The organism is Parvibaculum sp. (assembly GCF_035325945.1).
Taxonomy (GTDB): Bacteria; Pseudomonadota; Alphaproteobacteria; order Parvibaculales; family Parvibaculaceae; genus Parvibaculum.
The window spans coordinates 1-50,318 of the sequence record NZ_DAOKYX010000010.1; the positions used below are offsets into that span (position 1 = coordinate 1).

Annotated in this window: 39 protein-coding genes; 18 read left to right on the forward strand and 21 right to left on the reverse strand. The window is 64.0% G+C overall.

Annotated elements, in window-relative coordinates; translation table 11 throughout:
- Together PKA57_RS07010 and PKA57_RS07015 are read left to right on the forward strand one after the other, a co-directional pair.
- Positions 1-934 (forward strand): hypothetical protein (locus PKA57_RS07010; protein WP_324298914.1); only part of this gene is annotated, 934 nt, incomplete at its 5' end.
- Between the two features lie 111 nt (positions 935-1,045).
- On the forward strand, positions 1,046-1,249 hold the full coding sequence (locus PKA57_RS07015; protein WP_324298916.1) for a DUF1858 domain-containing protein: 204 nt from the start codon (positions 1,046-1,048) through the stop codon (positions 1,247-1,249).
- Here the strand turns inward: PKA57_RS07015 and PKA57_RS07020 are convergent.
- Both PKA57_RS07020 and nirK read right to left on the reverse strand, forming a co-directional pair.
- Positions 1,246-1,950 carry a Crp/Fnr family transcriptional regulator gene (locus tag PKA57_RS07020; protein WP_324299055.1) on the reverse strand — a complete coding sequence of 235 codons (705 nt, stop codon included), beginning with the start codon at positions 1,948-1,950 and terminating at the stop codon, positions 1,246-1,248. The genes PKA57_RS07015 and PKA57_RS07020 overlap by 4 nt on opposite strands.
- Positions 1,951-2,071: 121 nt before the next feature.
- Positions 2,072-3,166 (reverse strand): copper-containing nitrite reductase, encoded by a 1,095-nt coding sequence (gene nirK / locus PKA57_RS07025; protein WP_324298918.1) that lies wholly within the window; start codon positions 3,164-3,166, stop codon positions 2,072-2,074.
- Between the two features lie 235 nt (positions 3,167-3,401).
- On the opposite strand from nirK, the gene PKA57_RS07030 reads away from it, so the two are divergent.
- On the forward strand, positions 3,402-4,595 hold the full coding sequence (locus PKA57_RS07030; RefSeq protein WP_324298921.1) for an NnrS family protein: 1,194 nt from the start codon (positions 3,402-3,404) through the stop codon (positions 4,593-4,595).
- A 6-nt stretch (positions 4,596-4,601) separates the two neighbouring features.
- Here PKA57_RS07030 and PKA57_RS07035 read toward each other — a convergent pair whose 3' ends face one another.
- On the reverse strand, positions 4,602-6,020 hold the full coding sequence (locus PKA57_RS07035; protein ID WP_324298923.1) for a saccharopine dehydrogenase NADP-binding domain-containing protein: 1,419 nt from the start codon (positions 6,018-6,020) through the stop codon (positions 4,602-4,604).
- A gap of 183 nt (positions 6,021-6,203) precedes the next feature.
- Between PKA57_RS07035 and PKA57_RS07040 the strand changes: the two genes are divergently transcribed.
- The 9 genes from PKA57_RS07040 (at position 6,204) to PKA57_RS07080 (ending at position 18,314) form a co-directional block, all read left to right on the forward strand.
- Positions 6,204-6,560, forward strand: coding sequence for an HPF/RaiA family ribosome-associated protein (locus PKA57_RS07040; RefSeq protein ID WP_324298925.1), 357 nt, complete (start codon positions 6,204-6,206; stop codon positions 6,558-6,560).
- A gap of 39 nt (positions 6,561-6,599) precedes the next feature.
- Positions 6,600-7,637, forward strand: coding sequence for a zinc-dependent alcohol dehydrogenase family protein (locus PKA57_RS07045; RefSeq protein ID WP_324298927.1), 1,038 nt, complete (start codon positions 6,600-6,602; stop codon positions 7,635-7,637).
- A gap of 77 nt (positions 7,638-7,714) precedes the next feature.
- On the forward strand, positions 7,715-9,568 hold the full coding sequence (gene ftsH, locus PKA57_RS07050; RefSeq protein WP_324298929.1) for an ATP-dependent zinc metalloprotease FtsH: 1,854 nt from the start codon (positions 7,715-7,717) through the stop codon (positions 9,566-9,568).
- Between the two features lie 12 nt (positions 9,569-9,580).
- The gene (locus PKA57_RS07055; RefSeq protein WP_324298931.1) at positions 9,581-9,982 is read left to right on the forward strand and encodes a DUF3775 domain-containing protein; all 402 of its coding nucleotides are present in this window, start codon (positions 9,581-9,583) and stop codon (positions 9,980-9,982) included.
- 90 nt (positions 9,983-10,072) lie between these two features.
- Positions 10,073-12,508 (forward strand): phosphoenolpyruvate synthase, encoded by a 2,436-nt coding sequence (gene ppsA / locus PKA57_RS07060; RefSeq protein WP_324298933.1) that lies wholly within the window; start codon positions 10,073-10,075, stop codon positions 12,506-12,508.
- Between the two features lie 30 nt (positions 12,509-12,538).
- Positions 12,539-14,368 carry an ABC transporter ATP-binding protein/permease gene (locus tag PKA57_RS07065; RefSeq protein WP_324298935.1) on the forward strand — a complete coding sequence of 610 codons (1,830 nt, stop codon included), beginning with the start codon at positions 12,539-12,541 and terminating at the stop codon, positions 14,366-14,368.
- Between the two features lie 38 nt (positions 14,369-14,406).
- Complete coding sequence (locus tag PKA57_RS07070) at positions 14,407-15,783, forward strand: GH1 family beta-glucosidase (protein WP_324298937.1); 1,377 nt, start codon at positions 14,407-14,409, stop codon at positions 15,781-15,783.
- A gap of 4 nt (positions 15,784-15,787) precedes the next feature.
- Entirely contained in the window at positions 15,788-17,824 is a 2,037-nt protein-coding gene (locus PKA57_RS07075) for a glycoside hydrolase family 2 TIM barrel-domain containing protein (protein ID WP_324298939.1), read from the forward strand.
- Positions 17,825-17,885: 61 nt separating this feature from the next.
- Positions 17,886-18,314 (forward strand): hypothetical protein, encoded by a 429-nt coding sequence (locus PKA57_RS07080; RefSeq protein WP_324298941.1) that lies wholly within the window; start codon positions 17,886-17,888, stop codon positions 18,312-18,314.
- A 2-nt stretch (positions 18,315-18,316) separates the two neighbouring features.
- Here the strand turns inward: PKA57_RS07080 and PKA57_RS07085 are convergent, their stop codons facing one another.
- Together PKA57_RS07085 and PKA57_RS07090 are read right to left on the reverse strand one after the other, a co-directional pair.
- Positions 18,317-19,261, reverse strand: coding sequence for a 1-phosphofructokinase family hexose kinase (locus PKA57_RS07085; protein WP_324298943.1), 945 nt, complete (start codon positions 19,259-19,261; stop codon positions 18,317-18,319).
- Between the two features lie 26 nt (positions 19,262-19,287).
- A complete protein-coding gene (locus PKA57_RS07090) occupies positions 19,288-20,892 on the reverse strand; it encodes an MBL fold metallo-hydrolase (protein ID WP_324298945.1) in 1,605 nt (534 codons plus the stop codon).
- A 168-nt stretch (positions 20,893-21,060) separates the two neighbouring features.
- On the opposite strand from PKA57_RS07090, the gene PKA57_RS07095 reads away from it, so the two are divergent.
- Positions 21,061-22,914 carry an acetyl-CoA hydrolase/transferase C-terminal domain-containing protein gene (locus tag PKA57_RS07095; RefSeq protein ID WP_324298947.1) on the forward strand — a complete coding sequence of 618 codons (1,854 nt, stop codon included), beginning with the start codon at positions 21,061-21,063 and terminating at the stop codon, positions 22,912-22,914.
- Between the two features lie 8 nt (positions 22,915-22,922).
- Here PKA57_RS07095 and PKA57_RS07100 read toward each other — a convergent pair whose 3' ends face one another.
- From PKA57_RS07100 to PKA57_RS07130, 7 genes are all read right to left on the reverse strand, one after another.
- Entirely contained in the window at positions 22,923-25,145 is a 2,223-nt protein-coding gene (locus PKA57_RS07100) for a transglycosylase domain-containing protein (RefSeq protein WP_324298949.1), read from the reverse strand.
- A 3-nt stretch (positions 25,146-25,148) separates the two neighbouring features.
- Entirely contained in the window at positions 25,149-31,172 is a 6,024-nt protein-coding gene (locus tag PKA57_RS07105) for an alpha-2-macroglobulin family protein (protein ID WP_324298951.1), read from the reverse strand.
- A gap of 204 nt (positions 31,173-31,376) precedes the next feature.
- Complete coding sequence (locus PKA57_RS07110; protein ID WP_324298954.1) at positions 31,377-32,426, reverse strand: phosphotransferase family protein; 1,050 nt, start codon at positions 32,424-32,426, stop codon at positions 31,377-31,379.
- A gap of 8 nt (positions 32,427-32,434) precedes the next feature.
- Positions 32,435-33,472, reverse strand: coding sequence for an alcohol dehydrogenase family protein (locus tag PKA57_RS07115; RefSeq protein ID WP_324298956.1), 1,038 nt, complete (start codon positions 33,470-33,472; stop codon positions 32,435-32,437).
- A gap of 18 nt (positions 33,473-33,490) precedes the next feature.
- Entirely contained in the window at positions 33,491-34,261 is a 771-nt protein-coding gene (locus PKA57_RS07120; RefSeq protein WP_324298958.1) for an SDR family NAD(P)-dependent oxidoreductase, read from the reverse strand.
- 7 nt (positions 34,262-34,268) lie between these two features.
- A complete protein-coding gene (locus PKA57_RS07125; RefSeq protein ID WP_324298960.1) occupies positions 34,269-35,489 on the reverse strand; it encodes an acyl-CoA dehydrogenase family protein in 1,221 nt (406 codons plus the stop codon).
- A 28-nt stretch (positions 35,490-35,517) separates the two neighbouring features.
- Positions 35,518-36,252 carry an SDR family oxidoreductase gene (locus tag PKA57_RS07130; RefSeq protein ID WP_324298962.1) on the reverse strand — a complete coding sequence of 245 codons (735 nt, stop codon included), beginning with the start codon at positions 36,250-36,252 and terminating at the stop codon, positions 35,518-35,520.
- Between the two features lie 92 nt (positions 36,253-36,344).
- Here PKA57_RS07130 and PKA57_RS07135 point away from each other — a divergent pair, with 92 nt between their 5' ends.
- The gene (locus tag PKA57_RS07135) at positions 36,345-37,070 is read left to right on the forward strand and encodes a TetR family transcriptional regulator (protein WP_324299057.1); all 726 of its coding nucleotides are present in this window, start codon (positions 36,345-36,347) and stop codon (positions 37,068-37,070) included.
- A 21-nt stretch (positions 37,071-37,091) separates the two neighbouring features.
- On the opposite strand, the gene PKA57_RS07140 is transcribed toward PKA57_RS07135, so the two are convergent.
- From PKA57_RS07140 to PKA57_RS07150, 3 genes are all read right to left on the reverse strand, one after another.
- Complete coding sequence (locus tag PKA57_RS07140; protein ID WP_324298964.1) at positions 37,092-38,003, reverse strand: alpha/beta hydrolase; 912 nt, start codon at positions 38,001-38,003, stop codon at positions 37,092-37,094.
- 138 nt (positions 38,004-38,141) lie between these two features.
- A complete protein-coding gene (locus PKA57_RS07145; protein WP_324298966.1) occupies positions 38,142-38,747 on the reverse strand; it encodes a 2-hydroxychromene-2-carboxylate isomerase in 606 nt (201 codons plus the stop codon).
- Entirely contained in the window at positions 38,747-39,493 is a 747-nt protein-coding gene (locus PKA57_RS07150; protein ID WP_324298968.1) for an SDR family NAD(P)-dependent oxidoreductase, read from the reverse strand. Before PKA57_RS07150 ends, PKA57_RS07145 begins: the two co-directional genes overlap by 1 nt.
- 183 nt (positions 39,494-39,676) lie before the next feature.
- On the opposite strand from PKA57_RS07150, the gene PKA57_RS07155 reads away from it, so the two are divergent.
- Complete coding sequence (locus PKA57_RS07155; RefSeq protein ID WP_324298970.1) at positions 39,677-40,078, forward strand: PaaI family thioesterase; 402 nt, start codon at positions 39,677-39,679, stop codon at positions 40,076-40,078.
- Between the two features lie 28 nt (positions 40,079-40,106).
- On the forward strand, positions 40,107-40,883 hold the full coding sequence (gene modA, locus PKA57_RS07160) for a molybdate ABC transporter substrate-binding protein (protein ID WP_324299059.1): 777 nt from the start codon (positions 40,107-40,109) through the stop codon (positions 40,881-40,883).
- A gap of 24 nt (positions 40,884-40,907) precedes the next feature.
- Here modA and PKA57_RS07165 read toward each other — a convergent pair whose 3' ends face one another.
- The gene (locus PKA57_RS07165; RefSeq protein ID WP_324298972.1) at positions 40,908-41,390 is read right to left on the reverse strand and encodes a YaiI/YqxD family protein; all 483 of its coding nucleotides are present in this window, start codon (positions 41,388-41,390) and stop codon (positions 40,908-40,910) included.
- A 188-nt stretch (positions 41,391-41,578) separates the two neighbouring features.
- On the opposite strand from PKA57_RS07165, the gene PKA57_RS07170 reads away from it, so the two are divergent.
- Complete coding sequence (locus PKA57_RS07170; RefSeq protein WP_324298974.1) at positions 41,579-42,439, forward strand: metal-dependent hydrolase; 861 nt, start codon at positions 41,579-41,581, stop codon at positions 42,437-42,439.
- A gap of 50 nt (positions 42,440-42,489) precedes the next feature.
- Here PKA57_RS07170 and PKA57_RS07175 read toward each other — a convergent pair whose 3' ends face one another.
- From PKA57_RS07175 to PKA57_RS07190, 4 genes are all read right to left on the reverse strand, one after another.
- Positions 42,490-43,896, reverse strand: coding sequence for an amidase (locus PKA57_RS07175; protein ID WP_324298976.1), 1,407 nt, complete (start codon positions 43,894-43,896; stop codon positions 42,490-42,492).
- Positions 43,897-44,021: 125 nt separating this feature from the next.
- Positions 44,022-44,837, reverse strand: coding sequence for an ABC transporter permease subunit (locus PKA57_RS07180; protein WP_324298978.1), 816 nt, complete (start codon positions 44,835-44,837; stop codon positions 44,022-44,024).
- Positions 44,834-45,775 carry an ABC transporter permease subunit gene (locus PKA57_RS07185; protein WP_324298980.1) on the reverse strand — a complete coding sequence of 314 codons (942 nt, stop codon included), beginning with the start codon at positions 45,773-45,775 and terminating at the stop codon, positions 44,834-44,836. Before PKA57_RS07185 ends, PKA57_RS07180 begins: the two co-directional genes overlap by 4 nt.
- A 53-nt stretch (positions 45,776-45,828) precedes the next feature.
- Complete coding sequence (locus PKA57_RS07190) at positions 45,829-46,929, reverse strand: polyamine ABC transporter substrate-binding protein (protein WP_324298982.1); 1,101 nt, start codon at positions 46,927-46,929, stop codon at positions 45,829-45,831.
- Between the two features lie 527 nt (positions 46,930-47,456).
- Here PKA57_RS07190 and ilvD point away from each other — a divergent pair.
- The gene (ilvD, locus tag PKA57_RS07195; protein ID WP_324298984.1) at positions 47,457-49,313 is read left to right on the forward strand and encodes a dihydroxy-acid dehydratase; all 1,857 of its coding nucleotides are present in this window, start codon (positions 47,457-47,459) and stop codon (positions 49,311-49,313) included.
- An 87-nt stretch (positions 49,314-49,400) separates the two neighbouring features.
- Here ilvD and PKA57_RS07200 read toward each other — a convergent pair.
- Positions 49,401-50,318 (reverse strand): hypothetical protein (locus PKA57_RS07200; protein ID WP_324298986.1); only part of this gene is annotated, 918 nt, incomplete at its 5' end.

A 50,318-nucleotide genomic window follows, 5' to 3' on the forward strand; every position in this document is an offset into this window, starting at 1 on the left:
GCGTCTCCTGAAAAAGGCCCTGAGGGTGCCGAACGATCTTCAGCTTTATCAGGCGTTGCAGTCGGGAAAGATCGGCCGCTCCATTCGCATCACCTGCCGCCCCAGATCCGATGGCGGCGGTGCGCTCGTCCATTCGCGCCTGTCGGCCATGTGCTTCGCGCATGCCGCGGGCATCGAATATGTGCACACTCCGTTTTCGGTCGTGACCCATGCGGAGGGCGATCCGGACGAGTGGACGAGGCGCTGGGAAGATTTCTTCAATCTCGGCCTCGGCGAAACGCCGGCCGGAGACGAAGCGGCGACCGACATCAAGACGCTGCTCAATCGTCCGCGCCTTTCCCGGCAGCCGGGCCTCCTCGTTTCCGCGCTGCATTTTCACGGCTACTGCTCTAGGTTTCCCGACGCCTATCGCGCGGTCATCCCTGAGTTCCGGGCGAAGTATTTCGCATCCGACAAGAGCGACATCGCGCTCAACCGGATCGAACAGGGCATCACCGTCGCCTTTCACATCAGGCGCGGCGACGTCTCGCTGAGCGATCCGGTGACCGCGAGCCGCTTCACCGATGACGAGCGGCTGCTCAACCTCGCCATGCGCATCAAATCGCTGTCGCAGGAGCTTGGCGTCCCGGTACGGATCAATATCTATTCGGAAGGAGACGCGCGCGACTTCGCCCGCTACACCGATCTCGGCTGCGAGCTCCATATCGGCGACGATGTCTTCACCACCTTCCACAATCTCGTCGAAAGCGATGTCCTCGTCATGGCCAAGAGCGCCTTCAGCTTTGTCGCGGCGCTGCTTTCGGATGGGGTCAAGCTCTATGAGCCATTCTGGAACGCGCCTATGAGCGACTGGCTCACAGTCGACGCCCAAGGCGCCTTCGACGAGGGACGCTTCCGGACGATCCTCGCCGAACGAGCGGCCGGAGAGGCATAAGCACCCTGCCACGGGCCCCGGCAATCGGCCGGGCGCTTGCGCTGGCGCAAAGACGGCTCCCGCCCCATCGATCCATCATCGCGCCCGGGAACGCTCCGCCGAGGTGCCGATTTGACCATCGACGAGGAAATGACGGTCGCCGACCTCATGGATCGGTGGCCGGGGACGATAGGCGTCTTTATTCGCCACCGCATGAGCTGCGTGGGCTGCCCCGTCTCGCCCTTTCATTCGATCAGGGTCGCCTGCGCGGAGCATGGCGTTCCGCTCGCGCCATTTCTCGCGGCGCTTGCGGAAGAAATCGGCGATGAAGGCTAGCTCCCGTCCCGGCCGCGCTCGGCAAAGATCATGAGCTTGTGGGGCTCCTTGAGGACGATGCGCTTGCGGCCGCTCCCGATCAGCCCCTGCTCTTCCCATGCGCTCAGAATGCGGCTGACCGTATGAAGCGTCGTGCCGGTCATCTCGGCGATGTCCTGCCGGGTGATCGGAAAGTCGATGAGGATGCCCTCCTCCGTCTTTTTCCCGGCCTGATTGACGAGCCTCAGCAGCGCATGGGCGACCCGCCGCTGAACCTCCTCGGTCGAAAGCTCGCGGATGCGCGTATGCGCCTCCTGAAGGCGCTGGCCCACAGTCTGCAACGCGCTCACGGCAAGCGAGGGAATGCGGGCGACGAAATCGTCCCAGTGCCGCGAATCCCAGGCCAGCGTCCGGCTTTCCGTCACCGCAATCGCCGTTCCCGGATAGTCGTCGCGCCGCAGCGCTCTGGCGATGCCGTAGAGGTCGCCCGGATTGACGTGGCGGACGACCACCTGCCGCCCGTCCGGCGTCACCTGCGAAACCTTGAGCCGGCCTTCGAGGAGAAGGAAGAATTCGCCTGCCGGATCGCCCTGCTGAAAAACGGCCTCACCCTCGGCGATTCGCCGCGTATGCGAAAGCGCCAGCACCGCCTCGATATCGGCATCGTCCATCTTCGCAAACATGTCGAAGCTGCGGACGAGCGAGGCATCGGGACGGGACATGGGGCGCTTCTCGAATGTGCGGAAGGGATGGACGCTACTATAGACCATCGCCCCTCCCCGCAAAGAGGATGGCCGCTCCCCACGCGGAAAGCGGCCATCCTTGCCCCTCGCCCGCTTCAGGTCAGAGGCTCGCGGCCTTGACTGGCGCGCCGCCACGGAACACCGCCGAATTGGGCGGGCCCTCGACCTCGATCACGGCCACGAGCCCCTTGTCGACCCTGGAGAGCGCGTGATCAACGATGAGGTATTTGCCGGGCACCTCGAACGTTACTTCCGCGATCATGGCGCCGCCCGGCGGAACGGAGACGGTCTGCACATCGGCCATCGGCCTCGTCGTCACCGTGCCGTAGTCATAGACCTTGTCCATGATCTCGCCGATCACATGAAAGGACGATGTGCAGTTGGGGCCGCCCACGCCGAAGAAGATGCGCGCGGTCTCGCCGCTCTTCACCTTCATCGGATGCTGCTCGCTCAACGCGCCCACGGCACCGTTGAAGACGAAGAATTGAGGGCGCTCGTTCATCAGGTTCTCATAGCTTTCCGTCAGCTCGCCCTGCGTGCCGAAAGGCTCCTCCGTGTAGATCTCACCCTGCATCACATAGAATTCGTGATCCACCTTCTCGAGGCCGCCCGCAGGCTCGACAAGGATGAGCCCATACATGCCGGCTGCGATGTGCTGCGCGGCCGGTCGCGTCGCACAGTGATAGACATAGAGGCCGGGCTTCAGCGCCTTGAAGGTGAAGCTCTTCGTCTCGCCCGGCGCCGCCTCCGATTCATGCATGCCGCCGCCGGGGCCCGTCACGGAGTGAAGGTCCACGCTGTGCATCATGGAGCTGTCGGCGGGGTTGGTGAGCCGCACCTCAACCGTGTCATCCACACGGACGCGGAGGAAGGGCCCCGGCACCTTGCCGTTGAAGGTCCAGTACTGAAAGGTCGCGCCATCGGCGAGCTGCCCCGTCACCTCGGAGGTTTCGAGATCGACTGTCACATGCATCGGGCCGCGCGCGCCCACGGGGCGCGGCAGATCGGTGGGAAGCCGCACGATGCTCGCCGCCTTCGCGCCGCTGGCAGGGGCGGGTTTGGCCGGAGACTCATGGTCCATCCGCATCGCGGCGGACGCGATGCCCGTTCCGCCGATGAGGCTGCCAAGGCCGATACCGAGAAACGCCGCGGACCCCAGAAGCTGCCGGCGATCGGTAAAATTTTCTTTTTTCATCTCAACCCCTTTGGGCTGCGCCCAACCCAGCTCCTCCCCGCCGCTCGACGCCACAAGTCTCGGCACCGCAGGACCGCCGATCTTTGCTGCAACGCAAACAAGGCCGCCTCATCTCGCACCTGCGACGACACGCCGCCCGTGAATGCGTCTCAATCTTGATTTGCTGAATCGCAACGTCCTGTCTCCGCGCTAGGATTAGGCTTGCTGAGCATGCAAACAGGGAGAGGAACCCGCCATGGAGGGAACGAGCAGTCAGAGGCGCGCCTATGTGGGATCGGCATTTCTGAGCGGGGGCTTTCGCCCGTTCTATCTTTGCGGCGCGCTCTACGCCGCGCTTGCCGTGCCGTTCTGGGTTCTCTTTCTCCATGGGATCGTTGCCCCCGGCGGCGCGCCGCTTGAGCCGCTTTACTGGCACGCGCATGAGATGATCTTCGGCTTTCTGGGCGCGATCGTTGGCGGCTTCATCCTCACCGCCATTCCAAACTGGACGGGCCGCCTGCCCGTCATGGGAAATCCCCTCGGCGCGCTCCTCGCGCTCTGGCTTGCCGGGCGCGTCGGCGTCGCGCTTCTCGGCGCCGGAGCGATCACCCCGGCGGCGGCGCTCCTTCTCGACCTCGCCTATCCGGCGGCGCTCGTCGCCACCACCTTGCGGGAAATCGTCGCTGGCAAGAACTGGCGCAATCTGCCCGTCGTCGGCCTCGTCGCGGTCTTCGGCCTCGCCAACCTGCTCTTCTATATCAGCTTCTGGACCGCCCTCGACCCCATGCTCGCCATCCGCCTCGCGCTTGGCGGCGCCGCCGTTCTCATCACATTGATCGGTGGACGGATCACACCGAGCTTCACGCGGAACTGGCTCGCAAAGGGCCATGGCGAACCCTTCCCCGCGCCGTTCGGCATGGTGGATCGCGCGGCGCTCCTCCTCACCGGGCTCTCCATGCTCGGCTGGGCGATCTTCGTGGACGGGCCTGCGGTGGGCGCGCTCCTGCTCCTCGCCGGGGCCGTGCAACTCGTCAGACTGTTGCGCTGGCAGGGCTTGCGAACGGCGAGCGAGCCGCTCGTCCTCATCCTGCATATCGGCTATGGCTGGCTCGTCGTATCGCTTCTTGCGATGGGCGCCGCCGCACTCGCCCCTTACGCTGTGAATGGCAGCGCCGCGCTGCACGCGCTGACCGCCGGGGCCATCGGCACGATGACGCTTGCCGTGATGACGCGCTCGACGCTCGGCCATACCGGACGCGCGCTGACGGCCGATGGCGGCACGGTCGCGATCTTTGTGCTCGTCAATCTCGGCGCTGTTCTGCGCATTGCTGCGCACCTGCTTCCGATGAATTATGTGCAGGCAACAACCATCGCCGGCACGTTTTGGAGCGCGGCATTCCTCGTCTTCGCGCTCAAATACGGGCAATATCTGCTGACGCCGCGCCGTTGAGCGGCATCAGGCGACGCGGAAATTCTTGAACTGCCAGGGGTCGTCCCTGTCGAGATCCTCCGGAAAGAGGACGCCGCGATCGGCAAGCGGCGTCCAGTCGCTATAGGCGCCGACAATCCCGCCGAGATATGGCGCGCAAATCTCGATGACGCGCTCGAAATCGAGTTCATCAGGTTCAAGTATCCCGCAACGCGGATTTTCCATGGCCCATATGACACCGGCGAGCACGGCGGATGTGACCTGAAGGCCGGTGGCGTTGTTGTTCGGCGCAAGACGCCGCGCCTCCTCGATCGAAAGGCGCGAGCCATACCAATAGGACTTGCGCGCATGCCCCATGAGGAGCACGCCAAGCTCGTCTCTCCCGCTGACGATATCGTCGACGGCGATGCGCATGTTGTCCTGAAGATGCCAGTTCTTGCCCGCGAGCTCATGCACCGAGAGCACCGCCGCATCGCAAGGGTGATAGGCGTAATGCACCGTGGGGCGATAGATGACGTTCTCGCCTTCGCGCACCGTCAGATATGAGGCGATCGAAATCGATTCACCATGCGTGATGAGGAAGCCGTGATAGGGCCCCTCCAGCGGCGTCCAGCTTCGCACGCGGGTCGATGCGCCGGGACGGCCGAGATAGATCGCCGCGCCACCGCCGAATTCATGCCGGAACCCGTCTTCGGGAAAATGCCGTTCATGGCTGCCCCAGCCGAGTTCGGCGGGCTGGCATCCTTCGCCGACAAAGCCTTCGACCGACCATGTGTTGACGAACTCGCCGACGCGCTTCGGCACAGATGACACCTGCGTATCGCGTTCGGCGATGTGGATGACACGAATGCCGAGCCTCTGTGCCAGCTGGGCCCATTCCTCCCGCGACCGGGGCTTCGGGATATCGAACCCCAGATCGGCGGCGACATTGAGCAGCGCCTGCTTGACGAGGTGCGAGACGAGGCCGGGGTTGGCGCCATGCGTGATGATCGCGGTCGGCCCGTTCTGGCACTTCGCGCGGAGCGCCAGCGCCTCCTCGCGCAACGCATAGTTCGAGCGCAGCGAAGGCGGGATCGAAGTGTCCGTGTAACGGCCCGGCCATGGCTCGATGCAGGTATCGAGATAAAGCGCGCCGCGACGATGGCAGAACTCGACCAGGGCGAGGCTCGACACATCGACGGAAAGGTTGAGAAGGAAATCGCCTTCGCCGATCAGCGGATCGAGGATCTCCGCGTAATTCTCTCTCGTCAGCGGATGCACGATGAAGCGGATGCCCAGCGCCTCCGCCTCGGCGCGGCCGCTCTCATCCGCCGTGAGTATCGTGATCCGGGATGGCGCGATGTCGACATGACGCAGGATCAGGGGCAGAGTGCCCTGCCCGATGCTGCCGAAGCCGACCATGACGATGCGGCCCTGAAACGCGACGATTTTCGTGTCGTTGGACATCTTCACAATTCCGGCGATGGCGGCGTGGCTCTCGAAGATTTACGACCTCACTCCGCCTTATACCGAACATGATTTCCCATTGAAAGAATGCATCTGAAAGCGCCCCAAGCGTTCTTTGATCGAGGTCAATGCAAAGCCCCCCTGCCCGGTCATGACTAGTTGGCACAGAGGCAGGAGACGTTCATGCAAATTCCCCTTTCCATCACCTTCCGCCACATCGAGCCATCGCCCGCTCTCGAGCAGCGCATCCGCCAATCGGTGGAAAGGCTCGAACATCTTTATGGCCGCATCACCGGCTGCGACGTGGTGGTCGAGGCGCCGCAACATGGGCCGAAGAAGGGTGGCCTCTTCACCGTCAGCATCAATCTTCGCGTGCCCGGCCATGAGATCGCGGTGACGGGTCCGCGCCCCAGGGATCACGCGCATGAGGATGCCCATGTCGCCGTCAGAGATGCGTTCGAAGCGGTCGCGCGTCGGCTCGAGGATCATGCGCGGAGGACGCGCGGCGACGTGAAAACCCACTGGACCCCACCCGGCTAGAGCGCGCTTCGCGCCGCCGCGACAGGAAAGGACCAGGTCATGAAGGCTCTCGTTTATCAAGGCCCGGGCAAGAAGGCCCTGGAAGACCGCCCCATGCCGGAAATTTCGGACCCGACCGACGCCATCGTCAAGGTCAGCCGGACGACGATCTGCGGCACCGATCTCCACATTCTCAAGGGCGATGTTGCGACCTGCAAACCGGGGCGCGTCCTCGGCCATGAGGGCGTCGGTATCGTGGAGAAGACGGGGCCCGGCGTCACCGCCTTCAAGAAGGGCGATCACGTCCTCATTTCCTGCATCTCGTCCTGTGGCAAATGCGACTATTGCCGCCGGGGCATCTATTCGCATTGCACGACGGGCGGCTGGATTCTCGGCAATGAGATCGACGGCACACAGGCCGAATATGTGCGCATTCCTCATGCCGATACGAGCCTCTATCCCGTTCCCGCCGGAGCCGATGAGGAAGCGCTCGTCATGCTGAGCGACATCCTCCCCACCGGCTTCGAGTGCGGCGTTCTCAATGGCAAGGTCAAGCCGGGCGACACCATCGCCATTGTCGGCGCCGGTCCCATCGGCCTCGCGGCGCTGCTGACAGCCCAGTTCTTCTCGCCCGCCGAGATCATCATGATCGACCTCATCGACAACCGGCTCGAAGTGGCAAAGCGTTTCGGTGCCACAACGGCCGTCAACAGCGCCAACGGCAAGGCCGTCGAGACAATCATGAAGATGACGGGCGGACGCGGCGTCGATGCCGCTATTGAGGCGGTCGGCGTCCCCGCCACGTTCATCCTGTGTCAGGACATCGTCGCGCCGGGGGGCACCATCGCGAATATCGGCGTTCACGGCACCAAGGTCGACCTCCATCTGGAGACGCTCTGGTCGCGGAACATTTCGATCACGACGCGCCTTGTCGACACTGTAACGACGCCGATGCTGCTGAAGACGGTACGGTCGAAGAAGATCGACCCGAAGCTCCTCATCACGCATCGCTTCAAGCTCGCCGAAATGCTCAAGGCCTATGACACTTTTTCTGACGCCGCCAAAACCCACTCTCTGAAGGTCATCATCGAGGTGTGAACGGGGCATGAAACCGATCGCCGGGAAAAGCGTCTTCTTTCCCATCCCGCGCCACGGCGCATGAGGCCCTCGCAGCCATGGACAAGAAGTTCCGCTTCAACTTCGGCTATTTCCTCGTGGCGCTGCTTGCCATCACGGCATTCCAGATCTGGCTCGGATCGCGGCAGGTCGCGCATATCGACTACAGCGATTTCCTGAAATACGCCCATGAAAAGAAGATCAGCGAGGTCACCGTTACCGAGACGCAGATCCATGGCACCTTCGTCAAGCCGGTCGATGGCAAGGAGTCCTTCACGACGACGCGCGTGGAGCCCGGCATCGCCGATGAACTCATCAAGGAGGGCGTGAAGGTTTCGGGCGGCACGGACCAGAACTGGATGACCGTGCTCCTCTCCTGGCTCGCGCCCATGCTGCTTTTTCTGGGCCTCTGGTTCTTCGTCTTTCGCGGCTTTGCCGAACGGCAGGGCGTCGGCGGATTGATGAGCGTCGGCAAGTCGAAGGCAAAGGTCTATGTGGAAACCAAGACAGGTGTGACCTTCGCCGATGTCGCGGGCGTCGAGGAAGCGAAGCTCGAGCTTCAGGAAGTCGTCTCCTTTCTCAAGAACAAGGAGAAATATGGCCGCCTCGGCGCCCATGTGCCGAAGGGCATCCTTCTTGTCGGGCCGCCGGGCACGGGCAAGACGCTGCTTGCCCGCGCAGTCGCCGGCGAAGCGGGCGTGCCTTTCTTTTCCATATCGGGCTCCGAATTCGTCGAGCTCTTTGTCGGTGTCGGAGCGGCGCGTGTGCGCGATCTTTTCGAGCAGGCGCAGAAGGCCGCACCCTGCATCATCTTTATCGACGAACTCGATGCGCTCGGCCGCGCGCGCTCGCCCATGGGCGGCCTTGGCGGACAGGACGAGAAGGAGCAGACGCTCAACCAGCTTCTTGCCGAGCTTGACGGGTTCGATCCGCGTGTCGGCATCGTTCTTCTCGCCGCGACCAACAGGCCGGAAATCCTCGATCCCGCGCTGATGCGCGCCGGGCGCTTCGACCGGCAGGTGGTCGTCGATCGCCCCGACCGGAACGGGCGCGCGGCGATCCTCAAGGTGCATCTCAGAAAGGTGATCGTCGCGCCCGACATTGCGCCCGATGAGATCGCGGGCATCACGGCAGGCTTCACCGGCGCCGACATCGCCAATCTCGTCAACGAGGCGGCCATCGTGGCGACGCGGCGCGGCGGCGACAATGTGACGATGGAGGACTTTACCCGCGCCGTCGAACGCATCGTCGCCGGATCGGAAATGAAGAGCCGGCTTCTCAAGCCTGCGGAGCGGGAACGCGTCGCCTATCATGAGATGGGACACGCGCTCGTCGCCTCCACCCTTCCGGGCACGGACCCCGTTCACAAGGTCTCGATCATTCCCCGCTCGATCGGCGCCCTCGGCTACACGCTCCAGCGCCCGACGGAAGATCGCTTCCTCATCACCACGAGCGAACTCAAGAGCCGTATGGTCGTTCTTCTCGCCGGACGCGCAGCGGAGGATGTGACCTTCGGAGAAATCTCGACCGGCGCCGCCGACGACCTCGCCAAGGTCACCGATGTGGCGCGGCAGATCGTGACCCGTTTCGGCATGACGCAGGAGCTTGGCCAGCCCGTGCTCGAGCAGCAGCGATCGAGCTATCTCGGCGACAATGTGCTCAGCATGCGCGAGAAGGACTACTCGGAAGCGACCGCACGAGAAATCGACCTCGCCATTCGCGGTCTCATCGCGGAAGCCTATGAGCGCGCGAAGGACATCCTGCGCACGCGCAAGAACGATCTCGAATCCGGCGTTCGTCTTCTGCTTCAAAAGGAGACCATCACGCCAGAGGATTTTCCTCCGTTGAAACCGCGAGAAGCCGCGGACGCGACCGCGATCCGCGCCGCCGATGCGATGCGCGGAACGTCTTGAGAGGACAGGCACATGCTCGACATCAATACGGACAAGGTCTGCTACGTCATCGCCAAGGCGCGCATGTTTGACGTCAAGGAGGAGATCAGCGACCCGGATTCCGGCTCCAATCCGACCGATGAGGACATGCGGGACATTCTCGAGGATTTCGCCGACGATCCGACCCAACAGGAACTCATGTCTTTCATTCGCGGCCTCGACGAGGAGGAGCAGATCACTCTCGTTGCGCTCGCATGGGTCGGGCGCGGCACTTTCGACAAATCGGAATGGGCCGAGGCGCTTGAAACCGCGCGCGACGAACACAATGCGCGCACGGCCGAATATCTCCTCAGCCTGCCGCTTCTGGCGGATTATCTCCAGGAGGGGCTGGAAGCATTCGGCGAGAATTGTTCGTCATTCGACGAGGGCCACTGACGCCCCTTCCTGCGCCTCCTTGACCTCGATCAATGCCGTTCCCGCCCGGATTTCGCATAAGAATCAAATCACTGGATGCAGGCGTAATCCATGTCGGCAGAAACTGTGGCGGGTGAAGACTATATCCGCTGGTTCAAGGACATTCGCGTCGGGGACGTGGCTCTCGTCGGCGGCAAGACGTCATCGCTCGGCGAGCTTTACAACGCGCTCTCGGCGGCGGGCGTGCGTGTGCCGAACGGTTTCGCGCTGACAGCCGCCGCCTATCGGGATGCGCTGAGCCAATCAGGCGCATGGGAAAAGCTGCGGCCCCTCTTCGCCACGCTCGACATATCCGATACCGCGGCGCTTTCCGCCGCCGCGGCGAGCGCCCGGCAAATCGTCTATGAAGCGACCGGAACAAAGGCGATCCGCGAGGGCATAGCGGCTAGCTATGCCGAACTCGAAAAGCAGTATGGCCGCAATGTCGCCGTCGCCGTCCGCAGTTCCGCAACGGCCGAGGATCTGCCGACGGCAAGCTTCGCCGGGCAGCATGAGAGCTTCCTCAACGTGCGAGGCACGGGCGCGCTTGTCGAGGCGTGCCGCCGCTGCTTCGCTTCCATCTTCACCGACCGGGCCATCGTGTACCGGCGCAATAACGGCTTCGATCACTTCAAGGTCTTCCTCTCCGTCGCCGTTATGAAAATGGTGCGCGCCGACACGGCCGCCAGCGGCGTCGTGTTCACGCTCGACACGGAATCTGGTTTCCGCGATGTCGTCTTCATCACGGGTGTTTACGGGCTTGGCGAAACGATCGTGCAAGGCCAGGTCGATCCGGACGAACTCTATGTGCACAAGCCGACCTTCCAGCAGGGGCACCGGGCCGTGCTGCGCCATTCGCTCGGCGCCAAGCAATCGAAACTCGTTTATGCGCGCGCCAGAGGCTCCGTCACCACGCGACTGAGGACCGTGCCGCGAGCGCAGCGCGAACGCTACTGCATCCTCGACAGCGAAGCCCTCGCCCTGGCGGGTCAGGCCATCGCCATCGAGGAGCACTACTCCCGGGCCGCCGGGCATCCGATGCCCATGGATATCGAATGGGCGAAGGATGGCGATGACGGGTTCATCTACATCATCCAGTCGCGGCCGGAGACGGTCGCCTCGCAGCGCGCGACAAATATCGTCGAAGTCTATTCTCTCAGGGGCACGGGCACGGCCATGGCGACAGGCCGCGCCGTGGGTGAAAAGATCGCCACCGGCAAGGCGCGCGTTATTTCCGACCCGCGCGAACTGGCGAGCTTTCAGCCTGGCGAGGTTCTCGTCGCGCAGACGACGAGCCCCGACTGGCAGCCCGTGATGAAGTCGGCGGCCGCCATCGTCACCGATCGCGGCGGGCGGACCTGTCACGCGGCTATCGTCGCGCGCGAGCTTGGCGTTCCCGCCGTCGTGGGCGCCGAAGGCGCGACTTCGAAGATCAAGACCGGAATGACCGTCACCGTTTCCTGCGGCGAGGGCGAGACGGGCCATATTTACGAAGGGAGCATCCCTTTCGATGTTTCGCGCGTCAGCACCGACAATATCCGGCGGCCGCGAACGGAGATCATGGTCAATCTCGGAAATCCCGACCTCGCCTTCCGCACCGCCATGCTGCCGAATGATGGTGTGGGCCTCGCGCGGATGGAATTCATCATCAACGAATATATCGGCATCCATCCGATGGCGCTGGCCGAGCCCTCGAAAACGTCGCTCGGGGACCGGAAGATGATCGAGCGGCTGACACGCGGCTATGAAAAACCGACCGACTTTTTCGTCGAGAAACTTTCCGAAGGCGTCGGCACCATCGCCGCGGCCTTCTATCCGAAGCCCGTCATCGTGCGCCTGTCGGACTTCAAGACGAATGAATATGCCCGTCTCATTGCGGGCGAGCCCTTCGAACCGAAAGAGGCGAACCCCATGATCGGCTTTCGCGGCGCCTCCCGATACGCGCACCCTGCCTATGAAGCTGGCTTCGCCCTCGAATGCGCGGCGCTCGCCCGCGTCCGCGGCGAAATGGGCCTCACAAATCTCCGCATCATGGTTCCCTTCTGTCGCCGCGAGGAGGAAGCGCGCAAGGTGCTCGCCGCCATGGCGGAGCACGGGCTCAGACGCGGCGAGAACGGGCTTGAGATTTTCGTCATGTGCGAGATTCCGAACAACGTCATTCGCGTCGATGCCTTCGCCGAACTTTTCGACGGATTTTCGATCGGCTCCAACGACCTCACACAACTCACGCTCGGGGTCGATCGCGACTCCGAAATCGTCGCCTTCGATTTCGACGAGAGCGATCCGGGCATGCTGGAGATGATGCGGCTTGCCGTGACGGGCGCGCAGCGAAACCACCGCCATGTCGGAATTTGCGGCGAGGCTCCCGCGAATGATCCGGGCATCGCGCGTTTCCTCACCGATCTCGGCATCAGCTCGATCAGCGTCAACCCCGGCAGCCTCATACGCACCATGAATATCGTCGCGGAGGCAGAGAGCGCCACTCCGGGCGTCGGGGCCGGCGGATGATGCCGCGCCTCCGGCGCGCAGGAACATGAAATGGCCGAGCCAGCCTCTGCAACAAGCCCCGAACTCGCCGGAGGCTCCCTCCGTTCCCGCTACCGATTTCTGCGGCGTTTTGCGCACCTCGCTCTCGCCTATTGGACGGCGGAGGAACGCTGGAAAGCGAGCGCTCTGACCGTGGCGCTCCTGCTCCTCACGCTGATGCAGGTCGGGCTTGCGATCTGGACGAATTACTGGAACGGCGCGCTCTTCGATGCTCTGGGTGAGCGCTCCGTGCCGAAGTTCCTGACCCAGATCGGCATTTTCGCCATCATCTTTATCCTGACGATGTGCGTCACCGCCATACACCTCCAGGTCAAGCGCACGCTTCAGGTGAGCTGGCGCCAATGGCTGACCGCCCGCGTCGTGGACCGCTGGATGGCTGAAAAGCGGCACTACCACCTCATCTTCACGCCCGGCGAGCACGACAACCCGGACGGCCGCATCGCAGAGGATGTGCACATCGTGACCGAGAACGCGATCTCACTTGCGCATACGCTCGTCTATTCGATATTCATCCTTGGCAGCTTCATCGACATTCTGCTTTCCGTCGCTGGCAGCACAACCTTCAGCGTTCGGGGATCATCCTTCTATATTCCCGGCTACATGGTCCTTCTGGCCTTCCTCTATGCAGGCGTCGGCACGGGGATGGGGCTCGTGCTGGGCCAGCCACTTGTCCGCTCCACGAACGGCCTTCAGACGACGGAAGCGAATTTCCGCTTCGCTCTCGCAAGGGCGCGCGAGAACTCGGAATCGATCGGGCTCCTCGGCGGTGAGCGCATGGAAAGGCTGCGCTCGTCCCGTCTCTTTGCGGACATAAGGCGGTGGTGGTCGCGGCAAACGCTCGCCCTCACCTGGATTCTCTTTTTCACATCCGGTTACGGCGCGCTTCTCCCCGTCTTTCCCATTCTCGTCATGGCGCCGCAATATATCGCCGGCACGATGACCCTCGGCGTTCTCATGCAATCCGCGCAGGCGTTCCAGAAGCTCACCTCCGCCCTTTCCTGGCCCATCGACAATCTCGCCGACATGGCGCGCTGGCGTGCCTCGGCGGAGCGCGTTCTCTCCCTCCATGACGATCTCCAAAAGCTCGACGAGGCGCGCGCGAAGCTCGACGAGAACCGCATCGCCGTCGGCAAGGCTGTTGGCGAAACCCTCATCGTCCGTGATCTGCGCATAGCACGCCCGGATGGACAGGTCGTGCTGGACGGGCTCAACCTGCAGGTGCGGACGGGTGAGCGGCTTCTCATCGACGGAGATGCAGGCGCGGCGATCGACCTTTTCAAGGTCGTGGCCGGTCTCTGGCCATGGGGCCGCGGAGAAGTTCTGCTCCCGGCCGCAAGTTCCATATTCTTCATGCCGCGAAATCCGTTCATCCCTCATGGAACGCTCGAAGAGGCGCTCAGCTACCCGGACGCGGCCGGCACTTTCAGCAGGGATGATCTTCACGACGCGCTCGAAAGCGCAGGGCTCGGCTATCTCGTAACCCGCCTCGACGAGGCCGATGCCTGGGACCGCAGCCTCACCGTGCGCGGACAGCAGAGATTGAGCTTCGCGCGGCTGTTCCTCCGTCGGCCAAGCTGGATCTTCATGCAGGAAGCGACCGATGCCTTCGACGCAAAGAGCGAGACGAAGATCATGGAAGCGGTTCTCTCCTGTCTCCCCGGCGTGACGCTCATCACCATCGGCTTTCATGCCGCGCTCGAGCCTTTTCATCAGCGCAAGCTCTGTCTCGAGAGGGCAGCCGACGGGCGCTATCTCTTCGGCGGCCCGCCCGCGCCCAAACTGCCGGAATTGTCCGAGATCGACGAAACCTATTCGGGGTGAACTGATCCGCTTCGGCCGTCGCGCCGCGGGAGAATGACATGAACGACAAGATCGCAGTGCCGCAATCGGAACTTCCCGGCACCGAACTCGATACCTCCCTCCTGCCCCCGGACTTTCTCTGGGGCGTTTCGACATCGAGCTATCAGATCGAAGGCGCGGCCCGTGAAGACGGGCGCGGTCTCAGCATCTGGGATGTCTTCTGCCATCAGAAGGGTCGCATCGCCAATGGCGACACGGGCGACATCGCCTGCGATCACTACCACCGCTACGCTGAGGATATTGTGCTGATGCGCGAGATGGGGGTGCGCGCCTATCGCTTCTCAACCGCATGGCCGCGCCTTCTGCCGCGCGGTCGCGGCGCGGTCAATGAGCAGGGCCTCGCCTTTTATGACCGCCTCATCGACGGCTTGCTCGAAGCCCGCATCGAGCCCTGGCTCTGCCTCTACCATTGGGACCTGCCGCAGTCGCTCGACGATCTCGGCGGCTGGACGAACAGGGATATCGCCGGCTGGTTCGCGGACTATGCGGCGCTCGTCGCCCGGCGCTATGGCGACCGGGTAAAGCATTTTGCCACCTTCAACGAACCCTCGGTCTCCACGCTCTTCGGCTATGCGCTCGGCTGGAACGCGCCAGGCATCGCCGACAAAAGCTCCTATTACAAGGCGGCTCATCACCTCAACCTCGCTCACGGCGCGGCGGTCGATGCGATCCGCGACCTTCTCCCTTCCGCCCTCATCGGCGCCATTCACAACCGCCAGCCCGTCTTGCCCGAAAGCGGAAAGCCCGAAGACGCGCGCGCGGCGGAGCTGCTCGACGCGCACTGGAATCTCCTTTTTCCCGAGCCGCAGAGTTTTGCCGCCTATCCCGCCCTCATCGCGCATGAAATTGAGCCCTATCAGCAGGCGGGCGACATGGCTCGCATCTGCCGCAGACTCGACTGGTTCGGCGTCAATCACTACTCGCCCATCTATGCGCGGGCGGACGCCTCGAGCCAGCTCGGCTTCGCCTGGGGAAAGCCGCCCACTTCCGCGCAGCAAACGGGTGTCGGATGGTCGATCCGTCCGGACGCCTTCCGCGACGTTCTGATAGCCGCGTCGCGACGTTACAGGCTCCCGATCTATGTCACGGAGAATGGTTCGGGCGGTATCGACGCGCCCGACGCCACAGGCGCGATCGTCGACAACGCCCGCATCGACTATCTGCGCGCCTACACAAATGCGATGGGCGAGGCGATCCGAGCCGGAGCCGACATACACGGCTATTTCGTCTGGTCGCTTCTCGACAATTTCGAATGGGGTGCGGGCTTCACAAATCGCTTCGGCCTTGTCCATGTCGATTTCAAAACGCTCAAGCGCACGCCCAAGGCCTCCGCACACTGGTACGCCAGCCTCATCCGCAAGACACGCAAGGACTGATCCGATGCCCTCCGCCCCGCTCGCTGCCGACGCCGGAACCATCATCCAAAATCCATTCGGGCGGGAGCATGTCGACCTTGGCGGCAAATGGCGCGTCATCGTCGATCCTCGCGCGCCCGCGCATTATCCGCCGCTACCGGGCCGCGACATTGCCGGCATTGCGGGTGGCCGCGAGGCTGCAAGCGGTCTCGAGCTTGTGGAATTCGCATTCGACGACAGCGTGACGCTCCAGACCGGCCGGGATTGGAACACGCAGGACGCACGCCTTCTCTTTTACGAATCCGTCATCTGGCATCGCCGGGATTTCACCTTTTCCAGACGCAGCGAGCGCCGCTACATGCTTCACTTCGGCGCTGTCAATTATCGCGCCGAAGTCTGGCTCAACGGTATCCGCCTCGGCACGCATGAAGGCGGCTACACGCCTTTCGCTTTCGAGGCGACCGCAGCGCTGCGAGAGGGCGCGAATTTCCTGATCGTCAGGGTCGATGCGCGTCTCGACGCCAGGACCGTGCCGCCCATCGTCACCGACTGGTGGAACTACGGCGGCATCAAGCGCGAAGTTCTGCTCCTGAGCCTTCCCGATGCGTTCATCCGCGACTACTGGTTTCGCCTCGTCGGCCTTTCGCCGCGGATCGTTCACGCCGCATTCTCCATCGACGGCGCGGTGGGTGGCGAGATCGTTACCGTCTCGCTACCGGCCATGAACGAAAGCGCCCACGCCATTGTCGATGCGACGGGACGCGCGGAAATCCGCTTCGAAACGAAAGCACCGCTCTGGTCGCCGGCTGATCCGCAACTCAACGAGGTTGAAATCGGATTTCACGGCGAAACGATACACGACAGTATCGGCTTGCGGGTGATCGAGGCACACGGCGCCGAGATCATCCTCAACGGAGCGCCGATCTTTCTGAAAGGCATAGCCGCGCATGAGGAAAGTCCCTTGCACGATGGCAGCGCCTTCGGCGCGGAGGACGCGCGCGCCACGCTCACTCTCGCCAAGGATCTCAACTGCAATTTCATCCGCCTCGCTCATTATCCCCATAATGAATTCGTGACGCGGCTAGCCGATGAAATCGGGCTTCTCGTCTGGTCGGAGATTCCCGTTTATTGGGCCGTGTCATGGAGCGATGGCGACACGCTTGATGCCGCCCGTTCGCAACTGCGCGAGATGATCCTGCGCGACAAGAACCGTGCTTCCGTCATCATCTGGTCCGTCGCCAATGAAACGCCTCCGACCCCGGAGCGTACGGATTTTCTGACCTCGCTCATCCGCGATGCCCGCGTGCTCGATCCCTCGCGTCTCGTCTCGGCGGCCATTTATGGCCGCAACAAGGACTTCCGCGAGCCGCTTTTGAGGACGATCCGCGCACGCGCGCTCCTCGATCCGTCGATCTCCGACGAGGCGAAGGCGCCCATCCGCGCGTCTCTCCTGGCGGACGGCATAGACATTGACGACCGGGAGGCTCTTGAAAAGATGGCGAGCCCTCCCCCGCTCATCATTGACGACCCGCTGCTCGACGAGCTCGATGTCGTCGCCTTCAACGAATATCTCGGCTGGTACACGGCCGCACAATGGGCGGGTGCCGTGCCGATCCCGGAGGCGCAAATGGCGCGGCTCATGCTCGATCTCCTTCCCGAATTGCGGATCGCGCCGCGCGCGTCGAAGCCGTTCCTGATCAGCGAGTTCGGCGCTGACGCGAAATCAGGGTTTGCGGGCGACGATATAACCATGATGTCGGAGCGATTTCAGGCGCGTCTTTATGTGCTTCAATTCAGGATGCTCGCGAATTGCCCCGCTCTCTCCGGCGTCACACCATGGGTTCTCAAGGACTTCCGCTCCATGCTCCGCACGCATCCCAGCTATCAGAATTATTTCAACCGCAAGGGGCTGGTCGATGAAACGGGAAAGAAGAAGCCCGCCTTCGATCTCGTCAGACGGCTTTATGGGCGGACCGCCGTCGCGGAGGCCCGGTCGGTCTTCGGCGCCTCCGGCCATGACACGGAATTCAAGGAAATTGCGGCGGCAACGAGGACGGAGTAATTTTTCTCCATGCCGCTCCACACGGGAAACGGATTTCAACTCCGGCCATAAGTGAGAGAAAATGACACATCCCGCTTCGCCCTACGCCCTGCCCGCAACGATCGAAGCCGACCTTGCCGAAGTGCACACCTATTGGCAGAGCCTCATTCGCGGCCAGGCCAGCGACATGCCTTATTGGGATGATGTGAAGCTCTCAGCCCTGCCGCGGCTCGAGGACCGGATGATGCTCATCGGCGTCTTCGAGAAGCCCGAGCGGTTCCGCTTCGAAATCATCGGCCGGCGGATCACGGAGCATTATGGCAAGGACGTCACCGGCAGCTTCGCCGACGAGATCGCCTCCGCCGCGCCCCTCGAATATCTCCGCGCACAGGCGAGCGCCACCGTGGAAAGCCGCGCCCCAACCTATGTCCGGCATGGCGCGCAGGCGCGGCTGCTTCTGCCTCTCTGGGGCAACGGACGCATCAGCATGCTGCTCGGCGCGGTCGCCTGAGGCTAGAGCGGCCTCGGCGACACGTCCCGCGCAAGGCGCGCGACGTCTTCTGGCCGGCAAAGCTCCGTACCCGGAGAGAGAAGTGCCGCCGATCCTGCCGCAACGGCGCGGCGGAATGCCTCCGCCAACATCTCGCCCGATGCTATGCCCCAGACGAGCGCGGCGAGAAAGCTGTCGCCTGCGCCCACCGTGCTCACCACCTCCACCTTCGGCGCTTCGGCGCGCCAAGCCTCGTCCCGCGTGACGATCAGCGCCCCCTCCTCGCCCAGCGTCAGCGCCACCATCTCCGTCTGCCTTGTAGCGATGAGGCGGCGCGCGGCCTCGAGCCAATCCCTCTCGCCATCGAGCGCCATACCCGTCAGTTCGCGCAATTCGCGCAGGTTGGGCTTGATGAGAAAGGGAGATCGGGAAAGCGCCGCCGTCAGAGGTTCGCCCGAAGTATCGAGCACAAATCTCGCACCGAGCGAATGCGCGATCCGCGCGACCTCGCCATAGAAATCGACCGGCACGCCGGGCGGCAGGCTTCCGCTCGCGACGATGTAGCCAGGCTTCTCCTCGAGCCTCGCCACGGCGTCGAGCGCCGCGAGCCAGCTTTCCCTCGCAAGCTCCGGGCCGGGCATGACGAAGCGGAACTGATTGCCGCTCGATTGTTCATAGACCGTGAAATCTTCGCGCGTCTCCGTCATCTCCCTGATGACGAGATCGCGTATGCCCTCCCGGTGCACGAGTTTCTGCAGAAGATCGCCGGTCGAGCCCCCGGCCACATAGATCGCCAGAACATCCGCCTCGAAGCGGCGCAGCACGCGGGCGACATTTATGCCGCCGCCGCCGGGGTCGCGATGCGCGGGCGCGCAGCGCAGCTTGTGGGTCGGCTCCACATGCTCGACCGAGGTCGAAACGTCGATCGCCGGGTGCATGGTCAGGGTAACGACTTTTTCGGCCTTCATAGACGCCTCACTCTTACCGGTTGCCGCTAGCGCCGTTCCCTCTCCTCGAGGGCGTGGCGCAGGCGGCGGATGAGAGCATTCTTCGCGCGGTCGTCGGCCGCGCGATCAAGCTCTTCGCTGATGTCGAGCCAGAGTTTGGAGAAGTCGTTGTGCCAGTCGAAGCGGCCCACCTCTTCGGCGCGCAGGCGGCGGGGCCCCGGCCGCAGGCGCGGTCCCGGCAACTCGGTCATGAGATCGAATATGTCATCGAGCGTCGGTTCGATGATCCGCTCGCCATCGAGGCCCAGATCGGAGAGCGCCTTGTGCATCGCTTCAAGCCCCGCATCCTCGCCATGGGTGAGCAGGATCGCCCGCTTGACCGGGCTCCGCTGCCGCACCCATTCGACGAGCGCCGGACCGTCCGCGTGGCCGGAATAGATGTCCGTCTGGCGAATGCGCGCGCGCACCCTGATTTCCTCGCCCTGAATGCGAACGGCCTTGGCCCCGTCGGCGAGAATCTGGCCGAGCGTGCCTTGCGCCTGATAGCCGACGAGAAGCACCGTCGAGTTCTGCCGCCACAGATGATTTTTCAGATGATGGCGGATGCGGCCCGCATCGCACATTCCGCTCGCCGCGATGACGATGTGATTTCCCTCCATGCGCTCGATCTGCATGCTTTCGGCCGGCGTTTCGGTCGTACGCAGAAAAGGTGTGGCCATCGCCTTGCGGAAGGCATCGCCATTTTCAAGCTCGTCGGCATGGTCGATGAAGGCTTGCGTAGCGCGAATGGCAAGCGGCGAGTCGAGGAAGATCGGAATGCGGGGCGCGGCGCCCGAATTCACAAGCTCGACGAGATCGGCCAGCAGCTCCTGCGTCCGCTCCACCGCGAAGGCGGGAATGATGAGCGCGCCGCGATCCTTGAAGGCATCCGTCACTTCCTTCGCCAGAATCCTGAGCCGGTCGTCATGCGTCAGCCGCTCGCGCGTCCTGCCGCCATAGGTCGTCTCGCAGATCAGATAGTCGAGATTTTCCGGCGACTCCGGCGCGGCATGGAATGTCTGCGCGTCGGGCCCTATGTCGCCCGAAAAAAGCAGCCTGAGGCGGCGCGGCGCGGCGGCGCCTGCGTCGATTTCGATCTCGATCGAGGCCGAGCCCAGAATATGGCCTGCGTTCCAGTAGCGCGCGCGGACATCCTCGGCTGGCTCGAACCAGCCGTCATAGGCGACCGGCTTCATGAGGTGGAGGCACTCTTCGGCGTCGGCGGCCGTGTAGATCGGCGTGACGGCGGGCCTGCCGCGCCGCGCATTGCGGCGGTTGAGTTCCTCCACTTCGACTTCCTGAATGTGCCCGGCATCCGGCAGCATGGAGCCGAGAAGGTCGATCGTGCCGCGCGTCGCATAGACCAGCCCGCTGAACCCGTGCTTGGCGAGCTTAGGGATGAGCCCGGAATGATCGATATGGGCGTGGGTCAGAAGAACGAAATCGATCTCGCCCGGCGCGAAGGGAAAGGACTCATAATTGAGTTCCTTCAGGGTCTTCGCGCCCTGAAACATGCCGCAATCCACCAGGAATTTGCACCGGTCCGTCTCGATGAGATAACACGAGCCGGTAACCGTTCGGGCGGCGCCGTGCACCGTCATGGTGATCGCCATTTTCGTCCTCTGTTGCCTCGGTGCCCGGCGGGACTTCGGGAGCTTGGGTCACGCCGTCGCAGTATACACAACTGGAATTAAACGGGCGCAAAGGGCATCATCCGCCACGTGAACCCGCCTGAAACCGCAAACTCACCCTCACCTTCTTTCCCCGGCACGATGACTGACATGCTTTACGACGACCCCGCCGCCCTTGCCGACGACATCATCGCGAAGGTCGGAAAGAAGATCGTTCTCGCCCTGCCGCTCGGCCTCGGCAAGGCGAACCATGTGGCGAATGCGCTCCATGCCCGCGCGGCTGCGGACAGCTCGATCAGCCTCACCATCGTCACGGCGCTGACGCTGGAGAAGCCCCGCCCCTCCGGCGAGATGGAGCGGCGCTTCATGGGTCCGATCATCGACCGGCTGCTCGGCGGATATCCCGACCTCGCCTATGCAAAGGCGCTGCGGCAGGGCACGCTTCCCTCCAATATCGAAGTGCATGAGTTCTTCTTTCTGGCCGGGCGCTGGCTCGGCGTGCCGCGGGCGCAGCAGAACTACATCGCCGCCAATTACACCCATGCGCTCGCCTGCATTCTCGACCGCAAGCCGAACGTCGTCGCCCAGCTCGTCGCCAGGCGCGATGGCGAGGGTGGCGCCCGCTACAGCATGAGCTGCAACACCGATCTCACCATCGATATTCTGGCCGCGCGCAAGGCGGGCAAGGCCGATTTTCTCTTCATCGGCGAAGTGAACAGCGAGCTTCCCTTCATGGAGCATGAGGCCGAAATCGCGCCCGGCCAGCTCGATTGCATCCTCGACAGCGCGGCGACCGACTTTCCGCTCTTCGCGCCGCCCAAGGAGCCCGTGAACCTGACGGACTACGCCATCGGCCTGCAAGCCGCCCATCTCGTCGTCGATGACGGCACGCTCCAGATCGGTATCGGTTCCATGGGCGATGCCGTGGCCCATGGCCTCGTTCTCCGGCAGCGGGAGAACGAGGTGTTCCGCGAAGCCGCCGAACGGCTCTCCGCATCCCGCACATCGACGGTGCCGGTGCATGAAGCGCCGTTCGAGATCGGGCTTTTCGGCTCGAGCGAGATGCTCGTCGATTCCTTCCTTGATCTGATGAAGACTGGCATCGTGAAGCGGGAGGTCGATGGCGCCGTTCTTCACGGCGGCTTCTTTCTCGGCCCGCGGAACTTCTACCGTGCCTTGCGCGAAATGCCCGACGACATGCGCGCGAAAATCCGCATGAAGGCCATTTCCTATGTCAATCAGCTCTATGGCGATGACGAGCCGGCAAGGCGCGCGGCGCGGAAGAATGCGCGCTTCATCAACAGCGCGATGATGGTGACCCTGCTCGGCGCGGTCATCTCCGACGGGCTCGAGGATGGCCGCGTCGTCAGCGGTGTCGGCGGCCAGTATGATTTCGTGGCGCAGGGTTTCGCGCTCGAAGACGCGCGCTCCGTCATTACGCTGCGCGCGACGCGCGAGAGCGGTGGAAAGACCGTGTCCAATATTCGCTGGTCCTATGGGCACGTCACCATTCCGCGCCACCTGCGCGACATCGTCGTCACGGAGTATGGCGTCGCCGATCTGCGCGGCAAGACGGACCGCGATGTCGTCGCGGCGCTTCTCGCCATCGCCGATTCCCGTTTTCAGCCCGAGCTTCTCGAAGCGGCAAAGAAGGCCGGAAAGATCGAAGCCGGATACGAAATCCCCGCCGCCTGCCGCGACAACACGCCCGCGCGGATCGAGCGCGCGCTCGCGCCGCTTGCGAAACGAGGGCTTCTCCCGCCCTTCCCGTTCGGCACTGATCTCACGCCCATCGAGCAGCTTCTCATGCCCGCGCTGGAACGGCTCAAGGCCGCGTCCGCCTCGCCCATGGCGCTCATTCGCCTCGCGCTTCGCGGATTGGCCGGGCCGGAACTTTCACCCGATGCGCGGATCGCGCTCGGCCGCATGGGGCTCGACCAGCCCTCGGGCCTGAAGGAGCGCTTCTATGGGGCGCTGCTGCGGGGCGTGCTCGCGGATAGCTGAAATGCGCCTCACCGCACGGTGAAGGCGACGGGGCCAACCGTTTGCGGTCCACCCGGGGTTTCGACACGCGCTTCGACGGCATAGCTCCCGCGCCTGACGGGCCACATGAATTCGCCGCCCCTGCCCTTGCCGGCAACCTCGCCATTGACGAGCCATGTCACCTCGTCCTGCCCGTCCACGCCGGCAAGCGCGAAGCGGTAGAGCTGGCGGTCGCTGGGCAACCGCGGATCATAGGCGAGGCGCAGATTGGGCGTCGGGCTCAGCATGGAGGGACCGGCCACTTGCCCCCGCGTCGCCGCGAGGCGGGCGCCGCCCTTTGCATGGAAGTCGAAAATCTGTTCGCAACCGCTCTGGCCATAGGCGCAACTGTCCGACAGCACGAGATCGTCGGCGAGCGGCAGCGCCTTCGTGTTCCCATCACGATTGAGATAGGCGAGGAGGCCGCGCAGCACGAGCGCAGGGCCCGTCGAGCCCGTGATGCCGTCCGTCGGCGTCTGGTCGAGATTGCCCATCCAGATGCCGACGACATAGCGGCTGTCGAACCCCACCGACCAGGCGTCCCGATAATCCGTCGAGGTTCCGGTCTTCACCGCCGTCTGCACCGGCAGGTTCAGGGTCGAGTAGCGGCCGAACTCCATGACGCGTGCCCATGGGTCGGAGAGCACATTGCCGATCATCGTCGCCGCCTCGGCGCTCATCACGCGGGCACCGTTCGGCATCGGCCGCGCGTCGGCAATCGCCCTGAGCCGCACAGGCACCCCGCCATTGGCAAGCGCCGCATAGCCGCGCACGAGTTCCAGAAGCGACACCTCGCCATTGCCGAGCGCGAGCCCATCGCCATAGAAGCCCGCCGTTCGCGTCAGGCTTGCAAAGCCGAGCCCGCGCAGGAAATCGAGATAGCGGTCCGGCCCGACGAAATTCACCGCATGGATGGCCGGAATGTTGAGCGAATTTCCGAGCGCCTGACGCACGCTCACCTCGCCATAGAATTGATGGCTGTAATTGTTGAAGCGATGAAGCCCCGTGCCGACGGCCTCCGAATATGGCGCGTCTTCCATACGCACGGCAGGCGACCAGCCAGCATCGAAGGCTGCGGCATAGAGAAAGGGCTTGAGCGCCGAGCCCGGCTGGCGGGGAATGAGCACGGCGTCGAGAAAGCGGCCGGGAGTCGCGCCCGCCGCGTCAGCGCCCGCCACGACCCAGGCGAGAATTTCGCCGCTCCTGTGATCGACGACAAGGACCGCGCCATTATGGACGCGGCGCGGCGCAAGGCTCGCCAGCCGCTGGTCGAGAAGGTCCTGCGCGAAGTCGACAAGTCCCGCGTCGAGCGTTGTCGCCACGCGGCGTGGTCCCGCCGCCGCCGACGCCTCGGCTTTCAGCTGCCGCTCGACATAGTTGCGAAAATGTCCGATGGCGGAGCGTCGTGGCGGTGGCTGCAGATCGAGATTTGCGTCGATCGCCCGCTCCCACTCACCGGCGGACAGAACGCCTGCGCGCCGCATGGCGGTGGCCAGGCGAATGCTGCGGCGGTCGAGGATTTTCGCGCCGCCGCGATAGGGATCGAGGCCCGAAGGGGCGCGTGGAAGGATCGCAAGCGCGATCATCTCGCGCGTGTCGAGCGTGTCGAGGTCGCGGTCGAAATAGTAACGCGCCGCATTGGCGACACCGCGCCGGTTCGAGGCGTAGGGCACCTGGTTCAGATAGAATTCCAGAATATCCGCTTTCCGGTAGCGCGCCTCGAGCCGCCGCGCGTCGAATCCTTCGAGCCATTTCGACCAGAGCGTGCGCGGCCTCGGCACGATCATCCGCACCACCTGCTCGGTGATGGTGCTTGCGCCGCGCACATTGCGGCCGGAACGCAGGCCCTGCCAGAGCCCATGCGCGCGCGCCAGCCAGTCCACGCCGCGATGCGCATAGAAGCGGCGATCCTCGGCGATGAGCACCGCTTCCTGCATCCGCCGCGGCACGCGGTAGAGCGGAACCTGGTTCTGGATGTTCCAGTCGCCCGCCTCCTCCGTCAGTATTTTCCCGTGCCGGTCGAGCAGGATGTTGGGCGCGGCGCGGGGGCCGAGCGACAGGGCGCGCTCATCGGCAAGCCCCGCCCATGTCGCCACCGCGAGCCCCGCCACGAGCGCTCCGAGGCAGAAGCCCGACCAGCGCCGCCAAGACCATTCATTCGGTCTTGGAGGCATCCATTCGAGATTTATCCAGCTCCAGACGAGCCAGCGCATGGCTTATGGCTTCTCCTTCACGACAAGGCTTCCCGGCACGCCGAGGCCGTAGACGTCCGGGTCATAAAGCTCCTCGGCCTTGACGCCCGGACGCTGGAACTCGCCCGTCGCGATCGCCTGCGCCACATAGCTCAGATGATAGTTACCAGCGTCGAGATAATCCGAATAGAAGCGCACGCTGTCGTGGCGCAGTTCCTGATGATAGAAGGACCAGTAGCTCGCGGCATATTCGATCCAGTCCTTGTAGCGGTTCCACCAGCTTCCTTCGGGCCGCTGGATCTCGGCCTTCGCCGCATCGACGCGCGAGGCCGTGGCCAGATCCCGGTTGACGGGTTCGAGCCCGCCCGGCACCGGATCGTTGACGACGACAAAGGCGCGCGCCGCCGGCAGCGAGAGATAGAGATCGACGCGCACAAGTTCGCCGCGCGCGATTTCCGCCTTGTCGCCGAGCAATTCCCATTTGCCGTTGCGCTCGACGCTATATTCGCGCCGCACCTCGATGCCGCTATTGACGGCGGAAGACGAGATGTCCGTCGGCGCGTAAGCAAGCCGCGTCGCATAGTAGAGGCGTCCATCACCCTCGCGAGTGATCCCGACCTTCGCCTCGCGGCCCGGATCGCCCGCGCCGATTTCGTGCGTCAGCGTCGCGGGCGCCGACTTGACGCCCTTCAGCTCGGCGCTCCCCATCGGCTCGCCATCGAGCGTCACCGTCGCCTTGATATCGGGCGCGACGCGCTCATAAGCCGAGGCATAATCGATGAGCGCATTGGTGCAGAACATGTTCTCCTGCGTATTCGCCCAGTAGCCTTGCGACTTCTGCCCCTGCGAAATGGCGCGCACGAGCTTGAACGCCATGTTCTCGATGCGCCCCTTCTGGTCCTCCCGCTTTCCATAGGCAACGAGGCTCGAAAGGATCGCGCAATTGTCGCGCATCGGCGTCGAGAGAATCCGGTTGAAGCCTTCGCCCGTCTCCTCGCTGAAAAGGAACTTGCCGGATGTCTGGTTCGAATGGGCCAGAATGATTTCGGCAAGCTCGTCCGAGAGTTTGCCGCCGCTTGCATCGCCAAGCGAAAGCGCCGCCTGCAGCGCCATGGCATTGCCGAAGAGGCCCATCGTCTTGAATTGCGGCCGCAGCCGCTCGATGTCCCTCTCTGTCACCTTCCCGCGCTGGGCGAGCGCGGCGAGTGCAACCGCGCGCACCGAGGCCGTCATGTTCTGCGAGTAATATTTGGGCGCTACATCCCTCCGCAGGAACTCCCCCAGATAGTCCTGGAGCTTCGCATCCACCGCCTCGGGTATCTCGACGCCGCGTTGCCGGAGCCAGCCGAAGGCAAGCGACGTATAGGCGGAGAGATAGGGATCGACGCGCTCGCTGGAGGGCACCCAATAGGCCATGCCGCCATTCGGCGCCTGATAGTCGGCGGCGCTCGCCACCATCTCTTTCAGCACATTCGCCGCGTCCTGCCATTTCATGTCGGCCGGCAGATAGCTTTCGAGCGCCGCATAGTTCGCCGCCATCACCGCCTTCGTCACCCGCTGCTCCCAGCAGAAGAAGGGATAATCGGCGATGAAGCGGAAGGCGCCCGCCACATCGGTCACGACTGTCGGGCTCAATATGACGGAAAGGTCGCCCGCGTCGGACCTCATCGCCTTGGGAAAGGCAACCGGCACGGTCACATCGTCCTTGTCCGTCGTGCCGTAGAGCGCGGCGTTGACGAGGCCGTTCCGTTTCCCGACGGGCAGCGCATAGGCGTAGGCGTCGCGGTCGGTTTCATCTCCGGCCGTGACCCTGAAGGCGATCTCGCCCTTGCCCACATCGCGTTTCAGCGCGACGCGGCCCGCCGCCAGCGGCATGAAAATGGTCGTCCGCTGATAGGGATCGAGCTCGACCTCGCGTTTCAGGCTCTGCGGCGCTTCGCCTTCAAGCGTGCCGTTCGCCGCGATCTCGATGGCGATCTTCCGCTTCTTGTCCGTCCGGTTCATGACGCTGAACCCGGCGGAGAATTTGTCCCCTTCCATGACCTGGTTCGGCATCACGGGCCGGATCTCCGTCGGCCGGTTCACCTTGAAGTCGCCTTCGCCAAGACCGACGCGATCGGTCGGCGTCGCGCCGATGACGAGAACGCGCCAGCCCGTCAGATTGTCGGGTGCGTCGAATTCGATGCTCGCATTGCCGTTCGCATCCGGCCGGACCGAAGGGTTCCAATAGGCCACATATTTCGAGTCTTCGCGGAACTTGAAGTCCGCGCCGCCATCGCCGCCGGGATTGGCGCCCTTCTTTTCGAATTTCTGACGGCCGACGAGTTTCAGCAGCAGGTTGTAGTTGCGCACGTCGAGCCCATCGAGGCGGTAAAGGCCCTTATAGGGATCGAAATAGGCCTTGCCGCCGGTCACGAGATCGAAGACCGCCTGATCGAGCACGGCAACGGCGAGTTCGATCGGCTCCTGTTTCGTTTCATGCAGGGGCGCGGCATGGAGCGCGACCTTGACCTTTTCGCCAGGCCTGTAGTCCGCCCGCTCGGCCGCGGCCTTCACCGACAGCAGATTGTAGGGATCGATGACCGGCACGGCGACATAGCCCATGCGGAAGGCGGGCTTGCCGAGATCGACCATGTTCTCGTCGAGCGGCTTGTCGACGCGCGGGCTCATGAGAACGACCGAGACATAAAAGCCCGGCGCATATTCCGGCTTCACCGGAATTTCGACGATGGGCGTCGAGGTGGTGAAGGTTTCGACGAAGCGGTCGATGACGCCGTAGCGCTCGACGGTGATGAGCGCCTTCGCATTCGGATAGGGGTTCTTGATGAGATAGCGCGCCGTCTCGCCGACCTTGTAGGACGACTTCTCGGGGAACATCTGCAAGGCCGTGTCCGGCCCGCCGTCCCAGAGCACCACCTCGGCGCCCACCACCCAGAAATCGCTGGTAGCGATATGCGTCTTCCCCTTCGTGCCCTTGACCGTCGCGGTGATCCGATATTCGCCCGCCTCTTTCGGCGTGATGCTGCATTCGGCGGGCACGGCCTCGGGCGTCCCCTGGCAATCGCCCACCTTCTCCCAGCTCGTATTGTAGACGGTCTGATAGGCATTGCCCGCGGACTTCACCCGCGCCGCCGTCACCTTCTTCATTTCGATCTTGAGATCGACGGATGCGCCTTTCACCGGCGTCCCGTTCTCATCGACGACGATATAGCTGTAGGTCGCGGGCTTGCCTGCCTGATAGAGCCACTCCTTCGGCTTGAGGCCGACGAAGCGGTCGGTCGCGGCGAAAGTCGCCTCCACCGCATTGGCGACATTCTTGCCGCGATCGTCCATGACGGCCGCCTCGAAGGTGAGATCGCCGTAAACGTCGTTGCCCTGATCGGGGATCGCGATCGTGGTTTTCGCAATACCCCCGGCGTCGAGCGGCTGTTCGATCTGGGCGATCATCCTTTCGTAGCTCGAGGTTTCGAGATCGCTGCGCGAGAAGTCGAAGCCCGCCGCAACGGGATGCGCCGACGACATGGGGCGCGGCGCGAACATCGCCGTGATGCGCGCGGTCGCATTGGTGTAGGGCCCGCCCGAGTGAAGCTCGGCCTTGCCCTCGACCTCGACCGGCGCGGAAGGCCCGAACACCTTGCCATTGACGCTCGTGGTCACACGGAAGGATGCGGGCGTGAAATCGCTGACGAGCACCTGCATCGCCCTCCAGGCGAACCAGCCGGAAGGAAGCGCGCCCTCGGCCGTTGCGTCCGTGCCGCTGCCATCCTCCGATCCGTCCGTCTCGTCCTTCGCATTCGCGTTCAGCTTCTGCAGCAGGCGGAACTTGTACCAGCCGACCGCGCCCGTCTTCGGCACAGTCACGCTGCCGTCCGTGGCGCCGAATTCGCTGAGCGCGATCTTCTTGATGTCCGCTACGACCTTGCCGGTCGGATCGACGAGCTGGAGGCGATAGATCGAAGGCGGCGGCGCCACGAGCCCCTCATTGCTCTGTCCACGAACGAATATCTTGTACTGAATGGTGTCGCCCGCGCGATAGACGCCCTGCGCTGTCGTGCCCCAGACGCGCATATGCTCCTGCGCGGACATTTCCATGGGCCACACCTGCTCGCCGGAAGCGCGATAGGTATCGGCCTCGAACTGATAGTTGATCGGCAGCAGCGCGAGGTCGTCGCCCTTCTCGACGCGGACCGTCAGCGCCTTGTCGCAAACGGACTGATAGACCCCCGGCTCCGGCGCAACGCCGGGTAGAACGGCAAGGCCGTTCTCATCGGTCGTCGCCGTGGCCTCCACGCGCTCCGGCTCGTTCCATTTCGCCGGCACCGTGCCTTCGCAGACGGCGGCGCTCAGCGCCGGGTCGCGGTAGCGCATCACCCGCGCGCCGGCCACGGGCGCGGCGGTCGCGAGATCTGCGACCCAGACCAGCGTGTTGAAGTGGCCGACCTTCACATGCACGCTGAAGGGCGTGACCTGCGCGAAGAGAAGTCCGGACTTTTCATATGGGAGCTTCGGCGTCGTCGAGAGCTTGCCGAGAATGGCGCCGGAGCGCCCTTCCAGCATCTCACGCACGCCGAAGGGAACCGCATATTGCACGTTGCGGATCGGATCGAGCTTCTCGCTTGCGGCAAGACCGTTCTCGATACCGCTCACCCGCAGGCGGGAATAGGTGAAGTCGCGGCTCGTCAGATTGTTGACATAGAGCGGCACCTCGCTGTCGATGCCCTTTTCCAGAACGGCAATACCGTTTGGCAATTCGAAATTCGGCGGCCGGTTGTCCATACGCCAGCGGACCGACAGCGGCCCCTGGAGCTTGCGGCCGAAAATATCGACGATCGAGCCCTTGTCGCCGGGCTTCAGCGACGCCTCGTAATCGCGGTCCGAGCGCAGATAGACCGGGAAGCGCGCCGAATATTCGTCGCCCTTCTGGCGACCCTTCCAGTTGTAATAGCCATCCGTCTGCTCGGGATCGACATTGGCCCAGGGATCGCTCTCGGCATCGGCTTTCGGCAGATCGGGCGAGAGCTGGACATGATCGCGGATCTCCTTCGCGCGCACGGGCGATGTGAAAAGCAGCCGGACGAGATTCCACGGGCCGCAGGCTCCCGCCGGCGGGTTCGCCTCGTCCGGCCTGATGACGAGTTCGGTGCCATCGTTCCGCGTGCATTTCAACCCGGCAAAACGGAAATCGCCGAACGTCGCGAAGGCCTGCACCGACTGGTCGATGACGCTGCGCTCCGGCCCAAGGCCCGAAACGAGCCCCGGATGCATGACGAGTTCGGCCTCGGTGTCGAGCGGCAGCGGCGCTTTCGGCATCACCAGCCATGCGCGGCGCGCCCATTCCTCCGTCCCAGGAACGGATTCCGGTCGGAACCACGGGAAGTAGGCGAGAATCCGCCGGAAGAAGCCGACAATTCCCGGCTCGCGCTCCACCTTGACCAGCGCGTCGTCCGGCGCCTTCGACCAGTCCGGTCCCTCCGAGGCATGAACGGCGCGCGTGCCCGCCTTGTCGCCCTTCCATGAGAATTCGAGGCGGTTCACCACCGTGTCGCGGCGCACCGGCTGATTGAAGGTGACGAGGACCGCCGGTTCGCCGGGCCCCGCCCATTCGGAGAACTCGGCCCGGTCGAGCGCCACACGCATGGTCACGAATTCGTGGCGGAACGGCCCGGCCAGCGTCGTTCCATCCTCGGCCTTGATCCCCGGATTGACCGTCATGCGGTAGCGGGTCGACGCCTTCAGCGCATCCGCTTCCCTGAGCTCGCAGGCAAGCGCGCTTTCATTGAGCCAGCGCCACTCGCAGTTGAGCTTCGGCTCGATCTCGACGGGAATTTCCGCCGCCGTCCGCTCCATGCGCCCGAGCGGCACGACGGGCCGGTCGAATTCGATGACGATCTGCCGCTCGGCGGGCACATCCTCGCCCGAAGGCGTGATGCGGGCGACGGCAAGATTGCCCTCGGCCGCCTGCGCCGCTGCACCGGTCAAGTCGGGCGAGAGGATGAGCGAAATGGAAAGAATAAAGGCGAGCAGGGAGAGCCGGGGAAGCAGATTCATGGATGAGCCTTCGCTGAACTCCTCGAATGCGGCGAGCATAGCACGCGGCCACCACCTCATGACAGGCGGGGACCTTGCTCACCACACGGGATCGCGAAGACTAATTGGGATAAAAGCGGCGGGGATATGACGCCGGGGACGGACGAAACGGGTTATCCCCAGATTTCTGTCCGCCACTCCGGCACAGACCCGCGAGCCGCGCCCCTATCCCCCGATCCAGCCCAGCGCGCGGCGGAAAAGCCCGATGGTCGAGGCATGGAGCATGTCGCCCGTTTCTTTCGGCGCCTTGCCGGCCGAGGCGCGGGCATGTGTGCCCTCGAGAATGATGCCGAGCTTGTAGCAGGCAAGGACCGCATACCACTCGATGGCGGAGAGATCGCGCGTCGAGCCCTCGGCGTAGCGGGCGACGAGATCGGACGCGGCCGGAAAGCCGTCCCATGGTTGCACGCCGACCGAGCCCGTGCTGCCCCGCCCTTCGGGGTCCGGCCAAGTCGCCATCAGCCAGCCAAGATCGATGAGCGGATCGCCCACCGTCGTCAGCTCCCAATCGACGATGGCGGCAAGCTCCGGCCCGTCGAAACGATACATCACATTGGCAAGGTGATAGTCGCCATGGATGATGCCGGGGCTAAATGACGAGGGCCGGTTGGCGTCGAGCCAGTCTGCCACCCTGTCGATGCCGGGAATATCGCCGGGTCCGGGCCAGCCCGGATATTCGCGATAGCTCTCGAGCTGCGAGCGCCAGCGCGCAACCTGCCGCTCGAGATAGTTCCCGACCTTGCCGAGATCGCCGAGGCCCGCGGCGACATGATCGACGCGGCCAAGCGCGGCCGCGCCATCGGCGATCGCAAGCCCCATCCGGCGGCGAATATCCGCATCGCCCGCATGGAGCGGCGGCAGGCCGACCGTCGCGTTGAACCCTTCGACCGGCTCCATCAGATAGAAGGCCGCGCCGAGCACGTCCTCGCGCGGACAGGCCGCGATGAGGCCCGGATGCGGCACATCGCTGCCCTTGAGCGCAGCAAGCACGCGCGCCTCGCGGCGCATCGTCTCGCTGCCGTTCATATGCGGGCGATGCGGCGGGCGGCGGAGAACGAAGCTGCGGCCGCCACGGCGGAACTTGAGCAGGATGTTCTGCGTGCCGCCGGCAAGCGGCTCCACATCGGTGAGGTCGCCCTTTTCGAGCCCCTCCTCATCCATCCATGCGCGGAGCTTTTCGAGATCGACGAGATCGGTCCAGTTTTCGAGCGCCATGACTTGCCTCAGGGAACCATGACGGTCTTCAGCACGCCCTGCTGGCGGGCGTCGAAGAGGCGATAGGCTTCCGCGCCTTCGGAGAGCGGAAGCTCATGCGTGATGAACCTTTCCGGGCGCAGGCGGCCATTGCGGATCAGCGGCACGAGGTCCGGCCAGTGCGATTGAACCGAGCAGGTGCCGATATGGAAGGTCAGCCCCTTCGCGAAGGCAAGGCCCATGGGGAATGCGAAGTCCCGCGTCTGGTTGACACCGATGGCGGACACATGGCCGCGCTTGCCCGCGAGCATCAGCGCCATCTTGATCGTCGCATCGGCGCCGACGGCCTCCACCACGCTTTCGAGGCCGCGTCCGCCGGTCGCCTCGGCGACGGCTTCGAGCGCATTCGCGCCGTCGACCGGCGTCGCTCCGAGTTTCGCGGCGATGGCCCGGCGCTCGGGTACGAGGTCGATTGCGAAGACTTCCGAAGCGCCGAGCACGAAGGCGCTCTCCACCGCCATGAGCCCGATGGGGCCGAGCCCCACGACGCCGACCTTCGCGCCGGGGCGGATATTCGCGTTGACGCAGCCGAACCAGGCGGTCGGCAGATTGTCCGTGAGCATCAGCGCCTGATCGGCGGTGATGCCTTCGGGGATGATGTGGGCGTTGAAATCGGCCATGGGCACGCGAATGCCTTCGGCCTGACAGCCTTCGAGGCGATGGCTGAGGCCATAGCAGGCCGCGCCGCCCGTTTCGCACTGGTTGATGTTGCCCGCGAGGCACGAGGCGCAGGAGCCGCAACCGACCGCCGCCGAGAGCATCACCTTGTCGCCCGCCTTGAGCCGGCGGACGCCGCGGCCCACCTCGACCACTTCGCCGACCGCTTCATGGCCGACGCAGAAACCGAGGTCCGGGCTGAAGCCCTCGCCGTGATAGATATGGAGATCGCTGCCGCAGATGCCGCATTTGTCCATCTTCACGATGGCGTCCGTATCGGCGGCAAGCTTCGGATCGTCGAAGCTCTCATAGCGGATGTCGCGCGGGCCCTGATAGAGAAGCGCCTTCATGTTGTCTGTCTCCCCGTTTCAGGCGTTGCGCGCCATGAGCCCGCCATCGACCGGGATGGTGACGCCGGTGATGTAGGAAGCGGCGGGCAGGCAAAGGCTCAAGGTGACATGCGCCACTTCTTCGGGGCGCCCATAGCGGCGGAGCGCCGTGCGCCGCTTGGCGTAAACTTCCTTCTGATCGTCCGGGATCGCCGCCGTCATGCCGGTCAGGATCGGTCCGGGGCAGATGCAGTTGACCGTGATGCCTTCCTTGCCGAGCTCAACCGCCAGCGCGCGGGTGAGGCCGGTGACGCCCGCCTTCGCCGCCGCATAGGCGCTGTCCATCGCGGTCGCGCCCAGCGCCTCGGTCGAGGCGATGTTGACGATGCGTGGGCTCTTCGACTTCCGCAGATAAGGCAGCGCGGCGCGGATGACGCGCTGCTGCGCGGTGAGAAGCACGGCGTGCAGCCTCTCCCACACATCGTCATAGTTCGGATCGTCGATGGGTGCGAAGCCGGAAATGCCCGCATTGTTGACGACGATGTCGAGGCCGCCGAATTCGGCCGCGATGGCGGCGACGACGTTGCCGACCTCCTCCTTGTCGGCGACGTTGAACCGCCACGCCTTCGCCCTGCCGCCGGATGCGGCGATGGCGCGGGCCACCGCCTCGGCGCCATCGGCCGAATAATCCGTCACCGCCACATTGGCGCCCTCGGCGGCGAAGACCTCGGCGGTGGCGCGACCCATGCCGCTCGCCGCGCCCGTCACCAGCACAGTCAGACCTCTGACCGACCTCACAGGTTCTGTCATGGCGACCTCACTTCTGCGCGTTGTATTCGGCGATCTTGAGCTTGCCGAGCTGCGACATATGCACCTCGTCGGGACCGTCGGCGATACGCAGGAAACGGTTCAGCGTGAAGAAGGCCGCCACCGGCGTGTCGGCGCTCACGCCCATGCCGCCATGCGCCTGGATCGCCCGGTCGCAAACCGTCTGCGCCATTTGCGGCGCGACGATCTTGATCGCCGCGATGAGGTCGCGCGCGACCTTGTTGCCGTAGCGGTCCATCGCATCCGCCGCCTTGAACGTCAGAAGCCGCGCCTGCTCGATCTCGCAATAGGAGCGCGCGATGTCCTGGCGGATGCTGCTCTGGTCCGACAGCTTCTTGCCGAAGGCGACGCGGTTTTCGACGCGGCGCGCCATGATCTCCAATGCGCGCTGCGCCTGCCCGATCGAGCGCATGCAATGGTGGATGCGGCCTGGCCCGAGGCGGCCCTGCGCGATCTCGAAGCCCCGGCCTTCGCCGAGAATGAGGTTGGACTTCGGCACGCGCACATTCTCGAGCCGCAGTTCAGCCTCGCCGCCGGGCGAATTGAAGCTGCTGAAGACCGACTGGTTGCGGACGATATGCACGCCCGGCGTCTCGCGCGGAATGATGATGGTCGATTGCTGCTGGTGGCGCGGCGCCTGCGGGTTGGACTTGCCCATCAGGAGCAGGAGCTTGCAGCGCGGGTCCATGATGCCCGAGATCCACCATTTTCGGCCGTTGATGACATAGTCATCGCCATCGGCGCGGATTTCAGTTTCGATGTTCGTCGCATCCGACGAGGCGACCTGCGGCTCGGTCATCAGATAGGCCGAGCGGATTTCGCCGTCGAGCAGCGGCCTCAGCCACTGCTTCTGCTGCGCGGGCGAGCCGTATTTCGCCAGCACTTCCATGTTGCCCGTATCGGGCGCGGAGCAGTTGAAGACTTCCGACGACCACGGCACGCGGCCCATGATCTCGGCCAGCGGCGCATATTCGAGATTGGTGAGGCCGGGGCTCCACTCTCCATATTCATGCGGCAGAAAGAGATTCCAGAGCCCCTCCTCCCTCGCCTTCTCCTTCAGCTCATCGAGGCCCGGCCAGTGCTTCCAGAGGTTGGCGGGATTGGACACCCAGTCGAAATGCGCCTGCTCATTCGGATAGATGTGCCGATCCATGAAGTCTTCGAGCTTCGCGATCAGCGTCTTCACCTTGTCGGTATGTTCGAAATTCATTGAATGCCTCCCCGGCTGATTTCGATATTCAGAGAATGAGACCGCCATCGACCGGAATGGTCTGGCCCAGCACATAGGACGCGAGCGGCGACGCCAGAAAGAGCGCGACGCCCGCCATGTCCTTCGGCGTGCCGAGGCGGCGCATGGGAATGCCCTGAAGGCTCGCCGAAAGGCGGTCGGGATTTTCCGTCGTCACCTTTGTGAGCTTCGTATCGACGAGGCCCGGCGCGATGCCGTTCACGCGGATGCCATCCTTCGCCCAGGCTTCCGCTAGCGTGCGCGTGAGGCCGACGGCGCCGGTCTTCGATGCGTTATAGGCCGGATTGCCGCGCGTCGAATGGAAAGCCGCGGTGGAGCTGATGGTGATGAGCGAGCCCTTCGCTGCGGCGAGCATGTCGTGGAACTTGAGGGCGCAGGCCATGAGGCTGTTGACGTTGACGTCCATCACCTTCTGGAAGCCATCCATCCTGAATTCGCCGCGCTGATAGATGACGGTGCCCTGGCTCAGCACCAGCACGTCGAGCTTCTGGAATGGCGGCTGATATTTCTCGATCGCGTCGAAATCGGAAACGTCCATGCGGTCATACTGAAGACCCGTCATGTCCGACCCCTCGGCGGCGGTGTAATCGGACGCCTTCGCGCGCGTGCCCCAGACATGGACGGCGGCGCCTTTTTCCCGGAAGGCTTGCGCGATCCCGTTGCCGATGCCGCTCGACCCGCCAACGACGAGTACGGTCTTTCCGGTGAAATCGAGTTCGGACATTTGGCGCTCCCCTGCTGTTTTTCGGCGTTCTTGAATTAGGTCGTTTGGATAATATAATTGACGTGCGCCCTCCGGCAAATCATTCTTTGAGCATGGCGAAGACGTTACGTAAGGCACAGACGGGTGCGCGCGAGCAGATCAAGCTCGCGGCGCGGCGGCTTTTCGCGCTGCGCGGCATCGACGGGGTGAGCGTGCGCGAGATCGTCGAGGCGTCGGGGCAGAAGAACCACGGATCGCTGAGCTATTATTTCGGCACCAAGGAGGCGCTGGTGCGCGAGCTGGTGGCCGATGGCGCGAAGCTGATCGACAAGCGGCGCAACGATTTTCTCGACCGGCTGGAAGCGTCGGGCGGCCCCTCAAGCGTCCGCGAGGCCGTGGAAGCGCTCGTCTTTCCCTCCATCGGGCTTTCAGGCGAAACGCGCAAGGAGGAAGACACCTATATCCGCTTCATCGCCATGCTCGCCATGAATCATCGTGAGCTTTTCATGGATGCGCTGGAGAAGCGGTGGAACTCCGGTTATCTGCGCTGCCTCGATCATCTGCGCAGGCTCATGCCCGACATGCCGGCCGCCGCGAAGAACCAGCGCTTCGTTTTCATGGGCGCCTATATGAGCAGCGTACTCTCGCTCCGCGAGGCGGCGCTGACGGATCGCTCCCGCCCGCATCCGAGCTGGAGTTCGGACGACACACTCGAACACTTCATGCAGACGCTGACCGCCATGCTCGAAGCGCCGCTCGAAAAGGGATTGTTCGCCGAAGCCGCAGGCCCGCGCCGTCCGCGCAGCATTGTCGGCTCGATCGGCATGATCCTGGATTGAAGGGAGAAAGGTGGGGGAGCCTCAGGCCACCCTGCCCGCGCTCGCGCTTCTGTCCATCGCCTTCGCGATGATGGCGCCCGCGCCTGCTATCGCCTGCCGCGCGGCGCCGAGCATCGGATGGAAGAAGTGCCAGACATGAATCATCTCCGGCCAGATTTGCAGGTTCACCTCGACATCGGCCGCGCCCGCCCTTGCCGCGAGGCGAACGGAATCGTCGAGCAGCGTTTCCGCCGCGCCCACCTGAATGAGAAGCGGTGCGATGCCCTTGAAGTCGCCATGGAGAGGTGACGCAAGCGGCGCGCGCGCATCGGCGCCGTTGAGATAGGCCGACGCCATGCCGAGAAGGCCTTCCTTCTGAACCATCGGATCACGGGCGGCCTGCGTCTTCATCGTCTCCCCGTTCATCTCGAGATCGACCCAGGGCGAAATGCAGAAGCCGCAGGCCGGCTGGGCGAGCCCCGCATCGCGGATCGCGAGAAGCGTGGCGATGGTGAGGCCGCCGCCCGCGCTGTCACCGGCGATGGCGATGTTGCCCGGCGCGAAGCCTTGCGCCAGCAGAAAGCGATAGGCGGCAAGCGCATCGTCCACCGCGGCGGGAAAGGGATGCTCCGGCGCCAGACGATAATCGAGTGAGAGCGTGCGGGCGCCCGCCGCGCGGCCAAGCTCGGAGACGACGTGGCGATGGCTTCTGATCGAGCCGATGACATAGCCGCCGCCATGCACATACATGATGACGCGATCGGGCGCGCTGCCGGGCGTCACCGCCCATTCGGCCGGCACGCCATTGGCGTTTACCGCATCGAGCGCGACGTCCGCCGCGGTCGGAAACAGGCCGCCCAACTCGTCATAGGCCTTGCGCAGTTCGTGAATGTCCGTGGGAAATGCCGACTGGGCCAGCATGCTCCGGATAGCGACGATTTCCTGATTGGTCATTGTCTCCCCCTCCCGCTTTCAAGGAGGATGATAGACGCACAATCGGCCCGGCGCCATGCCCATGGCGGCCCCGAAAATCCGCCTTTCGGCATGGGAGCGGCCGTCCGCGAGGCGGCCCGCAGGCCGCCCCGCTGGGGTTCATTTCTGCTTCAATATCTCTTCTTCCACGTCGCGCAGCCGGTCCTTGCCGAAGAAGATCTCATTGCCGACATAAAAGGTCGGGGCGCCGAAGCTGCCGCGCTCGACCGAGGCCGACGTGTTCGCGATCAGCTTCTCCTTGACGTCCGTGTCCTGAATACGCGCCATGATATGCGCGCCATCGAGCCCGCCCGCGTCTAGCGCCGCGCGGATCACTTCGGCATCGTCCATCTTCAGCGACTGCTCCCACATGGCGCGGAAGACGATCTCCATATATTTCGGCAGCACACCTTCCATTTTCGCGACGACGGCGCCGCGCATGATCTGCACCGTGTTCACCGGGAAGTGGGAATTGAACCTGAAGGCATCGAGCTTGTGGCGCGCGATGAAGCGCTGCATCTCGATCGCCTCATATTGCGGCTTGTTCCTGATATTGCCGAAGGCGATCATGGGCGGTTGATTGCCGGTGAGCTTGAAGATGCCGCCGAGCAGGACCGGCACATTCTCGAAGGTCACGCCTGTTCGCCTCTCGATTTCGGGAATGATTTTCCAGGCCAGATAAGAGTTCGGACTGCCGAAATCGAAGTGGTGCTCCACCTTCACCATTACCAATGCTCCCTATAAGGACGAATATCGAGTTCATGCGTCCAGGCGTCTCGCTTCTGGCTGTGCAACTGCCAATAAGTCTCGGCGATCGAGGCCGGATGCATGAGCTGGTCGGGCGCGAGGCTCTTCAGCGCATCCTCGCCCCCCGCTGCCTTGATCCGCTCGCGAACGAAGGCCGTATCAACGCCTGCGTCTATGATGAGGTGAGCGACATGGATGTTCTTCGGGCCAAGCTCGCGCGCCATGCTCTGCGCGACCGCGCGCAGGCCGAATTTCGCCGAGGCGAATGCGGCGTAGCCGACGCCGCCTCTGAGGCTCGCCGTCGCGCCGGTAAAGAAGATCGAGCCTCGCCCGTGCGGCAGCATGAGCCGCGCGGCCTCGCGCCCGGTCAGAAAGCCCGCATAGCAGGCCATCTCCCAGACCTTGCGGAAAACGCGCTCGGTCGTGTCCAACAGCGGAAAATTCACATTCGCGCCGACATTGAAGATGCAGACTTCGAGCGGTGCAACGGCATCGGCAGCATTGAGAAATTCGACGATCCCTTCCTCGCTGCGCGCATCGAGCGATCGGGCGATGCAGACGCCGCCTGCCGCTTCGATCTCCGCCTTCAGCGACGCGAGCTTGTCGCCATTCCTGCGGCCGGCGACAACCTGATAGCCTTCCGCCGCAAACTTCCGGGCAATGGCGGCGCCGATGAAATCGCCCGCCCCCACGATCGCCGCCGTCGCGTTCCGTCTGGCTGTCATGCCTGTCCTCCTGCCATGTGCTCGGGCTAGGTAAGTTCCAAAAGAGAACTATGTCAACCGCCGAGTTGCCGCCGGGCTCGCGGCCGCTGAAATGGCCCTGCCGGGCAGACCGAATCCGGCCCTTACGCAATTCCGCTTCAGGGCTTAACGTCCCTCATTCACATCACCAGCAACGAGGTCGAGATGTCGGACGAAATCATGGAACGCCTGCGCAAGACCCCGCTTCCCTTCGCGGAGCTTCTCGGGCTCGAACTGGTCAGCGCGACGCCCGAATGCGTGGAGGCGCGGCTTCCGGTCCGCAAGGAACTTTGCACCGTCCCCGACATCATGCATGGCGGCGCTATCATGGCGCTCGCCGACACGCTCGGCGCCATCGGCACCGTGCTCAATCTCGATCGGGGTGCTTCGACCACCACGGTCGAGAGCAAGACGAATTTCCTCGCCGCCATACCGCTCGGCGAAACCGCCCATGCCGTCTCGACGCCCGTGCATCGCGGGAGGAAGCTCATGGTCTGGCAAACCCGGATCAGCCGCGACGGCGGCAAGCTCGCCGCCATCGTCACGCAGACGCAGCTCGTGCTTTGAGGCAGAGAAACGAGGCTCGAACCCCTTGATGAAATGGCGCGGCATCGGATTGGCGCTCGGCCTCCTCGCGGCTCTCGTGCTGCCCGCAGCGTCCGCGTGGGCGGCAAGCAATCCTCCGCTCGTCTTCGCGGCGGCAAGCCTCAAGGAAGCGCTCGACGCGGTGACAGCGGAATGGGCGCATGAAAGCGGCAAGACGGCGCGGATTTCCTATGCGGGAAGTTCGCTCCTCGCCAGGCAGATCGAACAAGGCGCGCCGGCCGATCTTTTCATTTCCGCCGATCTCGACTGGATGGACTATCTCGATGCCCGCCATCTGCTGAAGGCCAGGTCGCGGATCGACCTTCTCGGGAACCGGCTCGTCCTCATCGCGCCGAAGGCTTCCGGCGTCTCGCTCACGATCGCGCCCGGCTTCGACCTTGCCCATGCGCTCGGAACCGGTCGGCTCGCCATGGCTGACACGAAGGCGGTGCCGGCCGGAAAATATGGCAAGGCCGCGCTCGAAAAGCTCGGCGTCTGGGCCAGCGTCGAGAACCGGATCGCGCAGGCCGAAAATGTGAGAGCGGCGCTTGCCTTCGTCGCAAGGGGCGAAGCGCCGCTCGGCATCGTCTATCGCACGGACGCGCTGGCGGAGCCCGGCGTGCGGATCGTCGCGCTCTTCCCGGAGGACACGCATCAGCCGATCGTCTATCCGGCGGCGCTGGCGGCCGCCTCGCGAAACGAGGATGCGGCCGCGCTCCTTGCATTCCTCTCATCGGCCCGGGCAGGCGAGATCTTCAAATCGCATGGCTTCGTCCTGTTGAAGTGAAGGGCGCCCACCCGCTTTCGCCGCTTAGTCGCGTGCACCTGCGCTTCTCAGCGCCGATTGAACGACCTCCTCCAGCGATCTCAGAAAACGCGAGCGATCCTCGCGGCTGAATGGCGGCGGACCGCCCCTGATGTCGCTCGTTTCGCGCAAATGCTGCATGAGGCCGCGCATGGCGAGCGCCATGCCGATGCTTTCCTCCGTGAACGTCTTTCCGTTGGCATTCAGCACCTTCGCGCCGCGCTCGAGACAGCGCGAGGCAAGCGGAATGTCGGCGGTGACGCAGATATCCGCAGGCCCGATGCGTTCAGCGATCCAGTCATCCGCCACATCGGGGCCATCGGCCACGACGACGGTGCGGACGAGCGGATGGCGGCTCGGCCTCATGCCGCCATTGCTGACGATATAGACGCCGAGCCCGTGGCGCTCGGCGACGCGCAGCACCTCCTCCTTCACCGGGCAGGCATCGGCATCCACATAAATTTCGGGAGTTTTGGAACCGGCGGTCATGCCGTTGCTTCCGGCACGCCGGGCGCGAACCCGCGCCTCATAATCCCGGCAACTCCATGACGGACATTCATTTCCATACCTTCACGCGCGATTTGGCCAGTTTGGACCCCCAATCTAGCCGGATTCGACCTCGAACGATGCCGGGCCTTTCCTAAATTGCGGATACCGAACGACAGAAGAGGCCCCTGATGAGCAGCCCCACCAGCGCGGAGAAGATTTCCCGCACCCCCGACGATGTTTCGATCACGCCGCGCAATCTCGATTTCAGGATCGCGGATGTGCTCGCAACCGATTGGCATGGCGGCGAGGCTTTTCCCACCGCCTTCTACAATGCGCTCTCCATCATGTTTCCGGTTGGCGAAGAGCAGTTCATCAACGCCGTGAAGCATTATCGCGACAAGATCACGGACCCCGAGCTGCAAAGCCATATACGTGGCTTCATGGCGCAGGAATCCATCCACCGGCGCGAGCATCAGAAATACAACGAGGCGCTTTGCGCCGCCCGTGGCTATCCGCTCGACAGGCTCGAAGCGCCGATCCGCAACCGCATAGCCTGGGCGGACAGGAACCTGCCGCCCATCGCCCGCCTCGCGGCGACGGTTGCCTATGAGCACTGGACCGCGATCCTTGCCGACGCATTGCTCCGCCGCCCGGAGCTTCTGGAAGGCGCCCATCCCGAAATGGTCGCGCTCTGGAAGTGGCACGCGATCGAGGAGAGCGAGCACAAGGCGGTCGCCTTCGACGTTTATCGCGCCGTGGGCGGCACGAACTATCTGCGTCGGCGGATCATGCTCTTCGTCACCCTGCAGTTCTTCTGGGACGCGCTGCGCCACATGCGCATCATGCTGCGCGACTACGAGGGCTCGAAGGCCAGGCTCTGGATCGGCGGCATCCGCTATCTCTTCGGCAAGGGCGGCGCGCTGAGAGGGCTCGGAAAACCGTGGCGCGATTTCTTCCGGCGCGACTTCCACCCCTGGGATCACGACAATCGCGATGTCGTGGCCTCGGTCGCGCGGAGCATTTCCGGCAATCTTCAGCCTGCGGAATGAACTGACGGGCGAACGGGCGGGCGATCCTAACGCCCGCCCGGCCCGCTCCTTCAGTCGAGCTTCGGATGCCGCGTGTGCCAGTCCGTCGCCTGCTGGAAGGCGTGGCCCGCGCGGCAGAGCACGTCCTCGGCCATATGCCGCCCGACAAGCTGGAAGCCGATGGGCAGGCCGCGCGCGTCATAGCCGCCCGGCAAGGTGATCGAGGGATTTCCCGAAGCGTTGAACGGTACGGTGAAGCGCAGGAGCGAAGGCAGGCCCTGAACCGGGTCGGCCATCGCCGCATTCGCCTCATCCACCGTCGGCACGGTCGTCATGATCGCTGGCATGAGGATGAGATCGACATCCTCGAAGACGGAAGCGAGCCTGCCCGAGAAGGCCCAGCGCTCCTTCTGCGCCCTGAAGAGATCGACGCCCGTCACCGCGCGCCCGACCTCGAGGAGTCCAGTGAGGCCGGGGCTGTACTCGCTTGCGCGCGAGGGGAAGGTCGCGGCGTGGCCTTCCGCCGCCTCGACCGTCATCAGCGTCAGGGCGTTGGCGAGAATGCCCGCGATTGAGGGGACCGAAATCTCGCGGATGCGCGCGCCAAGCTCGCTGAACACGGCAAGCGCCTCCCTGATGACGGCCGCAACCGCCTCGTCGGCGCCGTCGGTCGCGTAGGACCAGTCGACGCCGATGCGCAGGCCGCTGATGCCGCCAGAGATGCCGCCCAGATAATCGGGCACTGGCTCGAGCCGCGCGGTCGGATCGTTCGCATCCGCGCCCGCAATGGCGCCGAGGATCGCGGCGGCATCGGCGGCGCTCCGCGCCATCGGCCCGATATGGTCGAGCGATTCCGCGAGCGGAAACACGCCATATCGGCTGACGCGGCCCCAGCTCGGCTTGATCCCCGTGAGGCCGCAGCTTGTGGACGGAAAGCGGATCGACCCCGCCGTGTCGGTGCCGAGCGAGCCGAAGCAGAGGCCCGCCGCCGTGGCGACGCCCGAACCACTCGAGGAAACGCCCGTCCAGCGGTCGGCACCCCACGGATTGACGGGCGGGACGATGTCCGGATGGTGATGGCCGGTCGCGCCCTCGGTGAGCTGCAGCTTGCCGAGAATGACGGCGCCCGCGCGGCGCAGGCGCTCGACGACGGTCGCATCATGATCCGGCGTCCAGTTGCGATAGATGGTGGTGCCCGAACCGGTCGGCGCGTCCTTCGTGAAGCAGAGATCCTTGACGGCGACCGGCACGCCATGCAGCGGCCCGCGATCCATTCCGCGGGCGATTTCGCTCTCCGCGCGGCGTGCATCGGCAAGCGCCGCCTCTTCCATCACGGTCGCATAGCTGCGGAGGCGGGGTTCCAGACGCGCGATCCGGCCGAGCAGATCCTGCGTCACCTCGACGGGCGAGACAGCGCCCCTTCTGATCTCGCGGGATATCTGCGTCAGGCTCTGATAATGAATGTCGATGCTGCCCATATGCGGTGCCTCCCCTCCTGATACGGCCATATCTTTTCGACGTACGGCCCTATGCGGCATCATCGCAGTCATTGCATGCCGCTTCCAGAGTGAAGGGTGCGCGGGGCGCGCGCGAACTGCGTGGCCTATTTCTGGCGTTGCGCTGCCTGACGCTGCAACAGATTGCCCGCGAAGATGACGCCGATGGCGACGCCGACGACGATGATCGTGGCCAGCGCATTGATTTCCGGCGTGATGCCGAACCTCACCTTCGAGAAGATGACCATGGGCAACGTCGTGGCGTTGGGGCCCGAGGCGAAGCTCGCGATCACGAGATCGTCGAAGGAAAGGATGAAGGCGAGAAGCCAGCCCGCGACCAGTGAAGGCGCGATGAGCGGCAGGGTGACGGTGCGAAACACGTTGAAGGGGCTCGCGCCGAGATCGAAGGCGGCCTCCTCGAAGGTGCGGTCGAGGCCGGCAAGCCGCGACTGGACGACGATGGCGACATAGGCGGACGAGAAGGTCACATGCGCAATCAGGATGGTGGTGAAGCCGCGCCGCGTCGGCCAGCCGATAAGGCTCTGCATCGCCACGAAGAGAAGAAGGATCGACAGTCCGAGGATGACATCCGGCAGAACGAGCCGCGAGGAAATCGACTGGATCATGACCGAGCGGCCGTAGAAGCGGCCGAAGCGGACCAGCGCGAACGCCGCCATGGTGCCCAATATGACCGAGAGCGTCGCGTTCATGAAGGCGATGCGGAAGCTCAGATAGGCCGCGCCGAGCACCTGATCGTCGGTGAGGAGCGAGACGTACCACTTGGTCGAAAAGCCCGCCCAGACGGTCACGAGACGCGAGGCGTTGAACGAGAAGATCACGAGAACGACGATGGGCGCGTAAAGGAACACGAAGCCCAGCATCATGGAGATCAGCACGAAGGGCGAGAGGCTGGTGACTTTCATGGCTGCTCCGAACGCGCCTGATAATGCTGGAAGATCATGATGGGCACGACCAGGAACAGCATGAGAGCGATGGCGACCGCCGAGGCGACCGGCCATGCCTGGTTTTCAAAGAACTCGTCCCAGATCACGCGGCCGATCATGGTCGTGCTCGGGCCACCGAGAAGCGAGGGTATGACGAATTCGCCGATCGCCGGAATGAAGACGAGCATGCCGCCCGCGATGACGCCGGGAATGGAGAGCGGCAGCGTGACCGAGAAGAAGGCGCGCGTGCGCGAGGCGCCGAGATCGGCCGCCGCTTCGAGCAGCGTGAGGTCCATCCGCGAGAGCGACGCATAGAGCGGCAGCAGCATGAATGGCAGATAGGAATAGACAATGCCCACATAGATCGAAAAGGCATTGTTCATCATCGGCAGCGGATCGGTGATCAGGCCGATGGAAACCAGAAAATTGTTGATGATGCCGTTGTTCTTGAGAAGGCCGATCCAGGCATAGACGCGCAGCAGCAGGGACGTCCAGAACGGCAGGACGATAAGAAGCAGCAGCGGATTGCGCCAGCTCTCCGGCACGCGCGCGACGCCGTAGGCCACGGGGTAGGCGATCAGGATGCAGATGCAGGTCGCGAAGAAGGCAATCTTGACCGAATTCAGGTAGGCGACGATGTAGAGCTTGTCTTCGAACAGATAGGCGTAGTTGGAAAAATCCAGTTGCAGCCGGGGCAGCCACCCTCCCCCGCTCCAGTCGAACAGCGGCGTATATGGAGGGATGCCGAGGATCTGCGTCGCGAAGCTGATCTTGAGAACGATCAGAAACGGCAGCAGGAAAAAGAGCGACAACCAGATCAGCGGAACGCCGATGACGAAGCGCCTGCCCGTCAAACCAATTCGGGCCAGCGATGACGCCAGCCCTTCGATCCACGAGGTATTGCCTTTGCTCGCCATTGAACCCCCGGCGATGAGAAACCCCGGCGGCCGCGCCGCCGGGGTTTGCTCGATTACTGTCCAGTCCGAATCGACGTCCAGGCGCGCGTCTGGAGCCGAGTGAACTTCTCCGACTTGGTCGGAACGGCGAACAGCTTATCCATCACTTCCTCGGAAGGATAGATGTTCGGATCGTCCCGCACGGTCTCTTCGACCAGCGGCTTGGAAGACGGAACGGGGTTCGCATAGGCGACATAATTCGAGTTCGCCGCCTCGATCTCCGGCTGAAGGACGAAGTTGATCCACTGATAGGCAAGCTCGGGATGCGGCGCATCTTTCGGGATGGCCATCGTGTCGAACCAGATCAGCGTGCCTTCTTTCGGAATCGAATATTTGATCTCGATGCCGTTCTTGGCTTCGACGGCGCGGTTCGCCGCCTGGAAAACGTCGCCCGACCAGCCGAAGGCCACGCAGATGTCGCCATTGGCGAGATCGTTGATGTATTGCGACGAGTTGAAATACTTGATGTAGGGCCGGATCTTCATCAGCAGGTCCTGAGCCTTCTGCAGGTCTTCGGGCTTCTGCGAATTGGGATCGAGGCCGAGATAGTTGAGCGCGACCGGGATCACGTCGGTTGGCGAATCGAGCATGGTCACGCCGCACTTGGCGAGCTTCGAGACGACTTCCGGCTTGAAGATCATGTCGAGCGAATTGACCGGCGCGTTGGGCAGCACCTTCTCAACCGCCTTCACATTGTAGCCGACGCCGTCCGTGCCCCACATCCAGATCACGGCATGCTCGTTGCCGGGATCGGCGGCGGCGACGCGCGCCATGAGCTTCGGATCGAGATTCTTGTAGTTCGGGATCTTGCTCTTATCGAGCTTCATATAGACGCCGGCCTTGATCTGGCGATCGAGAAACGGGAAGGCGGTCGGCACGACGACGTCATAGCCGGAATGGCCGGCCATGAGCTTTGCCTCGAGCGTCTCGTTGCCATCATAAACGTCGTAACGCACCTTGATGCCGGTCTGCTTTTCAAACTTCGCCACGGTGTCCGGGGCGATGTAATCGGACCAGTTGTAGATGTTGAGGACCTTGTCCTCGGCATGCGCGGCCACCGAGATCAATCCGGCGACGGCCATCGCGACGAGTCCCGTCCCGATTTTTCCAATCATGAGAAGCTCCGTTTCAGCCTCATTTCAGATGAAGGCAGTTCCCTGCCTCCGAGATAAAGGCGGCCGAGGCTTGCAATTGCCCGCTCCAGCGCACAAGTGCGAGCCTCATCCCCCCCCATCCGCGTTCAATGCTAGCCTCTTTTTATGACGCCAGCACCCCGCAATTTGGCTCCATGACGGCAATTTCACCCTATCGCGATAGCCAAGCGAGCGCCTCGCCAATCCGCAACGCTACCGACCTTGCCCCCCGATCGTCCGCACGCGCCATGACCGCGCCCTGCCCTTGAAAGCGCACATGGCATTTCGCGCCCCGTCCGCCGATGGTGGGTAGCGCTCAGCCCATCTTCCTCAGCGGCGTCTCCGATGAGGCCCAGAGGTGCCCCTTGCCCGCTCCTGAGAAAGCGAACGCGGGATTTGTCTATTGGGGCACAGCCGGATAAAAGACGCCATTCCGGCAATTCGAGCCCGTCGGCCGCGCCCTCTCCCAGGGCCTCGGCCCCTCGCTCCAGACGAAAGGATTTGGACCCGTGCCTCCCTATCGTTCACGTACATCGACCCATGGCCGCAACATGGCGGGCGCGCGCGGCCTCTGGCGCGCCACAGGCATGACGGACAGCGATTTCGGCAAGCCCATCATCGCCATTGCCAATTCGTTCACCCAGTTCGTGCCTGGCCATGTGCACCTCAAGGACCTGGGGCAACTGGTGGCGCGCGAGATCGAGAAGGCCGGCGGCGTCGCCAAGGAGTTCAACACCATCGCCGTCGATGACGGCATCGCCATGGGCCATGACGGCATGCTCTACAGCCTGCCCTCGCGCGACCTCATCGCCGACAGCGTCGAGTATATGGTGAATTCGCATTGCGCCGACGCGCTGATCTGCATTTCCAATTGCGACAAGATCACGCCCGGCATGCTGATGGCCGCGATGCGCCTCAACATCCCGACGGTCTTCGTCTCCGGCGGACCGATGGAAGCGGGCAAGGTAACCTGGCAGGGCGAGGAGCGCGCGGTCGATCTCATCGACGCGATGGTCGCTGCTGCCGACGACAATGTGAGCGAGGAAGAAAGCCTCGTCATCGAACGCTCGGCCTGCCCCACCTGCGGCTCCTGCTCGGGCATGTTCACCGCCAATTCGATGAACTGCCTGACCGAGGCGCTCGGCCTTTCGCTGCCGGGCAACGGCTCGACGCTCGCCACCCATGCCGACCGCAAGGGGCTTTTCCTCGAGGCGGGAAGGCTCATCGTCGAGATCACGCGGCGTCACTACGAGATGAACGACGAGAGCGTTCTGCCGCGCAACATCGCGAATTTCGCCGCCTTCGAGAATGCGATGTCGCTCGACATCGCCATGGGCGGCTCGACCAACACGGTTCTGCATCTTCTCGCGGCGGCGCATGAAGGCGGCGTGCCCTTCACCATGCGCGATATCGATCGCCTGTCTCGCAAGGTGCCGAACCTTTGCAAGGTCGCGCCGGCGCGCTCCGACGTGCATATGGAGGACGTTCACCGCGCGGGCGGCATCTTCGCCATTCTCGGCGAGCTCGATCGCGCCGGTCTCGTACACCGCAATGTCTCGACGGTTCACAGTCCCACACTCGGAGAGGCGATCGACCATTGGGACGTGCGCCGCACGCAGAACCCGCGCGCCGTCGAATTTTTCCGCGCGGCGCCGGGCGGCGTGCGCACGACCGAGGCGTTCTCGCAGGCGCGGCGTTTCGATGCGCTCGACCTCGACCGCGAGAACGGCGTCATCCGCGATGTCGCCCATGCCTATAGCAAGGATGGCGGCCTCGCCGTTCTCTACGGCAACCTCGCCGAGGAAGGCTGCATCGTGAAGACGGCGGGCGTCGATGAATCGATCCTCGTCTTCTCCGGCACGGCGCGCGTTTATGAAAGCCAGGACGCGGCCGTCTCCGGCATCCTCACCGGCGAAGTGAAGGCGGGCGAAGTCGTCGTCATCCGCTATGAGGGGCCGCGCGGCGGGCCGGGCATGCAGGAAATGCTCTACCCCACGAGCTATCTGAAATCGAAGGGCCTTGGCAAGGACTGCGCGCTCATCACCGACGGGCGCTTCTCGGGCGGCACCTCCGGCCTTTCCATCGGGCATGTCTCGCCGGAAGCGGAAGAAGGCGGAACGATCGGCCTCGTCGAGACCGGCGACCGGATCGAGATCGACATTCCGAACCGCAAGATTCACCTCGCGGTGGATGATGCGGTGCTCGCCGCGCGCCGTGAGGCGCAGGACGCGGCCGGATGGCAGCCGAAGGAACAGCGCAAGCGCCGCGTCTCGGCCGCGCTTCAGGCCTATGCCGCCATGACGACGAGCGCCGCGCGCGGCGCGGTGCGCGACGTCTCGAGGATCACCGGCCGCCGCGATAGCTGACGCGCCCTGACAGGGACTGCAAACGACAAAAGCCGCATCCGAGGATGCGGCTTTTGCATTTACGGACCGGCGCCACCGATCATCGGCTCAGTCGGCGATCTGCCATGAACCGTCGGGCTGGCGGCAGGCGGTGCCATAGGCATCCTGCGGATAGCCGTCGATATAGATCGAGGTCTGGTACTCGCGGCAATAGAGCCCCTGCGGGTTCTGATAGGTGCGCATCGGCGTCACCTGGTATTGCGCGCCGTTATCCTCCCAATAGACGGGCTGATTGTTCGGCACATATTCGAGCACCTGGCCGTAGCACGCCTGATCGCTCATATCGATCGCCTGCCCGAGCGCGCCGCCGAGTATGGCGCCGACAATGGCGCCGCCAATGGTCGCGCCCGCGCCGCCATTATGCGCACCGATCAAGGCGCCGGCCGTGCCGCCCAGAATGGCTCCCACCACGTCGCGGTTGCAGGCTACAGGCCCGTAATAGGTCGAGCCATAAGTGTCATAGGCGTCGTAGGGAATGATGTAGGTCGGCGAGTAGATCGAGATATAGGTGACCGATCCATAGTCGAACCACGGCCGGGAATAGCGGTCATTGTTCCAGTAATAGCGCGGGCGCTCGACATAGTGGCGGCGGCGCCAGTCGTTCCAGTCCGGTCCGCGGTAATATTGACGCCGCTGGAAGCCGGGGCCCCAGTCGCGCACGCGCTCCCAGTTGCGCTCGCGCAGATCGCCCCAGCGCCGTTCCTGCTCCTGCCGCGCGCGAACGCGCTGCTGGTTGCGGTCCTGCTCGTAGTAACGGCGCTGCTGGACCTGCCAATCCGCGCGCTGACGATTTTCTTCGCCGCGCTGGCGCTGTCCCTGATACTGCCGCTGCTGCTCACCCTGCTGACGCCGTTGCATCTCCTGCTGCTGGCGCGACTGTTCCTGCCGCTGGCGCTGCTGCTCTTCGAACTGGCGCTGGCGCTGCCCCTGATACTGGCGCTGGTCCCTCTGCTCGCGCTGCTGCAT

Coding starts and splice junctions, on each gene's coding strand:
- PKA57_RS07020 (WP_324299055.1), bottom strand. CDS start 1,950: ATGTCCCGTCCCGATGCCTCGCTCGTCCGCAGCTTCGACATGTTTGCG.
- nirK (WP_324298918.1), bottom strand. CDS start 3,166: ATGAAAAAAGAAAATTTTACCGATCGCCGGCAGCTTCTGGGGTCCGCG.
- PKA57_RS07030 (WP_324298921.1), top strand. CDS start 3,402: ATGGAGGGAACGAGCAGTCAGAGGCGCGCCTATGTGGGATCGGCATTT.
- PKA57_RS07035 (WP_324298923.1), bottom strand. CDS start 6,020: ATGTCCAACGACACGAAAATCGTCGCGTTTCAGGGCCGCATCGTCATG.
- PKA57_RS07040 (WP_324298925.1), top strand. CDS start 6,204: ATGCAAATTCCCCTTTCCATCACCTTCCGCCACATCGAGCCATCGCCC.
- PKA57_RS07045 (WP_324298927.1), top strand. CDS start 6,600: ATGAAGGCTCTCGTTTATCAAGGCCCGGGCAAGAAGGCCCTGGAAGAC.
- ftsH (WP_324298929.1), top strand. CDS start 7,715: ATGGACAAGAAGTTCCGCTTCAACTTCGGCTATTTCCTCGTGGCGCTG.
- PKA57_RS07055 (WP_324298931.1), top strand. CDS start 9,581: ATGCTCGACATCAATACGGACAAGGTCTGCTACGTCATCGCCAAGGCG.
- ppsA (WP_324298933.1), top strand. CDS start 10,073: ATGTCGGCAGAAACTGTGGCGGGTGAAGACTATATCCGCTGGTTCAAG.
- PKA57_RS07065 (WP_324298935.1), top strand. CDS start 12,539: ATGGCCGAGCCAGCCTCTGCAACAAGCCCCGAACTCGCCGGAGGCTCC.
- PKA57_RS07070 (WP_324298937.1), top strand. CDS start 14,407: ATGAACGACAAGATCGCAGTGCCGCAATCGGAACTTCCCGGCACCGAA.
- PKA57_RS07075 (WP_324298939.1), top strand. CDS start 15,788: ATGCCCTCCGCCCCGCTCGCTGCCGACGCCGGAACCATCATCCAAAAT.
- PKA57_RS07080 (WP_324298941.1), top strand. CDS start 17,886: ATGACACATCCCGCTTCGCCCTACGCCCTGCCCGCAACGATCGAAGCC.
- PKA57_RS07085 (WP_324298943.1), bottom strand. CDS start 19,261: ATGAAGGCCGAAAAAGTCGTTACCCTGACCATGCACCCGGCGATCGAC.
- PKA57_RS07090 (WP_324298945.1), bottom strand. CDS start 20,892: ATGGCGATCACCATGACGGTGCACGGCGCCGCCCGAACGGTTACCGGC.
- PKA57_RS07095 (WP_324298947.1), top strand. CDS start 21,061: ATGCTTTACGACGACCCCGCCGCCCTTGCCGACGACATCATCGCGAAG.
- PKA57_RS07100 (WP_324298949.1), bottom strand. CDS start 25,145: ATGCGCTGGCTCGTCTGGAGCTGGATAAATCTCGAATGGATGCCTCCA.
- PKA57_RS07105 (WP_324298951.1), bottom strand. CDS start 31,172: ATGAATCTGCTTCCCCGGCTCTCCCTGCTCGCCTTTATTCTTTCCATT.
- PKA57_RS07110 (WP_324298954.1), bottom strand. CDS start 32,426: ATGGCGCTCGAAAACTGGACCGATCTCGTCGATCTCGAAAAGCTCCGC.
- PKA57_RS07115 (WP_324298956.1), bottom strand. CDS start 33,472: ATGAAGGCGCTTCTCTATCAGGGCCCGCGCGACATCCGCTATGAGAGC.
- PKA57_RS07120 (WP_324298958.1), bottom strand. CDS start 34,261: ATGACAGAACCTGTGAGGTCGGTCAGAGGTCTGACTGTGCTGGTGACG.
- PKA57_RS07125 (WP_324298960.1), bottom strand. CDS start 35,489: ATGAATTTCGAACATACCGACAAGGTGAAGACGCTGATCGCGAAGCTC.
- PKA57_RS07130 (WP_324298962.1), bottom strand. CDS start 36,252: ATGTCCGAACTCGATTTCACCGGAAAGACCGTACTCGTCGTTGGCGGG.
- PKA57_RS07135 (WP_324299057.1), top strand. CDS start 36,345: ATGGCGAAGACGTTACGTAAGGCACAGACGGGTGCGCGCGAGCAGATC.
- PKA57_RS07140 (WP_324298964.1), bottom strand. CDS start 38,003: ATGACCAATCAGGAAATCGTCGCTATCCGGAGCATGCTGGCCCAGTCG.
- PKA57_RS07145 (WP_324298966.1), bottom strand. CDS start 38,747: ATGGTGAAGGTGGAGCACCACTTCGATTTCGGCAGTCCGAACTCTTAT.
- PKA57_RS07150 (WP_324298968.1), bottom strand. CDS start 39,493: ATGACAGCCAGACGGAACGCGACGGCGGCGATCGTGGGGGCGGGCGAT.
- PKA57_RS07155 (WP_324298970.1), top strand. CDS start 39,677: ATGTCGGACGAAATCATGGAACGCCTGCGCAAGACCCCGCTTCCCTTC.
- modA (WP_324299059.1), top strand. CDS start 40,107: ATGAAATGGCGCGGCATCGGATTGGCGCTCGGCCTCCTCGCGGCTCTC.
- PKA57_RS07165 (WP_324298972.1), bottom strand. CDS start 41,390: ATGACCGCCGGTTCCAAAACTCCCGAAATTTATGTGGATGCCGATGCC.
- PKA57_RS07170 (WP_324298974.1), top strand. CDS start 41,579: ATGAGCAGCCCCACCAGCGCGGAGAAGATTTCCCGCACCCCCGACGAT.
- PKA57_RS07175 (WP_324298976.1), bottom strand. CDS start 43,896: ATGGGCAGCATCGACATTCATTATCAGAGCCTGACGCAGATATCCCGC.
- PKA57_RS07180 (WP_324298978.1), bottom strand. CDS start 44,837: ATGAAAGTCACCAGCCTCTCGCCCTTCGTGCTGATCTCCATGATGCTG.
- PKA57_RS07185 (WP_324298980.1), bottom strand. CDS start 45,775: ATGGCGAGCAAAGGCAATACCTCGTGGATCGAAGGGCTGGCGTCATCG.
- PKA57_RS07190 (WP_324298982.1), bottom strand. CDS start 46,929: ATGATTGGAAAAATCGGGACGGGACTCGTCGCGATGGCCGTCGCCGGA.